We start from the raw sequence: 57,671 nt of genomic DNA on the forward strand, positions 1-57,671 counted from the left end.
TCCCATTAATTTATATATATCGAAGATATTGTGTAAGAGGTAGAGACTAAAAAGCACTACTAGCCTGTGGCTTGGGAGAAGCAAGAAGGTCAAGGAAGCGCAGCGAATGAAGACCGGAATGTGCGAATTTGGCACATGAGGATCTGAATGAACGAGCTGACGCAGAGATTCGCCGCTTATCGCAAGCCGACATCCGAACGCGGAAGTTGAGCTCTAGCGCCGATGGTAGTTGGGGGTTTCCCCCTGTGAGAGTAGGACGTCGCCAAGTAAAGTGTGGAAAGATCAGTAGAGATACTGGTCTTTTTTTGTGCGTGAAAAAGGTCATGGGAGATCATGGTAATGATTAAGCTAGAACGAGATATGCATAAAGGTAGAGACTAAAAAGCACTCCTAGTCTGAGGCTTGGGAGAAGCAAGAAGGAAGTGTATGGCAGCGGATGAAGACCTGACAGATAGTCTGATATCGCTAAGTAATGATATCAGATCAATAGTCTAAAGGTTGTCATCAAGGGGATGAGGCCTATAAGAGAGCAGAAACCCAAGTCAAATGTCCGTCATCAAGGAGATGAAGCCCATAAGAGAACAGAAACCCAGATCTAAAGGTCGTCATCAAAAAGGAGGAACCTCACTAGTAAGCAATTGTTGTATGGTCTGAGACATCTAGGTGCAAAAACATGATATTTAATAAAAATTCAGTGCAGAAAAACATGATAGTATAATTGATTAGTTGAAAATAAAAGTATATTCTTAATTAACTCATTTTACTCAATCTTTATTCAGTATATAAAGTCAGATCACACCTTGTCTACATGAATTGAATTAAGGTTATAGCAATGAGCTTTCAGAAAATGATCATTTTAAAAAGTGAACAAGCACAATAAAAGGAACTTTACATACAGTATGAATATCCATAATAACTAAATTGATTAAATTGTGTATACAATATAGAAACTTGGTAACAATAGAAAGTATGGAGGTGGAGATTTTGGATTCTAATAGCTTAGAAATGTCTAAAGGGAAAACTTGTATTATATGTGATAAAGAAAAATCTATGGGAATTCATCTCTATACAAGTTTTATTTGTGTAGAATGTGAAAAAGAAATAAATAGTACACAAACATCTGATGAAAAGTATAAATACTTCGTTGAAAAATTGAGTAGGGTAAAAAATCCCCCACTTTATTCTTAATAGAATACATGATTAAAAGGCTAACACAATGTTAGCCTTTTTTACGTATATATGGAGATAATCACCAATAAGTGAAAGCACCTATTCTTTTGTTTGGTCTACATAATACAAATATATACAACCTTGTATATACTGTTACATATAAGTATTGTTATAATTATTTAATATAAGTAAAGGACGTTGATCTATATATGTACACTCCTCTCTTTACGGCTTTAATGCAACACGCAAAGAGAAAATCTTTATCCTTCCATGTACCGGGACATAAAAATGGGAAGGTTTTTATAAAACAAGCAGACGAGATCTATAAGAATATCTTATCCTTAGACGTTACAGAACTAACTGGATTAGATGATCTACATCACCCTACTGATGTTATTGCTGAGGCACAGCAGCTTACAGCGAAACTTTATGGAGTGAAAAACTCTTATTTTCTAGTGAATGGATCAACTGTAGGAAATATGGCGATGATTTTAGCTTGTTGTAATGAAGGTGATGAGGTTCTTGTCCAAAGAAATTCTCATAAATCGATTATCAATGCTGTTCAGCTTGCAGGAGCAAATCCTATTTTTTTGTCACCAAAAATGGATACTGTATTACAAGTACCTAGTTATGTTGATATACAAACAATCAAACATGCTATTGAAAGCTATCCTAATGCTAAGGCGCTTATATTAACTAATCCTAATTATTATGGATTAACTGTTAACTTGAAAGAAGCGATTGAGCTTGCACATAGTTGTAGTATTCCTGTGCTTGTTGATGAAGCTCACGGTGCGCATTTTAAAGCAGGTATAGAATTTCCTACTTCAGCAGTGGATATAGGGGCAGATATAATTGTCCATTCTGCTCATAAAACACTGCCAGCCATGACAATGGGTTCTTTTTTACACTATAATACTAACCTCATTGATAGGGAAAAGGTAGAATTCTACTTAGCTATTTTACAAAGTAGTAGTCCATCTTATCCAATCATGGCGTCTCTTGATTTGGCAAGAGCCTATCTTGAGGAAGTGAAAGAAAATCGAGGAATAGATAGTATACTAAAAGCAATTATTAATATAAAAGAACAACTAAAGAATATTGATGGTTTAGAGATTTTAGAATCGGCAGATCCACTCATTCAAATAGATCCACTTAAACTAACTGTTCGGTCAACTTCTGGGTTATCGGGTTATGAGTTGCAAGACTGGTTTGAATTACACAATGTCTTTATTGAGCTAGCAGATCCTTTAAATGCATTAATGATACTACCATTAGATCATAAAATTCACAATTTAGAGCATTTGAGTAAAAAAACATCAACAACTTCTATATCAATTACTGCTAATAAACGAGTACAATTACATTACAAGCAAAATAAGGGTATTAATAGGTTAGAAAAACCATACTCATATTTAAAAACATGTGAGAAGGAATTAATTAAATTAGATGATGCTATCGGGGCTATTTCAGCAGAGTCGATTATTCCTTATCCACCTGGAATACCTTTAATAATAGTAGGTGAAACAATAACAAAGGATTTAATAGAACAGTTAAAGGAAATGCTTGAGATGCGTATTAATATACAAGGTGATAATAATATAAGGCAAGGAAACATAAAGATTTATAAGAATAGAGGGTGAGAGATATTGGCAGGTAAATTTATTACCTTTGAAGGTCCTGAAGGGGCAGGTAAAACAACTGTATTAGAAAGATTGATGAAGGATTTAACAGAAGCAAACTCTGAAATTATATTTACCAGGGAACCAGGCGGTATACTTATAGCAGAGAAGATACGAGATGTTATCTTAAATAAAGATCATATTGAAATGGATCCAAGAACTGAGGCTCTTTTATATGCTGCTGCTAGAAGACAGCATTTGGTGGAAAAAGTAATTCCAGAAATAAATAAAGGATCAAATGTATTTTGTGACAGATTCATTGATAGCTCTTTAGCATATCAAGGCTACGCAAGGGGCTTAGGAATAGATGAAGTTTTATCTATTAATGAATTTGCTATAAATGGAATTATGCCTGATTTAACATTTTATTTTAAAATAGATCCTAAAATTGGTCTTGAAAGAATCGCAGTTAATTCTGATAGAGAAAAAAATCGACTTGATTTAGAAGATCTTTCTTTTCATCAAAAAGTTCAAGATGGTTATCAAAAGGTAATAGAGAGATTTCAAGAGAGAATAGTGATTATCAATGCAGAGCAAACGATTGACCAGGTTGTATCTGACGTAAAAAGGGTGTTAAAGGATTATAAATTAATTTAGGTGAAGGTATCCTTTAAATTACCATTAAAGATGCAATGAATACCATAGATGAACGTGTTACAATATAAGGAGGTTTTATTGTGAAGTTAATTATTGTTGTTGTACAGGACCAGGATAGTAATAAGCTGTTAAATGCACTTACAGATCATAATTTCCGAGTAACAAAATTATCAAGTTCAGGTGGTTTCCTTAAATCAGGAAACACTACTTTTATGATAGGTACAGATGATATAAGAGTTGATAAGGCATTACAAATTGTGAAGGATAACTGTAAATCCAGAGATCAACTTGTTGCACCTGTTTCACCTATGGGTGGTAATGCTGATTCTTTTATTCCTTATCCTGTTGAAGTTGAGGTAGGTGGTGCAACTGTATTTGTACTACCAGTAGAACAATTTCATCAGTATTAGAAAGTTACTGATTTTGAATTGACCATGGAGGGTTAAGTGATGAAGGTAAGTCAGGATATACGTTCAACGATGGATAAACGGGGAATGGAGCAGAAGATCACACAAGCTACCTCTAAAGGATTTCAAGATATGGTAACAAAACAAGGTGATAAGCTCCAAATGGATCAGCTTAATAAGCTGTTAGGAAATATAGAGGATGCAGGTCGAAGATTATCAAAATCTAGAAATTTTAGTGATCTTTCAAAATATAAACTTTTAGTTAAGAAATTTATCCATGAAGCTGTTGAATATGGAATGGATATGAAGCAATCAAGAAGTTGGGATTATAATGGTAATAGCCGATCTTTAAAGATTGTTGAACAGGTTGATAAATCTTTAATTGATTTAGCTGATGAAATTGTTAATAAGGAAAGTCCTACAATTGATCTTCTTTCAAAAATTGGTGAAATTAAAGGGTTACTTATTAACCTTTATACGTAGAGAGTGATGAGCAATGAAAAAAAACTGGCAAGAACTAGCTACCTATCAGCCACGTGTTATTAAACTATTAGCAAATAGTATTGAGAAGGAACGTTTGGCACATGCATATTTATTTGAAGGGAAAAAGGGAACAGGGAAAAAGGATGTAGGAATCCTCCTAGCAAAAAGCTTTCTTTGTGAAGACCTCCAAGATTATGAACCTTGTCAAAATTGTAAAAACTGTAAAAGAATTGACTCAGGTAATCATCCTGATGTTCACATTATCGAACCAGATGGTCTCTCAATAAAAAAGGGTCAAATTCAAGAGTTACAAGAGGAATTCTCTAAATCAGGTGTTGAATCGAGTAAGAAGCTTTATATGATTGTTCATGCTGATAAAATGACAGTTAATGCAGCAAATAGTCTTTTGAAGTTTTTAGAAGAGCCTAATGCAAATACGATTGCCATTCTCTTAACTGAGCAGTATCATAAAATGCTTAATACAATTTTGTCTCGCTGTCAGTTATTATCTTTTCATCCCTTACAACCAAAAGTCCTTCAAGAAACACTTAAAGAATCAGGTGTTTCTCCTAATATAGCAGCGCTAGTTTCACAATTAACAAATGATACTGATGCAGCATTTGAGCTATCAAAAGATGATTGGTTTGCGCAAGCAAGAACGAAAGTGATAAAATTATATGAAGTGCTTGTTAATCGTAAAGGACAAGCTCCATTATATATACACACTGAGTGGATGAGCCACTTTAATGATAAAGAAAAACAAGATACAGGATTAGATTTGCTTTTATACCTTTATAAAGATATATTATCTGTTCAAGTTGGAAATGATGAACAAGTGATTTTTCAAGACTTGATGCAGTTAGTAAAGCAGCATGCCCTTCAAATGACTCAAAGAAGTGTAACTGAGAAAATTACTTCTATTTTAGAAGCTAAAAAAAGGCTTCATGCCAATGTAAATCCACAATTACTGATGGAACAATTGGTTTTAACATTGCAGGAGGGATAGTTTTGTATAATGTTGTAGGAGTTCGCTTTAAGAAAGCGGGCAAAATATATTATTTCGACCCTAGTGGTCTTCATATAAACGATGATGATTTCGTTATAGTTGAAACAATAAGAGGAATTGAGTTTGGTAAGGTTGTTCTAAATAATAAGAAGGTTGAAGAGCATGATGTTGTTCTTCCACTGAAAAAAGTTATTAGATTAGCAGATGATAAGGATCGTTTGATGGTTCAGGAAAATCTTGACGCTGCTACAGAGGCATATGAAGTATGTCAGAAAAAAGTGTTAGAACATGGCCTAGATATGAAATTAGTAGATGTTGAATATACATTTGACCGAAATAAAGTCATTTTCTATTTCACTGCTGATGGTCGTGTAGATTTTAGAGAGCTTGTTAAGGACTTAGCAGCTATCTTTAAAACTAGAATAGAGCTTAGACAAATTGGAGTTCGTGATGAGGCGAAAATGCTTGGCGGAATTGGCCCTTGTGGTCGTATGCTTTGCTGTTCTACGTTCTTAGGTGATTTTGAGCCTGTGTCAATTAAAATGGCAAAGGATCAAAACCTTTCATTAAATCCGACAAAGATTTCTGGACTATGCGGTCGTTTAATGTGTTGTTTAAAATATGAAAATGATGAATATGAGTCAGCAAAAGAGAAGCTACCTGATTTAGGAGAGCAGATTATCACACCTAATGGATTAGGAAAAGTGGTAGGGTTAAATATTTTAGAGCAGGTTATACAGGTGAGATTAGTTGAACAAGAACGCGTGGTAGAATACACTTGGGATGAATTGCAGAAAGAAGGCTTAGTTCCAATGCAATCCACAGACTGATGAGGTGGAACAAGTGGATAAAAAGGAGATTTTCGAATCTGTTAGTAGCATGGAAGAACAAATAGGATCTTTATATACTCAATTAGGTGAACTAAAGCAACACCTCGGGGAGCTTATTGAGGAAAATCACCATTTGCAAATTGAGAATGATAACTTGCGTAGACGGTTGGACTCAACCATTAATAGCCAAAATCAAACAGCAAAAACTAAGAAAACGAAATCAAAAGAAAAACAGCAAAAGAATCTTAAACAGGTTGATGTAGGTGAAGGCTACGACAACTTAGCACGTCTTTATCAAGAGGGCTTCCATATTTGTAACTTGCATTATGGAAGTATTAGAAAAGATGGAGATTGTTTATTTTGCTTATCATTCTTAAATAAGAAATAACAAGGCTGACTCATGCTACTTTTATCCCTCTTTTATAAAATAGAGGGGGATAAATATTTTGCAAACGTGTCAGCCTTTTTTGAGGTAGACTGTTCTTTAAAACTTTGTTGCTTTTAATTATATGAAGAGAACAGCACTGTATAAATTCTAGTAGCATCTTTTCTTCTTAGAATAGTACCTTTTATATGATAAAAACAAAGTTACTAACAGGAAATTAGGTTAATTAGCAACAATCCTTCAGAAAAGCCTATAGGTAAGAGAAGTTGTTATACATAAGGAGTATTGAATAATGGTTGAACTAATCGGTGATGAAAGACTTGATTATTTATTAGCAGAAGACTTAAGGATTATCCAAAGTCCTACCGTTTTTTCCTTTTCTTTAGATGCTGTGTTACTTTCAAGATTTGCCTATATGCCAGTAAAAAATGGGAAAGTGTTAGATTTATGTACTGGTAATGGGATTGTGCCGTTGATATTAAGTACTAGAACGAAAGGTGAAATTACTGGTGTGGAAATTCAAGAAAGACTTTATCACATGGCAGTTAGAAGTATTCAATATAATAAGCTTGAAAATCAAATACACATGATTCATGGTGATCTTAAGGATATGCCTAAAAAGTTTGGAAACAACAAGTTTGACGTTGTGACTTGCAATCCACCATATTTTGCAACAACACCTCAAAAAGATATGCAAAATATCAATGAACATTTTGCTATTGCTAGACATGAGATCCTCTGTACACTAGATGATGTGATAAAAACTTGTAGTAAACTCGTCAATCAAGGTGGAAAAATAGCTCTCGTACATAGACCTGGACGATTAATAGATATTGTTGAGTTAATGAGGAAATATGATATTGAGCCAAAGAGAATTCAGTTTGTTTATCCTAAACAGGGTAAAGAAGCAAACATCTTATTAATAGAAGGAATAAGAGGAGGACGATCTGATTTAAAGTTATTACCTCCAATATTTGTCTATAATGAAGATAATGAATATACATCAGAGATAAGAAAGATTCTATATGGAGAAAAGGATTAATTAAATTTTACAAAACTAAGGATTAATTAAAGCTTAATGTTGAGTTTTAGCACTTTGTTGATTGAAGTGAAAAACGAACTGCATTTTTTCCCGGGAAAGCAAATGCCTGTAACGAAAATCAACAACATAGTTTAACAGAGCCAAAACTAAAAAAGTAATGAAAAGACATATAAAGAGAAGGTGAAAGTAGTATGTTATCACAGCAGAAAAGTTTTATAGCTACTGATCGCCATATAGGTAGTTTATATTTAGTGCCAACACCAATTGGTAATTTAGAGGATATGACGTTTAGGGCAGTTAACATTTTAAAGGAAGTTGATATGATTGCTGCAGAAGATACAAGACAATCAAAGAAGCTATGTAATCATTTTGAAATTGAAACGCCAATTTTCAGCTATCATGAACATAATAAAGAATCAAGCGGACATCGTGTTATAGATTTACTAGAGCAAGGAAAAAATATTGCACTAGTAAGTGACGCGGGAATGCCAACTATTTCAGATCCAGGAAGTGAGTTAGTTAATCAGGTTCTAGAGCTAGGAGGACATGTGATACCTCTGCCAGGAGCTAATGCTGCATTAACTGCATTGATTGCATCAGGAATATCTCCACAACCTTTTTACTTTTTTGGATTTTTAGATCGGCATAAAAAGGAAAAAAAGAATCAACTTGAAATGTTGAAAATGAAAACTGAAACAATGATCTTTTATGAATCTCCTCATCGTTTAAAAGAAACACTACAATTAATTTATGAGTATTTGGGAAATCGTTCGATTTGTTTATCGAGAGAATTGACAAAGAAATTTGAAGAATTCATTAGAGGTAGCGTAGAAGATATAATAAACTGGTCTACTAACAATGAAATACGTGGTGAGTTTTGCATTATTATAGAGGGAAGTTCTGAAGAACCCTTGTTAGATACTGATGTTTGGTGGGAAACACTTAGTATTACTGAACATGTTAATCATTACATACAAGATGACTTTTCTTCCAAAGAAGCAATTAAAAAGGTTGCATTAGATAGGAAAATGCAGAAAAGAGAGGTTTATCAAGCCTACCATGTTGAATAATAGGTAATAAAAAAGGGATGAATTTTCATCCCTTTTTTAAATTACTATTATTTTTGAACTAATTGGTTTTGAATTTCAGATAAAATTTGCTCTGCACCTTCACGGCTTAGAACTAATTTTCCATTTGCTAATGCAAGGTTATTATCAGATACTTCACCAGTTACTTGGCAAGTCATATTTGGCTTATATTTTTTAAGAATGATTTTTTCATCATCAACATAAATTTCTAAAGCATCTTTCTCTGCAATACCTAATGTACGACGTAATTCGATTGGAATAACTACACGACCTAATTCGTCAACTTTTCTTACAATACCAGTAGATTTCATAATATAATAATCTCCTCTCAGATTAAACATATCTATATTTAAATTTTTTTAGGTAACTTCGTCAATATTCGACAAAAACTGATTTGCTTTTTAAGCATATCAGTGTTTCCATTTTACGTCAATCTTTTTTATTGTATTTCCATATGAAAAAAATGTGAACTTAGAATAAACCCTTTGTTTATAGGATTTTAATAGGTTTATACCCTCAAATCCAGGAATTTAAACCTTTTTTTGGAAGTTTAAATATGTAAAATAGATACATATTTCACTCACTTTTTATATCCTGTTTTTCGACATTATTCTAAGAATATTCGACAAATAACTACTGTGCTAATATCGAATTAATGTTGACTCAAATAAATATTATTTCTTTATGTATATATTCTTGATATTAAAGGCTAAGATGTTATCATAAAGAGTGAGAAAATTTGTTCATATATATGATTGCTAAGCATGGGAAAAATAGATTAAATATTACTATCTTATAAGGTTGTTAAAAGTAGACCAAAGCATAAGGACTTGGTTGCTACTATATAATTCGAAGAACGTCAGTAATCAATTCGCTCTCGTCCTTTAGGGCGAGGGCGTTTTTTGAGTACATATAGGAATTTTGTTTAGTTGTATTGTCTAGCTTTAGACACCAGCTGCTCGAGTTATAAATCAGGTAGGAATTGATGGTAAAGAACATTTTCTGTTACCACTTGCCTTATGATTGGTGCAGATAATTGAGGGCTTGCGTTTTTCTTGTAGCATGATTTACAAAATGCTAATCATAATATGAGAATACTTAACAGCAATTGTGATAAATTTAAGTAAGTGTAAAAAATTACTTATTTTATTTATGTTTTAAATATCATACATACTACTTTGCTAAATAAACAGACATTTAGCATGTACACGTTAAGACTAGGGAGGCTACATAATGGAAAACAATCAAAAAACATTTTATATTACAACTCCAATATATTATCCAAGTGGAAAGCTTCATATTGGACATGCTTATACAACAGTAGCTGGGGATGCTATGGCCCGTTATAAACGGATGAGAGGCTTCGAAGTTATGTACTTAACAGGTACTGATGAACATGGACAAAAGATACAACGTAAAGCAGAAGAAACAAATGTTACCCCTCAGCAATATGTTGATGATATTGTTTCAGGTATAAAAGAGCTTTGGGGCAAGATGGATATCTCATATGATGACTTTATTAGAACAACTGAAACTCGTCATAAAATTGTTGTAGAGAAAATCTTCTCTAAACTTTTAGAGCAGGGTGATATTTATCTTGATGAATATGAAGGCTGGTATTCAGTACCAGATGAAACCTTTTATACCGAATTACAGCTGGTTGATCCAATAAAGGAAAATGGCAAAATAGTTGGGGGTAAGAGCCCAGATAGTGGACATCCTGTTGAACTAGTAAAAGAAGAATCATATTTCTTTAAAATGAGTAAATATGCGGATCGTCTTCTAGCTTTCTATGACGATAACCCAGAGTTTATACAACCAGAATCAAGGAAAAATGAAATGGTTAATAATTTCATTAAACCAGGTCTTGAGGATTTAGCTGTATCTCGTACTACCTTTGATTGGGGTGTAAAGGTTCCAGGAGATCCTAAGCATGTCATTTATGTGTGGATAGATGCACTATCAAATTATATTACTGCTCTTGGGTACGGTACAGAAGAAGATGAGAAATATAAAAAGTTCTGGCCTGCAGATGTTCATATCGTCGGGAAAGAAATTGTCCGATTCCATACAATCTATTGGCCGATTATGTTAATGGCATTAGACTTACCTTTACCTAAAAAGGTTTTTGCACATGGTTGGTTATTAATGAAAGATGGAAAAATGTCTAAATCAAAAGGTAATGTAGTTGATCCTGTTACGTTAATTGATAAATATGGATTAGATGCACTTAGATATTATCTTTTGAGAGAGGTTCCATTTGGATCTGATGGAGTTTTCACACCAGAAGGCTTCATTGATCGAGTAAATTATGATTTAGCGAATGATTTAGGAAATTTATTAAATCGAACAGTAGCAATGATTGATAAATACTTTGACGGTCAAGTTCCTGAATATAAAGGTAGTCAAACTGATTTTGATGATCAGCTAGTTACTATTTCCAAAAATACAATTGCAAAATATGAAGAAGCAATGGACAAAATGGAGTTTTCGATTGCATTATCTTCCTTATGGCAGTTTATTAGCCGAACGAATAAGTACATCGATGAAACACAGCCATGGGTATTAGCTAAAGATGAGGAAAGTCGTGATAAGTTAGCATCAGTTATGGTTCACTTAGCGGAGTCTTTACGTATCACAGCTGTTCTCCTAAAACCATTTTTAACAGAAACTCCTGCAAAAATATTTAGTCAGCTTGGAGTAGAAGATGAAGAAAATCAAAATTGGGAAAGTGTGTCTGTCTTTGGTCGTATTCATTTAACAACTGTTAATAAACAATCACCGATCTTCCCGCGTTTAGAGGTAGATGAAGAAGTGGAATTTATAAAAGCACAAATGAAAGGTACTGCTCCTGCTGAAGAAGAAAAGAAGGAAAAACAGGCTGCACCTTCTATAGAAGAAGAAATACTGATTGATGATTTTATGAAAGTAGATATGCGAGTAGCAGAGGTTATAAGTGTTGAGCCTGTAAAGAAAGCAGATCGTCTTTTAAAGCTACAACTCGATCTTGGGTATGAAAAGAGACAAGTAGTTTCAGGAATAGCTAAATTTTATAAACCTGAAGACCTTATTGGTAAAAAGGTTATCTGCATTGTTAACCTAAAACCAGTTAAACTCCGTGGTGAATTATCACAAGGGATGATCTTAGCTGGCTCTCAGGATGATGTTTTATCAGTAGCAACTGTTGATAGCAATCTTCCTAATGGATCAAAAGTTAAATAAGTAATATGACAATTGTTTTGTTTTAGGGTAGCCTCTTTCGTAAGCTTTGTTGCTTTTATAATTAGAAGGATAGGCACTGTACACAGTCCAGTGGGTTCTGTAAATCGTACCTTATAAAAGGCGTTTTAACCTTTTATAAGGTCAATTATTCTTAGTAACAAGATACTTGTGTTTATTAAGAAAAGAATTAACGACAATAATGAATAATAAAAGATAAGGATAAAGGTCTAAATAGAGTGTTCCACGTGTAACATTTTGTTGAAGTCCTTTTTCTTATGTCGAAATAAATATGAAAGTGGGAATTAATAATGCTTTTTGATACACATGCTCATTTAAATGCTATCCAATATGAAGAGGACTTGGAAGAAGTTATACAACGTGCTCTTTCTGAAAATGTTACTCATATTGTTGTAGTTGGATTTGATCGTCAAACAATTACAAGAGCAATGGAGCTTACTAACAATTACGATATGATTTATGCTGCTGTTGGTTGGCATCCAGTTGATGCAATAGACATGACAGATGAAGATTTAGCATGGATAAAAGAACTATCAGCTCACCCAAAGGTAGTAGCAATTGGAGAGATGGGATTGGATTATCATTGGGATAAGTCTCCAAAGGATGTTCAAAAGGATGTTTTTCGAAAGCAGATTAAACTTGCTAAAGAAGTAAATCTGCCTATTATTATTCATAACCGGGACGCAACTGAGGATGTTGTAAGCATATTACAAGAAGAAAATGCAAGTGAAGTTGGTGGGATCATGCATTGTTTTACTGGAAGTGCAGAAGTAGCGAAACAATGCTTAGATATGAACTTCTACATATCATTTGGTGGACCTGTAACATTTAAAAATGCGAAGAAACCAAAGGAAGTTGCGAAAGAAATACCAATGGATCGATTGCTAATTGAAACAGATTGTCCATACTTAACACCACACCCATTTAGAGGTAAACGTAATGAGCCTAGCTATGTAAAATATGTAGCAGAGCAGATTGCAGAGCTAAGGGAAATGAATTATGAGGAATTTGCTCAAAAAACATCCGACAACGCAAGAAAAGTATTCGGCATAACTCGATAACGAACGGTGTCGAGATGTGCAAAAGCTTGTCCATATTATGAGTAAAATCAATTAGTTCTACATGTCTCTTCTTTTTCATAGGATAACTTTGTCGAGAACTCTTTCTTCCCTTTTTACTTTTTGTTTAGCATAATAATGAGTACGTTGGAAAAATGAGACAACGTTAGAAGGGTTGACAAGATGAAAGATACTCTATATAATCCACGAGGAAGAAGGAGGCGTTTTTCATTTTATTTGAAAATGTGAAAAAACTGTTTTCCGAACGGTTAAAAAAGAACAAAATTGTCCTATCTGCTACTAGTTTACTAGTATTAGGAACTGGAACAGCCTATGGTACCTATGAGGGAACAAAGGAAACTGTCTCACTAACTATTGATGGTAAAGAACAAAAGATACGTACACATGCAGATACAGTTAATGATCTATTAGCTGAAAAAGATATAGATACCAGAAAAGAAGATGAACTATCACCGGCAAAAAATGAAAAGATTAAAGACAATATGAAGATTGTCTATAAAGCTGCTAAGCCAATCAAAGTTGCTATAGGTGATGAACGAAGGACAATTTGGTCTTCTGCGGATACAGTAAAAGAACTTATAGAGCAAGAGAATTTAAATGTCACAGAGCACGATAAAATCAACCCAGCTTTAGATACAGCAATTAAAAAGGATTTGTCATTAACAATAGATAAAGCATTTAAGATTGCCCTAAATGTTGGCGAAAACAAACAACAGGTATGGACTACTTCGACTACTGTCGCTGACTTTTTAAAACAACAAAATGTTGAATTGAATAAACTCGATAAAATAGAACCAGCTCTTACTGAAGAGTTAGATGAAAAGAGCCAGGTTATTGTTACTAGAATAGAAAAAGTCACCGATGTAGTGGAAGAACCGATTGCCTTTAATGTTGTTCAAAAGAATGATAGCAGCATTGAAAAAGGGCAACAAAAGGTTATTGAATCAGGTAAAGAAGGTAAACAAAAGAAACATTATGAAGTTGTCTTAGAAAATGGAAAAGAAGTTTCAAGAGATCTGATTAAAACAGAAACACTTGAAGAAAGCCAGGATCGTGTCGTTGCTTTAGGAACTAAAGCTGTTCAGCAAACAAGTACAGCAACTGTTTCTCGGGGAAATGATTCTGTTTCAAAAGAATTTTATGCTCACTCAACAGCGTATACAGCAAATTGTAATGGATGTTCAGGAAACACCGCGACAGGAATTAACTTGAGGGCGAACCCAAATGCAAAAGTTGTTGCTGTTGATCCGAATGTTATACCGCTGGGTACTAAAGTATATGTCGAGGGCTATGGATATGCAGTTGCAGCAGATACTGGTTCGGCAATTAAAGGAAACAAGATTGATGTTTTCTTTCCATCAAAATCAGCTGCCTATCGATGGGGTTCGAAAAAAGTAAAAGTGAAAATATTAGAATAAGAGTTACAGAGGGTTTTATAATCCTCTGTTTTTTTAATTTTTGTATCTGTTTCTAATATGTGTTGATTTTTAAAACATATGGTGGTAATAATAAAAATTAAAACTTAAGTAAAACCTTTTGTTGATAGTAAATCGAGTATATACTTTTAGTATACTTACATACATAGGTTTCGTGAAAACAAAAGTTAAGACTTTATTCTTTCTATAGTAGTTAGACGAATTAAGACTTAAGAAGGTTTCATAATTTGGAGGAAAAAATGAAAATAAAAGAAATAATCGTTGTTGAAGGGAAAGATGATACAACAGCCATTAAAAGAGCTGTAGAGGCTGATACAATAGAAACAAATGGATCATCTATTGGTGATGCTGTCATAGAACAAATAAAACTAGCACAAAAGGCAAGAGGGGTCATTATCTTTACAGACCCTGATTTTCCCGGTGAAAAGATCAGAAAAACAATTACCGAAAAAGTAGCAGGATGTAAGCATGCATTTTTAACAAAAGATGAAGCGAGACCAAAAAGGGGTAAGGGAATTGGTGTTGAACATGCATCATCTGAGGCGATCCGTCTTGCCTTACAATCTGTGAAGGAAGAAATGGAAGAATACATAAGTGATATTACATTTGATGATTTAGTTGATGCAGGTTTAATCGGAGGTAGTCAAGCTAAGGCTAGACGTGAGAAATTAGGAATTTCATTAAAGATTGGCTATACAAATGGAAAGCAACTACATAAGAGATTAAATATGTTTCAAATCACTAAAGAAGAATATGACGAAGCAATAAACAGGATTATACAGGAGGAAAAAAATTAATGATGAAAGATATTGCAACCCCAGTCAGAACAAAAGCCATCTTAGAGAAATATGGTTTTTCATTCAAAAAAAGTCTGGGTCAAAATTTTCTAATTGAACCAAATGTTCTTTCGCGAATTGTTGATCATGCAGAAGTAACTGATAAAACAGGAGTAATTGAAATCGGACCTGGAATTGGTGCTTTGACCGAACAGCTTGCAAGAAGAGCTAAAAAGGTTGTAGCCTTTGAAATTGACCAACGGTTATTACCTATTTTAAAAGAAACATTAGATCCTTATCCAAATGTAAAGGTTATTCACCAGGATGTATTAGAAGCGAATCTTCAGGAAGCAATAAATGAGAACTTTAATGATTGTGAAGAGATTATGGTTGTCGCAAATCTTCCTTATTATGTAACTACCCCAATTATTATGAAGCTATTAGAGGAAAAGCTACCACTTAAAGGTATCGTTGTTATGCTTCAAAAAGAGGTGGCAGACCGTATTGCAGCAAGTCCATCAACAAAGGAATATGGTTCTTTGTCTATAGCAGTTCAATATTATACAGAAGCTAAAACAGTTATGACTGTGCCGAAGACAGTATTTGTTCCACAGCCAAATGTCGATTCAGCAATCATTCGATTATTAGTTAGAGATAAACCAATAGTTGAAGTGGAGAATGAGGAATTCTTTTTTCAAATAATAAGAGCTGGCTTTGCACAAAGGCGGAAAACAATTTTAAATAACCTAGTTCACTTTTTACCTAATGGAAAAGAATCGAAGCTAAAAATTGAAGAAACATTAGAACATGTAAAGATAGATAGTAGACGAAGAGGAGAAACTCTATCTATTGAAGAATTTGCTTTATTAAGCGAAGCATTAGATAAAGGGTTATTTAATAAATAAACAACTGAATAAGCTATTATGGAAACCTAGATCTATATATTCTTTATTGATCTAGGTTTTTTGATTGTAAAGAGTAATTTATTATCTTCGCTTTCACCAATTTTGAATTCTCACATAGGCTAGAGAAGGATACTTTTTATAAAATAGATTAGATATGACGCTTGTGAAAAAATATCCATTCTTAAATATGAGTGCTGTTTATTCAAAGATTGTTGCTTATATTCTAAGTGGCAAGGATCTGCTGTGAAATGGAATGTATTTCTGCTACCAAACAATTTATTAAAAACAGCCATTATGAGAAATGATTTTTTAAGTGAATCATTCATTGGAGTGATAGAATATGCATGTGAAAATTGGAGATGTTGTTGGAAGGCAGTCTTATAAGCTTGATGTATTATTTAGGGTTATCGATGTGAAAACAACTGCTGATGGTGAGCAGATTGCGATCTTATATGGTGATGAAGTAAGGCTAATAGCAGATGCGAATTGTAGTGACTTAGTTGTTGTAGATGAAATTGAGAGAAATAGTCGTAAATTAAAAGAAAAAGAACGTATTGATCAATCTTATTTTTTATTTCGGCAGGATTATCAGTTATTACGAGAGAAGCAAGAATACACGGCAACCTCGAGTTATAGTCATAATGAAGAATTTTTCCACTTGCCAGGTAGAGTTCTACATGTAGATGGCGATCCACTTTATCTACAAAAATGTTTATCTTTATATGAAAAAATAGGTGTTCCTGTAAATGGTGTTCACGTTCAAGAAAAAGAAATGCCAGAGAAAATTGGCGAGCTTTTAGCTAAATATCGCCCTGATATTTTAGTTATCACAGGCCATGATGCATACTCAAAGCATAAAGGTGAAGTAGATGATATTAATGCTTATCGTCATTCAAAGCATTTTGTGCAAACTGTTAGAAACGCTCGAAGCAAAGTGCCACATCTTGATCAGTTGGTGATTTTTGCAGGTGCATGTCAATCCCATTTTGAATCTCTAATAAGGGCTGGAGCTAATTTTGCCAGTTCTCCTTCTAGAGTGAACATCCATGCCCTAGATCCAGTTTATATTGTTGCGAAGATTAGCTTTACTCCATTTGTAGAAAGAATAAATGTATGGGATGTTTTAAGGAACACGTTAACAAGAGAAAAAGGTCTTGGTGGAGTAGAAACAAAAGGTGTATTACGTACAGGGATGCCATTTAGAAAGCATTCTTCTCAATGATCAAAAGCCGCTTACACAAACAATATGTAAGTGGCTTTTTTATTTATTATGCTAACTACCAGCTTTCTCAAACGATAATTCATCTTGGGTCCGGAGTCTCCTCGTAAGCTTTAACATAGCCATTTATTATGGCTAGAAGTTCAATGTTACTTCCCTGTAATAAATACGCATCCTTTCTTCTTGTCTTGATGTTCACTCAATGTACTACGTTTAAATAGACGTTATTATTAAGCTGAGGGTAGTGGCTCACTATTTTAAGTTAATTTAAAAATATTACTACTTTATTTGATAAATTTATCATAGTGATTTTAATTTACTTATTAATGTTAATTTGTGTTTTTTAGACGAAAAGTTATGAAAAAAACATATTTAATGAGGTATTCATTTGAAAACCATGAACATTTTTTATAAGTATTTTGAAAAACATTCATTTTTAGTACATAAATCTATACAACTATGTTCAAACTATAAACGAAGGAATGAGAAATTTGTTGAAAATAAATTATTGACAGTGATGAAAATTAACTGATATAATTTAAATTTTATTTGACTTACATAGGCTCAAGGTTGTATAATAAAACTAGTGAGGTGGATGCAATGGGAAAAACTCTAACGGATATTAAAAAATCCTTGGACGGTAATCTTGGCAGACGACTAACTCTTAGAGCAAACGGTGGTCGTAGAAAAACGATAGAACGCTGTGGTGTGCTTGCAGAAACCTATCCATCTGTCTTTGTTATTGAGCTTGATCAAGATGAAAATTCATTTGAACGTGTATCTTATAGTTATGCTGATGTTTTAACTGAAACAGTACAATTAACATTCTTAGAAGATGCAGCTGGTTCAATTGCAGTTAGTGGACAGTAGACAATAATTGTTTACTGTTTTTTCTTTTGTATAAATTTTAACCAATTAACTAATAATAGAAGTGCACAATCTTTTCTTATCTTCTAAAACTCTTGCTTATCCTTTGAAAGGGTGTGTTTGGTTTTGAGTAGACGTCGTGGAATGATGTCCGAAAGTTTTAAATATGAATTAGCAAAAGACTTAGGATTTTATGAAACGGTAAAAGAAGAAGGTTGGGGTGCAATTCGATCGCGCGATGCTGGAAATATGGTAAAGCGAGCTATAGAGTTAGCAGAATTGCAGCTAGCAAAACAAAATAATAGAAGCTAGAAGATAGAATAGGGGTTGACTAAAATGCTTTGTATATTCATACGATGCTTAATTTAGTCAGCCCTTTCTTTCTATATTTATACATCATATAAACCATTTTCTGCTGAAAAAAACCTTCATTTTCACATAGTACGATCAAAATTATATTCGTATGTTGTTGAATTGTCGAAAAAGGCAATACGATAACTGCTTTTGTGGTACAATGTTGATACAATTTTAGATCGTTTAAGTAGGTGATTATAATACGTGTTTTAGAGAAAGCACCAGCCAAAATAAACTTATCATTAGATGTACTTCATAAACGTGAAGATGGGTTTCATGAAGTAGAAATGATAATGACAACAATAGATCTAGCAGATCGTGTAGAATTAGTTGATTTACCGTATGAAGATATTCGAATTGTATCTCATAATCGATTTGTGCCAGATGATCAGCGAAACTTAGCTTATCAAGCAGCTAAATTGTTAAAAGAAAGATATAACATAAAAAAGGGTATCTCTATTTCAATAACAAAAACCATTCCAGTTGCAGCAGGTTTAGCAGGTGGAAGTAGTGATGCAGCAGCAACATTGCGTGGATTAAATCGACTTTGGAAATTAGGATTATCTCTAGATGAACTTGCACAGTTAGGAGCAGAGATTGGTTCTGATGTTGCCTTCTGTGTTTATGGAGGAACAGCACTTGCTACTGGTCGTGGAGAAATTATTCAGCATATTAATCCACCACCACATTGTTGGGTAGTGTTAGCAAAACCAACTATTGGTGTCTCAACAGCTGATGTATATAAGAATCTCAAAGTTGATTCTATTAAACATCCTGATGTTAGAGGAATGGTACAAGCTTTAGAAGCTGGGGATTATGATGGTATTTGTGATTTAATGGGAAATGTTTTAGAAAGTGTAACACTACATATGCATCCTGAAGTGGCAAATATCAAGGATCAAATGAAAAGGTTCGGAGCTGATGCTGTTTTAATGAGCGGTAGTGGTCCTACTGTTTTTGGTCTAGTTCAATATGAATCACGTTTGCCTAGAGTTTATAATGGTCTACGTGGATTTTGTGATCAAGTTTTCGCTGTGCGAATGTTAGGTGATGTAAACAGCCTTGATTAAATCCGGATATTAAGTTATATTTACTATAATAATATTCGGATTTTGGAGGTTGCCCTTTTATGAAATTTCGTCGTAGTGGCCGTCTTGTTGATATGACAAACTACATGCTTCATCATCCTCATTCCTTGGTACCATTGACATACTTTTCGGAAAAATATCATTCTGCTAAATCTTCAATAAGTGAGGATTTAACTATTATTAAAGAAACATTTGAACAGCATGGAATTGGAACACTATTAACTGTTCCAGGAGCAGCAGGTGGAGTTAAGTTTATTCCAAAGGTTGAGTATAAAGAAGCAAAGCAATTTGTTGATGAGCTTTGTGAATTGATTGCAAAACCAGAAAGACTCCTTCCTGGAGGTTATTTATATTTAACTGATATTTTAGGTAACCCTTCTATAGTAAATAAAATTGGTCGTTTATTTGCGACTGCATTTGGCAACCGTAAAATAGATGTGGTTATGACAGTTGCTACTAAGGGAATTCCTTTAGCGTATGCTGTAGCCGCACAGTTGGATGTACCTGTTGTTATTGTACGAAAAGATAGTAAGGTAACAGAAGGATCAACAGTTAGTATTAATTATGTTTCAGGTTCTTCAAAACGAATTCAAACAATGCTCCTAGCTAAACGAAGTCTAAAAGAAGGTTCAAATGTATTAATTATTGATGACTTTATGAAGGCTGGAGGTACCATAAATGGTATGATTAGCTTGCTAGAGGAATTTAAAGCTAATGTAGCAGGTATAGGAGTTCTAGTAGAGTCTGAGGGCGTTGAAGAAAGACTTGTTGATGAATATATTTCACTTGTTAAACTAGCAAATGTAGATATTCGTGAACGTAATATTCAAGTAATGCCAGGAACATATTTTCAATTGGTAAAAGACAAAAAGATTGGAGAGAATTAGTATGAAAATTGTTAGTACTAAACAAGCACCAGCAGCTATTGGTCCATATTCTCAAGGTATTATTGTCAACAATTTATTTTATAGTTCAGGTCAAATTCCTCTTACTGCTGAGGGTGAAATGATTACTGGTGATATTGCAGAACAAACACATCAGGTTTTTAAAAATCTACAGGCTGTTCTTAAAGAAGCAGGAGCATCTTTAGAAACAGTTGTGAAGGCAACGGTTTTTCTTGATGATATGAATACCTTTGCAGCTTTTAATGATGTGTATGGTGAATATTTTGCAACCCATAAACCAGCTCGTTCTTGTGTCGAGGTTGCTCGTCTTCCAAAAGACGCTCTTGTAGAAATAGAAGTTATTGCGTTAATTAAATAAGTAAAAAAACCAACTGCAATTTTTTATTGTGGTTGGTTTTTTATTTTTGTGTTAACACGGAGTTAATTTTTCGCATTTTGTTGACTTGAATATTTGACTTCTGTTTAGAGAAGAAAATGCAGTAAAACAAATTAATAACTAAATTTTAGATGTTCAATTGTTTCTTGAAATTTTTATTTTCAAACTAAGAACAAAGGAACGGACAATGTTTAGCTATAATAAGATTAAGAAAATGTTTTCATAATTAAATTGATATAGAGAGTAACCCCATAATATCTCTTCTACTTATCCTTATAACGGAGCTAATTAATCACCACAAACATCATTCTTGTTAGAAGCACTTCAAAAAAATATTTATTGTCAATAAATTTGCTTATTTTGTAAAAAAAAATATAAATATTGCAGGAATAACGAAAATTTTGTTGAATATGTAAACTAAAGTTTTTCATATGGGGAAAAGGTGGTGAACAGAATGGAAGTTACAGACGTAAGATTACGCCGCGTAAACACTGAAGGACGAATGAGAGCTATTGCATCGATTACGTTAGATCATGAGTTTGTTGTTCATGATATTCGTGTTATTGATGGAAACAATGGTCTTTTTGTTGCAATGCCAAGTAAGCGCACTCCTGATGGTGAATTTAGAGATATAGCACACCCTATTAATTCTAATACACGCGGAAAAATTCAAGATGCTGTATTAGCTGAGTATCATCGTTTAGGTGAGCTTGAAGTAGAATTTGAAGAAGCGGGTGCTTCATAAAATAAAAGATAAAGGACTTTGCAGATATTGCAGGGTCCTTTTTTGCTTTAGATAGTTAATAATACAGAAGAAAATTGTATGGATTTCTAATGTGTCAATAACGTATAGTAAAAAACTATGTTAAAATTAGAAAAATCATGTACTTTTGTTTGTTACCTTGAAATACATGCTGTTTTAAGATATATTTTTCTATGGATAAAAGCGTATTTTACATAAATCATATGGATATGGTTAAACGATAAATTGGAGGCCTGAAAATGGATAATCGTTATGCAGTTATTTTAGCTGCAGGGCAGGGTACTAGAATGAAATCTTCATTATATAAAGTGCTTCATCCTGTATGCGGAAAGCCAATGGTTCAACATGTTGTTGATCAAGTGTCAAAGCTAGAATTATCAAAAACTGTAACAGTTGTTGGTCATGGTGCGGAAAAAGTAAAATCTCAACTTGGAGATACTACCGAGTATGCTTTACAAAGTGAACAATTAGGCACTGCACATGCAGTAATGCAGGCTTCTTCATTTTTAGAAAACGAAATTGGTACAACAATTGTAATTTGTGGTGATACCCCATTAATTACAGCAGAAACAATGTCTTCATTGTTAGCACATCATCAAGAAACAAACGCAATGGCTACAATTTTAACTGCAAAAGCAGACGACCCAACAGGATATGGACGTATAGTTCGAAATTCTGAGGGAACGGTAGAAAAGATTGTAGAGCATAAAGATGCAAATGCTTCTGAAAGAGAGATAACAGAAATAAATACTGGTACATATTGTTTTGATAACCAAGAGTTGTTCCGTGCGTTGTCAAATGTATCAAATGATAATGTACAAGGAGAATATTACCTACCTGATGTAATTGAAATATTACAAAAAGAAGGTAAAATTGTCTCTGCTTATCAAACAGCTTCATTTGATGAAACTTTAGGAGTAAATGATCGTATTGCATTATCTCAGGCTGAAAAAATAATGAAGCAAAGAATTAATAAAGAACATATGAGAAATGGTGTTTCTATTATAGATCCAGACCACACATATATTTCTGCTGAGGCTATTATTGGCAAAGATACTGTCATATACCCAGGGACAATGATACAGGGAGACTCTGTTATTGGTGAGGAATGTATCATTGGACCTAATTCTGAAATTAAGGATAGCAAAATAGGTAACCAAACAACAATTCGTCAATCTGTTGCACACGATAGTGAAATTGGAGATAGTGTTGCCATTGGACCTTTTGCTCATATTCGTCCTTCATCTACCATTTCAGATGATGTAAAGATAGGTAATTTTGTTGAAATTAAAAAATCAGTAATGGGTAAAGGAAGCAAGGCCTCACATTTAAGTTATATTGGTGATGCTGAGGTTGGAGCAGATGTAAACCTTGGATGTGGATCAATTACTGTTAATTATGATGGAAAAAACAAATTCCTCACAAAAATTGAGGATGGAGCTTTTATTGGCTGTAATTCAAATTTAATTGCTCCGGTTACTATTGGTAAAGGTGCATATGTTGCTGCAGGATCAACTGTTACAAATGATGTGCCAGAAAAAGCATTATCTGTAGCAAGGTCAAGACAAGTAAATAAAGAGAATTATGTCGACCGATTAAATAATAAAAATTCCTAATGGAGGTTTTCACTTTACCATGCCTAATCGTTATAGTGATTCTAATTTAAAAATATTTACGTTAAACTCTAATCCAGCTTTAGCAAAGGAAATTGCCGATGTTGTTGGTGTTGATTTAGGGAAATGTTCTGTAACACGCTTTAGTGATGGAGAAATTCAAATTAATATAGAAGAAAGCATTCGTGGAAGTGATGTTTATGTTATCCAATCTACAAGTGGTCCAGTTAATGAGCACTTAATGGAATTACTTATCATGATTGATGCTTTAAAGCGTGCTTCAGCAAAAACGATCAATATTGTTATCCCTTACTATGGGTACGCAAGACAAGATCGTAAAGCAAGAGCAAGAGAGCCTATTACTGCGAAGCTTGTTGCAAACCTTTTAGAAACAGCAGGATCAACACGTGTGATAACATTAGATTTACATGCACCTCAAATTCAAGGATTCTTTGATATACCAATTGATCATTTGATGGGTGTACCAATTCTGGGAGAATACTTCTTAGGGAAGAATTTAGAGGATATTGTTATCGTTTCACCAGATCACGGTGGAGTAACAAGAACAAGAAAGCTTGCTGATAAGCTTAAGGCTCCTATTGCGATTATTGATAAAAGACGTCCAAAGCCAAATGTTGTTGAAGTCATGAATATAGTCGGTAATATTGAAGGGAAAACTGCTATATTAATTGATGATATTATTGATACAGCTGGAACAATAACGTTAGCAGCAAATGCGTTAGTGGAAAATGGTGCTAAAGAGGTTTATGCATGTTGTACACATCCTGTCCTTTCAGGTCCAGCGATAGATCGTATACAAAATTCTAAAATTAAAGAGTTGGTTGTAACAAATTCAATTTTATTACCTGAAGAAAAACGTATTGATAAATTAGTTGAACTATCTGTAGCACCTTTAATTGGAGAAGCAATTATTCGTGTTCATGAAAGACAATCTGTTAGTTTATTATTTGATTAAGATACTGACAATGCGTTGAATTTTAAATTTGATATAAAATAAAAGCTTATTTATATTCTTCCTCAACACAGTTGTGAAAGGTATAAATAAGCTTTTTTTTGTTAGTTTGTTAAATGTTTCCTATAAGATAGGAACGCCTTTCATTAACCAAAGCTAGTTTCATTTCTATTATTCATAATGAAAAGTATTTTTTAAATATGTTTATACACCATAACATATGGGAAAAACAATAATAAGAATTGAATTCGTATAGGAAGGGTGTAATTTATGACAACATTACAAGCAATTAAGCGAACTGAATTTACAAGCTCTGCAAAAAGAAAAGTACGTGAATCAGGTAAGGTACTAGGTGTCATTTATGGTAAAGCAGTTGAAAGTAAACCAATTGCACTGGATAGTATAGCACTTATCAAAACCCTTCGAGAAGAGGGAAAGAATACAATTATTCATTTAGATGTTGATGGTTCTACACATGCTGTTATGCTATATGATATGCAAACAGATCCTCTTAAAAATGAACTTGTGCATGCTGACTTTCATATAGTGGACATGCAGTCTGAAGTTGAAGTAGAGGTGCCAATTCATTTAAATGGTGAAGCACAAGGAGTTAAAGATGGTGGGGTTTTACAGCAGCCACTTCATGAATTAACCATTGCAGCTAAACCTGGAAAAATACCACAAACAATAGATGTAGATATCTCAAACCTAGGTGTAAATGAAACCATTTTAATTAAAGATCTACCTAATCATGGAGATTATACATATATCCAAGATGGTGAACAAGTTATTGCTTCTATTCTTCCTCCGAAGCAAGAAGAAGAAATTGATAGTGGTGAAGAACAAGAACCAGGTACTCCTGAAAACGAAGAAGGTAGAGAGCATAACGACGCTTAAAAATAAATAGTATGGTTGATAGTGTCAGTTCTCTGCTTGATTACGGAGAACTGACATTTTAGTTTTAGTTATTTATCTATTTTCCTCAAAGCCAAAATAAAAGATCTACCTAAAGTAAACTCTAGGTCGCACGATAATTTGTATTATTTGGAATTTTTCCTCTTAGAATGTAAATATATTTTCTAAAAGAGGTAATTATGTCATGATTAGACATAATCTAACAACATGTTTTATTTATGGTTTGTTACTTTTATGATATTGTAAAGATAATGAATTTTTAATACATAGAACAGGTAAAGTGATTAGGAGGGTTTCGCATTTATGAAACTCATAATAGGATTAGGTAACCCAGGTAGACAATATGAAAAAACAAGGCATAATGTTGGTTTTATGGTGATAGATAAGCTGGCTGATAATTTGTCTATTCCTCTTGATCGTCAAAAATTTAATGGAATCTATGGAATAGGTCATATATCTGGCGAAAAGGTCATATTATTAAAACCACTCACATATATGAATTTGTCTGGAGAATGTATTAGACCTCTTATGGAATTTTATGAAATTACTGAAGAGGAAATAGTAGTCGTTTATGATGATCTGGACTTACCTGTAGGCAAAACACGTTTGCGGACAAAGGGAAGTGCTGGGGGACATAATGGTATAAAGTCAATGATTCATCACTTAGGAACACAGGAATTTAATCGTATAAAGATTGGCATTGATCGACCTACAAATGGGATGAAGATTTCTGACTATGTTTTAGGGCAGTTCACTGAAGAAGATCATATAGGAATTAAAGAATCAATAGATGCATCCGTTTCTGCATGTGAAAAGTGGCTTACTAGTTCATTTGTTCAAGTCATGAATGAATTCAATTAAGGTCGTTTTATCTGACGTATAGCATTTCTTGAAAAGGTACATACTATAAGTAAAATAAACCTTTTCAGGAGGCGTGTTATGGCTTTGCATTATCATTGTAGACACTGTGGTGTAAAGGTAGGTAGCCTTGATAATAGTTTAATTTCTAGTGAGCAGCTAGGGTTTACTGCCTTAACAAATGCTGAACGCCAAGAAATGATTACTTATCAACAAAATGGTGATATACATATAAAAACTATTTGTGAAGATTGTCAGGATGCATTAAACAGAAACCCTGATTTACACCAATATGAGAGCTTTATTCAGTAATAGCTTTGGGAGCCATCCCCAAAGCATTTTTCTGTTTTAAATTTCATTAAGCAGTATATGAATGCATTTAAAGCCATTCAATCAGTCATATTATGACAATTCAGGCGATAAGAAAGCAGTATAAGATAACAAATATAAAAGAAATAAGTAACTCAAACATAAAGAACTTGAGAGGGGGGCTGAGCTTGAATAGTTTACAAAAATATTTTTATGAAAATGATGATTTCAAAACGATTGTATCGGGTATCGAAGAAGGCTTAAAGGAGCAATTAGTTGCAGGCTTATCTGGTTCAGCAAGGACTGTTTTTACTGCAGCCCTTTACCATGACTTAAAAAAATCACTATTGATTGTTACACATAATTTATACCAAGCTCAAAAGGTTTATGAGGATTTGTTGAATTTACTTAAAGAGGATGTTTATCTTTATCCCGTAAATGACCTTATTGCAGCAGAAGTGGCTATTGCAAGTCCTGAATTAAAGGCACAAAGAATAGATGTTTTAAACAAATTGGCAGAAGATAGACCATCAATTGTTATTGCGCCCGTAGCTGGGGTAAGAAGGCTTCTTCCACCAAAAGAACAATGGAAGAATAACCAATACAAGTTAACAGTAGGACAAGATATTGATCTGGATAACTATATTCATCAGTTTGTTTTACTTGGCTATGAGCGGGTAGATATGGTTAGTTCACCTGGAGAATTTAGTGTTCGTGGGGGAATAATTGATATATATCCTTTAACAGAAGATAATGCTATTAGAATTGAATTGTTTGATACGGAAATTGATTCTATTCGATCTTTCAATATAGAAGATCAAAGATCAATCAGTATGTTAAAAACAATTACAATTGGTCCTGCAGTTGAAACAATTATTAATGAAGAATCAAAAATGAGAAGTATCCAAGGAATTGAAGCAGGTTTAGCAAAAAGTCTTAAGAAAATGAAGAATGAACAGCAAAAGGAATTACTAGTTGAAAATATTCAATATGATCTTGAACGATTACGTAATAATCAATTTACTCAGGATATTTTTAAGTTTTCAGCGCTGTTTCATGAAAAACCTGCTAGTTTACTAGACTATGTTGCCAAGGATTCTATTATTGTTTTGGATGAGGTAAGTAGAATTCAAGAAACTTATGAACAATTAGATCGAGAAGAGGCTGAATGGTACACACACCTACTTGAAGAGGGAAAGATTTTTCCAGATATAAAAATATCGCACTCTTATGTTGATGTTATGACAAATTCAAAGCAGCCTTTACTTTATTTATCACTATTTTTAAGGCATGTTCCACATACTAGCCCGCAAAATATCTTAAATTTATCATGTAAACAAATGCAAAGCTTTCATGGACAAATGAATTTATTAAAAACAGAATTAGATAGATGGCAGAAATCACAATATGCAGTTGTGTTTCTTGGAGTAAATGAAGAAAGAGCTAAGAAGCTAGAAACAGTTTTAGAGGACTACGAAATCAAAGCTACTATTCAAAGTAATGCTAATATGTTAGCAAGTGGTGTAGTTTCAATCGTAGAAGGTGATTTGCAAACTGGATTTGAACTTCCAATGCAGAAGCTTGCTGTTATTACAGAAGAGGAACTCTTTAAGAAGCGAGTGAAAAAACAGGTTAGAAGGCAAAAGCTTTCGAATGCAGAGAGAATAAAAAGTTACTCTGAGCTGGAAATAGGAAATTATGTTGTTCATGTTAATCATGGTATTGGTAAGTATGTTGGGATTGAAACTTTAGAAATTAATGGTATCCACAAAGATTATTTAAACATCAAATATCATGGTAGTGATCAACTTTATGTGCCGGTTGAGCAAATTGATCAAGTTCAAAAATATGTTGGTTCAGAGGGTAAAGAACCAAAGATCTATAAGCTTGGAGGAAGTGACTGGCGTAGAGTTAAAAAGAAGGTTGAGTCATCTGTTCAAGATATTGCAGATGATTTAATTAAGCTCTATGCAGAACGTGAAGCTAGTGAAGGATATGCATTTTCACCAGATGGAGAAATGCAAAAAGAGTTTGAGTTAGCATTTCCATATCAAGAAACCGACGATCAAATACGTTCTATCATTGAGATTAAAAAGGATATGGAACGCATACGACCAATGGACCGATTATTATGTGGAGATGTTGGTTATGGGAAAACAGAGGTTGCAATAAGAGCGGCATTTAAAGCAATTGCTGATGGTAAACAGGTAGCACTTCTTGTACCAACAACAATTCTTGCTCAACAGCATTTCGAAACAGTGAGAGAGAGATTTCAGGATTACCCAATAAATATCGGCCTATTAAGTAGGTTCAGATCCCGAAAAGAAATCACTGAAACAAATAAAGGCCTTAGTAATGGAACAGTTGATATGGTAATTGGAACACACCGATTACTATCAAAGGATATTAAATATAAAGATTTAGGCTTATTAATCATTGATGAAGAACAGAGATTTGGTGTAACACATAAAGAGAAAATTAAGCAATTAAAGGCAAATGTTGATGTTTTAACTTTAACTGCTACACCGATCCCAAGAACTCTACATATGTCAATGCTTGGTGTAAGAGACTTGTCAGTAATAGAAACACCACCAGAAAATCGTTTTCCTGTTCAGACCTATGTTGTTGAATATAACGGAGGGTTAGTAAGAGAGTCGATTGAAAGGGAAATGGCTCGTGGTGGTCAGGTTTTCTTTTTATATAACAGAGTTGAGGATATAGAAAGAAAAACAGATGAGATATCAATGCTAATACCTGATGCTAGAGTGACATATGCACATGGGAAAATGACAGAAAATGAATTAGAATCTGTTATGCTCAGCTTTCTAGAGGGTGAATATGACGTATTAGTAAGTACGACGATTATAGAAACGGGTGTTGATATTCCTAATGTTAATACGCTTATCGTTAACGATGCAGATAAAATGGGGTTATCACAGCTTTATCAGCTTCGAGGTCGCGTAGGAAGATCAAATAGGATAGCTTATGCTTATTTCACATATAGAAAAGATAAAGTGCTAACAGAGGTTGCTGAAAAAAGACTTCAAGCAATTAAAGAGTTCACTGAATTAGGATCAGGATTTAAAATTGCTATGAGAGATCTTTCTATAAGAGGTGCAGGAAACTTATTAGGATCTCAACAACATGGATTTATTGATTCAGTTGGGTTTGACCTTTATTCTCAAATGTTAAAAGAAGCAATTGAAGAGAGACAAACAGAAGCTCCTAAGGAAAAGCCTATTGATGTTGAAATTGACCTGCAGGTTGATGCGTATTTACCACAGGATTATATAATGGATGGACGCCAAAAAATAGATATGTACAAACGCTTTAGATCATTAACATCTTTACAAGATCTAGAAGAGCTACAAGAAGAGATGGTTGACCGTTTTGGCGAATATCCGATCGAAGTAGGATATTTATTTTCTATTGCAAAACTAAAAGTATTCGCTATTCAAGAAAGAGTAGAGAGTATTAAACAAGATAAAGAGGCTATTTCCATCCTTATCGAAGAAGCCGCAAGCAATCGTATTGACGGCCAAAAGCTATTTGATTTAAGCAATAAATATAATCGTATAGTGGGACTTGGAATGGAAGGAAGTAGATTAAAACTTACAATTGCAACAAAGAACCTTACTATTGATAAATGGCTGACCATTATTACAGAATTATTAAATGGTCTTGCTCAAGTTAAGAAGGAAGAAATATCAGTGAAATAGCTTTAAATCAGACCTTGATGTAAGTAATCATCAGACGGAAATCAGAGTTTTATCAAAAAAACGCTTTCAATATGTATATTACATCACTAGTGAAGGATACTAAATTTAACAAATGGTGATTGTTACATAAATAACTAGCTCCTGTTAAATTATCCATTCTTCAGGAAGGTACAATCATCTTTTTTCCTATCATCCGATGAAAGTGAGGCAACGTAAGATGAAAGCAACTGGTATAGTTCGTCGCATTGATGATTTAGGTCGAGTAGTTATCCCAAAGGAAATCCGTAGAACCCTACGTATACGAGAAGGTGATCCATTAGAGATATTTGTGGATCGCGATGGTGAAGTTATTTTGAAAAAATATTCACCAATTAGTGAGTTAAGTGACTTTTCTAAAGAATATGGTGATGCCTTATTCGATAGTCTAGGTCATCAGGTTTTAATCTGTGATAGAGACACATTCATTGCTGTTTCAGGTGGCTCAAAGAAAGAGTACCTCAATAAAAACATTGGTGAAGTTGTCGAGCAGGTTATGGAGGAAAGAAACTCTGTTTTAAAAACTGATGCTGGAGAAACTCAAATTGTTTCAGGCTTTGATGAGGAAGTTAAATCGTATACGATTGGACCGATTGTAGCTAATGGTGATCCAATTGGTGCTGTTATCATTCTTTCTAAGGATCAATCGATTGGTGAAGTTGAACATAAGGCAGTAGAAACAGCTGCAGGATTTCTAGCAAGACAAATGGAACATTAAGTTTTATAAAAGAGGCAGCGCTTATGCTGCCTCTTTTGTTTGGTTATAAAATTATCTTGTTTAGGTTACAGCACTTAATTATAGAGTGTATATGCTATAATTTTGGATAGATCATGTTGAGAGGAGTGGGGCATGAACGTCCAGAAAAATAATGGTGATTCTGTCATACAAGGAGCAATTATCTTAACGATAGCAGGATTACTTATAAAAATATTAAGTGCAGTATACCGTGTTCCTTATCAAAATATTGTAGGGGATATAGGTTTTTACATATATCAACAGGTTTATCCGTTCTATGGAATGAGTGTCATTTTAGCTACATCAGGTTTTCCTGTGATTATATCAAAGGTTATGCTAGATCATGGGTATGAAAGCTCTCATAAAATCCGCTCTAAAATTATGACAGTTTCCTTGTTATATTTACTTGCTGTTGGTTTATTATTATTTTTACCTTTATTTGGATTTTCTTCTGAAATTGCGGGTTATATGGGAGATAGCCACTTATCACTACTCATAAAAGTAACAGCATTTTCGTTTTTAATGATACCTTTTATATCCATCATAAGAGGATATTTTCAATCTGAGCAAAATATGAACCCAACAGCTTTATCACAAGTAATTGAACAAGGAATAAGGGTTACACTAATTTTGGCTAGTTCTTTTTTGATGCTGCGTATGGGCTTTGATTTATATGAGATAGGTATTGGTGCTCTTTCTTCGTCAATAATTGGTAGTGTAGTGGCTTTTATTTTTCTAATTATTTACTCTCAAAAGAAACAAACAGCTTCTAAGATAGAGTGGAATCTCACTGCTCCTATTAAAACAATGGACATCTTAGAATCTTTAGCGAAGTATAGCATGACAATTGGAATTAGTAGCTTATTATTAATCTTCATTCAGTTAATAGATGCACTCAATTTATATTCTTTACTTATTCATAATGGAATGGATGAAACTTTAGCAAAACAAACAAAAGGAATTTATGATAGAGGTCAACCGCTTATTCAATTAGGTACAGTAGTAGCAACTTCTTTAGCTTTGTCTCTTGTTCCTGTTCTTGCTCAGGCAAAGATGAAGAAAAACAGGGAGTTTATTAAAGAACAAATAGAGCTATCATTAAAGTTATGTATCGTTATTGCTGGTGGTGCAGCTATTGGTTTGATGTCGATTATGAAGCCGATAAATATCATGCTTTTTACAAACAGTGATGGGACGAATGTTTTAATTGTTCTTAGTTTTTCAGTACTTTTTACATCACTTGCACTAACACAGTTCGCTATTTTACAAGGACTTGGCTACACCTTTTTCCCGGTTGTTTCTGTATTAATTGGAGTGGGAATAAAATATATAGCAAATCAATGGTTGATACCTGAATTTAATGTAATCGGTGCAGCATTTTCAACAGTAATATCCTACGGTATTGTTGTATTCTTGACATATATTTATATGCTTAAAAAGAGATATCATTTTCAATCAGTTAAGACGTTGTTAAAAGTAACTTTTGCATTACTGATCATGTTTTTTAGTTTATCAGCATCATTACATATCGTTGAAGGATACATGAGCTTGGAAAATAGGTTATTTGCTAGCTTAGTTGCACTTGTAGGTGTAGTTATCGGTGGAGGCATTTATGGGTTGGCAATTCTGAAGCTTCATATTTTTACGGATAGAGAACTTCTGAATATTCCTATTATTAATAAAGCGATAAAATTGAAATGAGGTACATAAATGGCTAAGAAAATAACAATTGTTGGCTTAGGAGCTGGAGATTTAAATCAGTTACCTTTTGGTGTTTATCAATTGCTAACTAAAGCAGAAGCGTTATATTTACGTACAAAAGAACACCCAGTTATTGAGGAATTAACAAATGAACTAACATTTGAATCATTTGATTCTATATATGAACAAAATGATGACTTTGATTCTGTTTATGCAACGATTGTAAATGTTCTTTTAGAAAAAGCAGAGAATGACGATATTGTGTATGCAGTTCCAGGACATCCATTGGTTGCTGAAAAAACAGTTCAAATTTTATTAACAGAAGGTAGACAGAAAGGATTTACAATATCACTCGAAGGTGGACAAAGCTTCCTTGATGCAACTTTTCAGGCGCTTGAGGTCGATCCAATTGAAGGTTTTCAGCTTGTAGATGCCTTGGGGTTAGAAAGTGCTAAACTTCAGCTAAAGGGGCATGTCGTTATCACACAGGTGTATGACCAAATGATTGCTTCTGACGTTAAGTTAACATTAATGGAACAATTACCAGATGATTATAAGGTTGTTATTGTTACAGCTGCTGGAAGTAACGCGCAAATCTTAAAGGAAGTTGAGTTATTTGAATTAGACCGCGAAACAACTGTAAATAATTTAACAAGTGTATACATTCCACCAGTAAAAGATGATACGTTACTTAACCATCAGTTCGATGCATTTAGACAGGTTGTCGCAGAATTACGTGGTCCTAATGGCTGTCCGTGGGATAAAGAACAAACACATTCATCTCTAAAAAAATATTTAATAGAAGAATGCTATGAATTATTAGAAGCAATTGAAAAGGATGATATTGATCATATCATTGAGGAACTTGGAGATGTACTTTTACAGGTAGTTCTTCATGCACAAATTGGTGAAGATGATGGTATGTTTTCTATGGATGATGTGATTAAAGGGATAAATGAGAAGATGATTCGAAGACATCCTCATGTATTTGGTGAGACAAATGTTTCTGATACAGAAGAGGTATTAGTAAATTGGGACGAAATTAAAAAGGCAGAAAAGGGAACAGAAAATGAACAATCCATTCTTGATTCTGTAGCGAAGACGTTACCTGCTTTATCAAAGGCTTATCATTTACAAAAGAAAGCAGCAAAAGTAGGTTTTGATTGGCCTACAATTGACGGTGCCTGGTTAAAGGTGAAAGAGGAAATCTCTGAGCTTGAAGAAGAGTTTTCAAAAAAAGGAGATAATCCTTTATTGAGTAAGGAATATGGTGATTTGCTTTTTGCACTTGTTAACGTGGGTAGACATTATAAAGTAGAACCAGAAGAAGCATTAACTTCTACAATTACAAAGTTTTATGATCGATTTCACTATATAGAAAAAAAAGCAAAGGAAAATAAAAAGGAGCTTCATAATATGTCTTTAGAAGAAATGGATACGTATTGGAATGAAGCGAAAAAACTAGAAAAAGAGGGCTGAAGATGAGATTAGATAAATTTTTAAAGGTGTCAAGAATTATAAAAAGAAGAACGTTAGCTAAAGAAATCGCAGATCAAGGTAGGATTAGTATTAACGGTATCCCTGGGAAAGCAAGCTCAAATGTGAAAATTGGTGATGAGCTTTTAATTCGCTTTGGTCAGAAATTAGTCACAGTAAAAATCGAGGATTTAAAAGAGATAACAAGAAAAGAAGAAGCAACAAATCTTTATAAAATTCTTAAAGAAGAGAGACTTAATGAGGAGTGATTCTTTAAGGGGGAAACGATGCTGGCTTTTCATCTAGGCTTGTTCTAAACCGTATTCTTTGAACATAAAGATATAAAAGAAAATCCTTTATAAGAATGCGGGGGTAGAACATGAATCAATACTATGATAATAATTCGACTGTTCATAAAGGCACAGTTCAAGAGCATGATGTGATTATGAGGGGCAGAAAGTTATTGGAAATTACAGGTGTGAAGCAAGTTGAGAGCTTTGATAATGAGGAATTTTTATTAGACACTGTAATGGGTGCTTTAGCAATTAGAGGTCAAAACTTGCAAATGAAGAATTTAGATGTTGATAAAGGGATTGTTTCGATTAAAGGTAGTAGGATCTTTGATCTTATCTATTTAGATGAGCAGCATGCGGAGAAAGCTAAAGGACTCTTTAGCAAGTTATTTAAATGAGTTTAACAACGCAGTTTTATACAATGCTTGCAATGTTTGGAATGGGAAGTTGGGTTGGTGCAGCTCTAGATACATATGGCCGTTTTTTAAAGCGGCCATTAAGAGCTAGGTGGGTTGTATTTATCAATGACTTCCTTTTCTGGATTATGCAAGGTTTGATCCTGTTTTATTTATTATTGCTTGTAAATGAAGGTGAACTGCGAGTTTATATCTTTCTAGCAGTGTTATGTGGATATGCTGCATATCAAAGTCTTTTAAAGACGATCTATTTGCGTATTCTTGATCGATTAATTCAGACAAGCATTAGTATTTATAGTCTTGTAATCAATATTGGCCAAGCAATCATTATAAAACCAATCTTGTTGTTATTTCAGGTAACAATCACAATTTTATTAGGAATCTTAAAATTTCTTTGGAGTTTAACAAAATGGGCTTTCCAAATCCTATATTCTTTCGTTAAAATAATATTAGCACCAGTATGGCTAATTTTAAGAGTTATATGGAATATCATACCAAGTGGTATTCGGAACTATATCATAAAGAATATAAATAAATTAGCAGGAATTAACAAAAAGGTAAAGAATATAACTAATACGATAAATATATGGTGGCAACGGATAAAGAAGAGGTAAGGAGGAAATATATGAGTCTCGAAAGATCGAAGAAAATTACAGAGCTACAATCACAGTATATGATGCAGCAGGAACGGCAGCAACAAATATCTAAAAGACGGAAAAGAGGCTTATTTAGAAGGCTTGTCATGTTCGGGATCTTAGCGATTATCTCTTCTGCTATTATGCTTACCACCATTTTAGGTCAGTCAAATGCTATTAATGAAAAGGTAGAAAAGCAGCAAAAACTTAGTGAAGAGCTGAGTACTCTTCAAAAAGAAGAAAAGATTTTGAGAGAAGAAATCGTTAAGCTCAATGATGATGAATATATAGCAAAAATTGCAAGAAGAGACTACTTTTTATCTGATGATAACGAAATCATCTTTAATATAAAAGAGTAGCCTTGTTGACACTCGATTTTTTATTTATGTATAATATGATATAAAGGATATGAATGATTTTTTATCTGTTTAAGGAGGAGCATTATTTTTATGTCGATAGAAGTTGGCAGCAAGTTACAGGGTAAGGTGACGGGCATTACAAATTTTGGAGCATTTGTTGAACTTCCAGGAGGTTCTACAGGTCTCGTACACATCAGTGAAGTTGCCGATAATTATGTGAAGGATATTAATGATCACTTAAAAGTCGGAGATGAAGTTACAGTAAAAGTTATCAATGTAGAAAACGACGGTAAAATCGGCTTATCAATTAAAAAAGCCATTGATCGTCCAGAGCGCCCGGAACGTCCAGAACGACCAGATCGTCCGAGAAGCACAGATCGTCCAAGAAATACAGATCGCCCTAGAGGTGGTTCAGATCGTCCAAGACCAAGAGGAAATGAGTTCCGTAGCAATAATAAAGAAAACTTTGAGCAAAAGATGAGTCGTTTCTTAAAGGACAGTGAAGATCGTTTATCTTCATTGAAGCGTAATACTGAATCAAAACGCGGAGGTCGCGGAGCTAAAAGAGGATAGCTTGCTGCTTTTATATACATTTTGCGTAAAGGAAAACATCATGTCATGATGTTTTCCTTTTTTAAAATTTTTGCAACTAAATTAGATTTTTATGTAATTTTTTATCTAAAGCAAAAATCCTTCGGAAAACAATGTTTTTAAAATTTCTATTGACGAATTCAACTTTCGATTGTATTATATTTCTTGTGCCTTAGAATTGTATTCAATAATAATACACTATTATGGCGGTGTAGCTCAGCTGGCTAGAGCGTACGGTTCATACCCGTGAGGTCGTGGGTTCGACTCCCTCCGCCGCTACCATAATAAATTAAATATGAGGCCCGTTGGTCAAGCGGTTAAGACACCGCCCTTTCACGGCGGTAACACGGGTTCGAATCCCGTACGGGTCATATAAAAAAACTAGTTGCAAATGCAGCTAGTTTTTTTATTGTTCATTTTTTCTTCTTAAGTTAGCTCAATAGCTGATTTACTCCGTTTATGTACAAATCTCTTTCTATTCGTCTTATGCTTGTCGGGGCTGATCAAGCCACCTTCGCTTTTCTTGTCTAGCTACGGTGGGCTAGCCCCTCGAGTTATAAGACACTTAGGAATGGAAGGCAAAGAGCACCTTCTCTTCCTAAGTGTCTTATGCTTGTCAGGGCTGATCAAGCCATCTTCGCTTTTCTAACATCTTTCTCATTATTTTGACGTATGTCTTAAGAAAAGGTTCAGATCTATTAGATATTTGTCGGTTTTTTCAAAAACAGTCGAACTGTTTAGGGGTTGAGCTACCTTCTTTTGACAAATTCCTTTTTAATCCTTCGATATAATTACAAGTAATATGAACTAAGTGGGGGAATGAAAAAATGGAAAAAGTAGAAAGAAGGTTAATGGAACCAATTTCTGATTTTGGAATGGAAAAGACCCATCAAGCATTTAATCGGTTTTTTCACAAATTTTCAGCGAGATTACAGCTCATCCTCTTACATAAAGGACTTGTTTATGCTTTAATTGGATTTTTATTAGGACGGGCTATTATCTTATCGGAAGTCTTGCCATTTGCACTTCCGTTTTTTGGAGCCGTTTTGTTAATGAAACGGGATAAAGCATTATTAGCTGGATTATCACTGATTGCTGGTGGTATGTCACTATCAGTTGAAATATCACTTCTTATTACAATATCGATTATAGCGTTTATATTACTTAATCGACTTTCATCTACATTTATTAAAGATCAAGTGAAGGTTTTGCCATTTGTAATTTTTACTACAGTAGCACTTACAAGAATCGGCTATTTTTATGTAATTAATTCATCATTAACAGTTTATGATTATATGATGGCAGGAATAGAATCAGGATTATCTTTTATATTAACGTTAATCTTTTTGCAAAGTATTCCATTAATATCAGCACGTAAATATAAACAGTCACTAAAGATTGAAGAGATTATCTGTATTATGATTCTTTTAGCATCAGTAATGACCGGTCTTGTTGGAGTATCAATTCAAAATCTTCAGTTAGAACATATTTTTTCAAGATATATCGTCTTATTATTTGCCTTTATTGGTGGATCTAGTATTGGGTGTACCGTGGGTGTTGTAACAGGATTAATTTTAAGTTTAGCCAATGTTGGGAATTTATATCATATGAGCTTACTCGCCTTTTCAGGGCTTTTAGGAGGTCTTTTAAGAGAAGGACAAAAGCTAGGTACAGCAATTGGATTATTAGTTGGATCTGTTTTGATTTCTCTGTATGGACAAGGTTCATCTGATTTAATGACAACCCTTATTGAATCAATGATCGCGATCGTTTTATTTTTACTAACACCTAAAGCAGTAACTGGAAGATTAGCTAAACATATTCCAGGTACAAATGAACATGCTCAGGAGCAACAGCAATATGTAAGGAAAATCCGTGATGTGACAGCACATCGTGTTGACCAATTTTCACAGGTATTTCATGCTTTGTCCGAAAGCTTCGCAACGTTTTATGATAAAGATGAAACAAATGATGAACAACGTGAAACTGATTTATTTTTAAGTAGCATTACTGAAAGTACTTGTCAGCATTGTTTTAAAAAAGAAAAGTGCTGGGTAGAGAACTTTGATAAAACATATGATTTAATGCAGAACATTATGCATGAAAATAGACAAAATACGTATCAAAATAATATGAAATTAAAGAAGGAATTTGATCGTCATTGTTCAAAATCTGCAAAAGTAGAAGAAGCCATTGAACAGGAAATAAATTATTTCCAAGCAAACCAAAAATTAAAGAAAGAAGTAAAAGAAAGTAGAAGACTTGTAGCTGAACAATTATTAGGTGTTTCAAACGTAATGGAGGATCTTTCAAGGGAAATAAAAAGAGAAAGAGAAAATCACTTTGTACAAGAAGAACAGATCTTAGATGCACTGCAGAATTTCGGTATTGAAATTGTTAATGTTGAGATCTATAGTCTTGAGCAGGGAAGTGTGGATATTGAGATGAGTATCCCATACTGCAATGGACATGGAGAATGTGAAAAAATAATAGCTCCAATGCTATCAGATATTTTAGATGAATCGATCATTGTTAAAACAGAAGAGTGCGCTAATTATCCTAATGGATACTGTCATGTTTCATTTGGATCTGCAAAGAAATATCGAATTGAAACTGGTGTTGCACATGCTGCAAAAGGTGGGGGATTAGTTTCTGGTGATAGCTATTCGATGATAGAGTTAGGTCTTGGAAAATATGCAGTCGCGATTAGTGATGGAATGGGAAATGGGGTACGAGCTCATTTCGAAAGTAATGAAACGATAAAGCTGCTTCAAAAAATCCTTCAATCAGGAATTGAGGAAAAGGTCGCAATTAAAACGATAAACTCAATTTTATCCTTGAGAACAACAGATGAAATATTTTCAACGTTGGACCTTGCAATTGTTGATCTACAAGATGGTAATAGCAAATTCTTGAAAATTGGATCAACACCTAGCTTTGTCAAACGAGGAGATAAAATAATTAGAATTCAAGCTAGTAATTTACCTATGGGGATTATAGATGATTTTGATGTAGATGTTGTTGGTGAAAAGTTGAAGGCTGGTGATCTGCTTATTATGATGAGTGACGGAATATTTGAGGGTCCTAAACATGTTGAGAATTATGATTTGTGGATGAAGCGTAAAATTAGTGAAATTAAGACAGAGGATCCTCAGGAAGTTGCGGATTTAATCATGGAAGAAGTCATTAGAACAAGATCTGGAAAAATAGAGGATGATATGACAGTAGTTGTTTCTGCAATCGAGCATAATACACCTAAATGGGCAAGTATCCCTGTGTCACCAAAGAAAATCAGCTAAAAATTTGAATGTATAATTTACCCTTCTTTTGGAGATGAATGATAATAATATTTTTAGAAAACTAATGTCTTTTCGCTAGACATTATATCAAGAGCTATTGTTGATTATCGTTTATGACAAAGGGAAAGCAAAGAGATTTATAGATCTCTATAGGAGGGTAATTAAGTATGGAGAAGGGTCATTTAAAACAAATCTTATTAATTACTGATGGTTACTCAAATCAAGGGGAAGATCCAATCGCAATGGCGGCATTGGCTCAGGAACAAGGAATTACTGTAAATGTAATTGGTATTATGGAAGAAAATGTGATAGATCAGGAATCTATGAGAGAAATTGAAGGTATAGCAATGTCTGGTGGCGGTGTTCACCAAATTGTTTATGCTCATCAATTGTCACAAACAGTTCAGCATGTAACTAGGAAAGCAATGACACAAACTTTGCAAGGTGTTGTGAATAAAGAGCTACAGCAAATTCTTGGGAAAAGTACATCTCTAGAAGAATTACCTCCAGAAAAGCGTGGAGAAGTTATGGAGGTTGTTGACGAACTTGGTGAAACCGTAAGTATGGAAATACTTATTCTAGTTGATACAAGTGCTAGTATGAAGCCAAAACTTCCAACAGTTAAAGAATCACTTCTGGATTTATCAATTAGTCTTAATTCCAGGATGGGTAAGAACTTATTCTCAGTATCAGTATTTCCTGGGAAAAAGAATGAGGTGGAAAAGGTTCTTGATTGGACACCGAAGCTTGAATCGTTATCTTCTATATTTCCAAAATTATCTACTGGTGGTATAACACCAACTGGTCCGGCGATAAGAGAAGCTATTCAACATTTTAAAAAGAAGCGGTCTTTAAAGAACTTATTAAGAAGTGAAGAAGAATACTATGATGAACCAGGCATGTAATTTTTCTCCAGGATCTAGAATAATCGGTAAGTGGAATGGTAAAGCCTATATCATTATTAGGCTGCTTGGCCAAGGTGCTACTGGTAATGTTTATTTAGCTGACAGTGGAGGCAGAGAAGTTGCTGTCAAGCTCAGTGAAAACAGTATGGCAATTACATCTGAGGTAAATGTCTTAAAGCATTTCTCGAAGGTCCAAGGTACTTCTCTTGGGCCTTCTTTGTTAGATGTGGACGATTGGAAATCTGGATCGCAAAAAATGATCTCATTTTATGTTATGGAATATATTCAAGGAAAAACTCTTCTCGATTTTATAAATGAGAGAGGTATAGAGTGGACAGATGTATTAGTATTGCAGCTTTTATCTAACTTAGAAAAGCTTCATCAACAAGGGTGGATCTTTGGTGACTTAAAGCCAGATAATTTAATCATCTCAGGTCCTCCTCCTAAGATAAGATGTATAGATGTTGGTGGTACAACACAACAAGGAAGAGCGATAAAAGAATTTACCGAGTTTTTTGATCGAGGGTATTGGGGGTTAGGCTCAAGGCGTGCTGAACCGACTTATGATTTGTTTTCGGTAGCTATGATCATCATCAATGCTGCATACCCTAAGCGATTTTCAAGAAAGAGTGATGGAGAAGGGGAAAACCAATTATTAGCAGTTATTCAACAGCATCCATTTTTGCTAAAGCATAGAGAGGTTTTGAGAAAAGCAATTTTGGGGAATTATAATAGTGCAAGTGAAATGAAAAATGATTTTATAGATTTATTATCTGAAAAAACAAAGCAGCCAGCTACAAATCAACAAACTTATAAAACAAAAGTTCCAAAGCAAACACAAGCAAATAGAACTCAACACAAGCAGCAACGTGCCAGTACGTCTAGAAATCAAGTGAAGAAAAAGAAGAAACTAAAGAAGACAAGTGGTTTTGTAGAGACACTCATTATTTTAATAAGTGTGTTCTTAATTTATTCGTTATATGTTTATCATATTTTGTTATAAACGCGGACCTATAGATGATACTCAAATAGCTACTAAGTTGTAAATTTGTTTAATGTGTGAACGGCTCCCTTCTTCTTTGTTGTTCTTTATCATTTAATGGTAGGATAGAGTTATATCGTAACTATAGTCAAAAAGAGGGGAAAAAGTTGAGAGATGTTTATACCCTTATAAAAAAACAAGAATTACTAGAAGAAGATTCAACAGTTGTTGTTGGTGTATCCGGAGGGCCTGATTCATTGGCATTGTTACATATGCTAATTTGTTTAAAAGAGAAAATGAACCTCAAAATTATAGCTGCACATATGGATCATATGTTTAGAGGTGAAGAGTCAAAGGCAGAAATGGAATTTGTTATTGATTTTTGTGAGAAACACAATATTGCTTCAGAAGCAAAACAAGTTGATGTTAGCTCGTATGCTATGAAAAATAAGAAAAACAAACAAGTAGCTGCCAGAGAGTGTCGATATCTCTTTTATAAAGAAATATTAGATAAACATCATTCTAAGACTTTAGCTCTTGGACATCATGGTGATGATCAAGTAGAAACAATCTTAATGAGATTAGTAAGAGGAAATACTGGAGAAGCTCTTGCTGGAATTAAAGTGAAGAGGCCGTTTCATAATGGAATTATTATTAGACCCTTACTTAGAACGACAAAAGAGAATATCCTTTTATATTGTAAAGAGAACAATCTAAATCCTAGATTTGATTCTAGTAATGAAAAATCAGATTATACGAGAAATCGATTTAGAAAAACTGTTTTGCCATTTTTAAAGAGTGAAAATCCACAGGTACATGAAAAGTTTCAAAATTTTAGTGAAACCTTTCTAGAGGATGAAACGTATTTACAGGTATTAACTCAGCAACAAATGAATAAAGTATTCAAAAGGCAAGATTTGTCGGCTGTGGAAATTGATATCAAGAGGTTTTTAAACCTACCTTTACCTTTACAAAGAAGAGGGATTAAACTAATATTAAACTATCTATATGTAAATATTCCATCTTCCCTTTCTTCTATACATATTGAGAGCATACAGACATTGCTCTCACAAGAACATCCTTCAGGTTCACTTGATTATCCAGGCGGACTTAAAGTGATTAAATCATATACTACCTGTTTGTTTACTTTTGAGCATACTGAATTGGAGAAATATCGTATTGAATTAGAAATTCCATCTAGTGTTACACTTCCAAATGGTTTTATCATTTCGTGTAACGTGACTAGAGAGATTCCTATACATAGAGGAAATGACACTTTTTTAATGAGTTATGAAGCGATATCAACACCTCTTATCATTCGGCCAAGAGAACAGGGAGATAAAATGAAATTGAAAGGCATGAACGGAAGGAAAAAGGTAAAAGATATATTTATTGATGAAAAGATACCATTACATAGCCGACATGCATGGCCAATAGTAGAGGATGGGAATGGAAATATCCTTTGGGTTCCTGGTTTGAAAAAATCAAAATTTGAAGAAGAGGGAATACATAAGGGTGAATTTGTCATATTACATGTTAGGGTTTAAATCTTCTAGGGGGCACACTTTAATGAGACAAGATATTGAAGAAATTTTAGTTACCACAGACCAAATTAATGAAAAAGTTAAAGAGTTAGGAAAAGCTTTAACTGAAGAGTACCAAGATCGCTTTCCTCTGGCGATTGGTGTTTTAAAAGGTGCAATGCCGTTTATGGGTGATCTTTTAAAAAACATCGATACATATTTAGAAATGGATTTTATGGATGTTTCTAGTTATGGTACTTCTACAGTTTCTTCTGGAGAGGTAAAGATTCTTAAAGATCTGGATACTTCTGTAGAGGGTAGGGATATCTTGATTATTGAAGATATCATTGATAGTGGTTTAACATTGAGCTATTTAGTAAAGTTATTCCGTTATCGTAAAGCAAAATCAATTAAGATTGTTACACTGTTAGACAAACCAACAGGTAGAAAGGCTGATATTCAAGCCGATTATGTAGGCTTTGAAGTACCAGATGCATTTGTGGTTGGTTATGGATTAGATTACATTGAAAAATATCGTAATCTTCCTTATATTGGCGTGCTTAAACCAGAGATTTATCAAAAATAATCTCTACAGCTAATTTGTTGTGTTACCATGATTTTCTATGGTACTATTTAAAATAGTCGTGTTTACTGTGGGAGGAGGTAAGGAATGAATCGGATCTTCCGTAATACCATATTTTATTTACTTATATTTTTAGTCATTATTGGGGTAGTTAGCTTCTTTACAGGTGCTAATCCTAAAACGGAGCAAATCACTTACAATAAGTTCATTTCTGACTTAGATAATGGGAATGTAACTGAAATGACGGTCCAGCCAGTTCGAGGTGTATTTGAAGTTCGAGGTAAAATGAAAGGTTATGCAGAAGATGAGACCTTTTTAACATATATACCAACTGAACAAGGACTAAATCGTGTTGATCAAGCAGCTGAAGCAAATAATGTAGCTGAACTAGATGTTGCTCCAGCAGAAGAAGCAAGTGGATGGGTGACTTTCTTTACATCAATCATTCCATTCGTTATCATCTTTATTTTATTCTTCTTCTTACTTAACCAAGCTCAAGGCGGCGGTGGAGGCCGTGTAATGAATTTTGGTAAAAGTAAAGCTAAGCTTTACAGTGAGGAAAAGAAAAAGGTTAAATTTAAGGATGTAGCAGGTGCTGATGAAGAAAAGCAAGAGCTTGTAGAGGTTGTTGAATTCTTAAAAGATCCTCGTAAGTTTGCTGAATTAGGTGCAAGAATTCCTAAAGGTGTCTTACTAGTTGGACCTCCAGGTACTGGTAAAACTTTACTTGCGAGAGCTGTAGCTGGTGAAGCAGGAGTACCATTCTTCTCAATCAGTGGTTCTGATTTCGTTGAAATGTTTGTCGGTGTTGGTGCGTCGCGTGTTCGTGATTTATTCGAGAATGCGAAAAAGAACGCTCCATGTATTATCTTTATTGATGAAATTGATGCAGTTGGTAGACAACGTGGTGCTGGTTTAGGTGGAGGTCACGATGAGCGTGAACAAACTCTTAATCAATTACTCGTAGAAATGGACGGCTTTGGAGCAAACGAAGGTATTATCATCATCGCAGCTACAAATAGACCTGATATTCTAGATCCGGCATTATTACGTCCAGGACGTTTTGATCGCCAAATTACAGTTGATCGTCCAGATGTAATTGGACGTGAAGCAGTACTTAAAGTGCATGCACGTAATAAGCCTTTAGATGAATCAGTAGATTTAAAAGCTATTGCAGCGCGTACTCCAGGTTTTTCTGGTGCAGATTTAGAAAACTTATTAAATGAAGCGGCGCTTGTAGCAGCTAGACAAGATAAGAAGAAGATTGATAACACTGACCTTGATGAAGCAACAGATCGTGTTATTGCGGGACCTGCTAAGAAAAGTCGAGTTATTTCTAAGAAAGAACGAAATATTGTTGCTTATCACGAAGCAGGCCATGTTATTATTGGTGTCATTTTAGATGAAGCTGATATGGTCCATAAGGTTACGATTGTACCTCGTGGTCAAGCCGGTGGTTACGCAGTAATGCTTCCTAAAGAAGATCGTTACTTTATGACAAAACCAGAATTGCTTGATAAAATCACAGGCTTACTCGGTGGTCGTGTTGCAGAGGAAATTGTCTTCGGTGAAGCAAGTACTGGAGCTCATAATGACTTCCAAAGAGCTACAGGAATCGCAAGAAAAATGGTTACTGAGTATGGTATGAGTGAAAAGCTTGGACCATTACAATTCGGTCAAGCACAAGGTGGTCAAGTGTTCCTAGGTCGTGACATCCATAATGAGCAAAACTATAGTGATGCAATTGCTCATGAAATTGATATGGAAATTCAACGCTTTATTAAAGAAAGCTACGAACGAGCACGCGTGATTATTACTGAAAATCGTGAAAAACTTGAGTTAATTGCTCAAACCTTATTAGATGTTGAAACACTTGATGCAGCTCAAATAGCGAGCCTTGTTGAAAAAGGTAAACTACCAGAAAGACCAGTAATTGTTGAAAGTAAAAAAGAAACTGAAGATCAATCTGAAGATGTGAAGGTTAATATTCAATCTAAAAAAGAAGATGACTCTTCAGAAAAAGAATAAATAGTAAAAGGTCAATGATTTCTATGTAAATCATTGACCTTTTTTATATGTTAATGTTTTAGCCTTTTCCTCAAATCAAGGCTTTCATTCTAAAAGCAAGTCAAAGAATGGGATGATTGAAGACTTTACGCATTAGAGAAGTTTATTAACAATAAGATATCCTCTTGAGGAATTACTAGAGTGGAAAGACTTATATTGCTAAGGCACTTTAAGGGACGTAGCAGTTTGAAGGTATGATTATAATGTTAACCAGAAAGAAAATACGCAAGGAAACAAACAAGAAATAATGACTGAGAGAAAGTTTGCTTTCGTTCAGTCATTATTTTTTACGCTATTATATGAATAAAAGACACCACAAGTTTTTACATGGTTATTTACTTCAAGTTGTAAAAAACAACAAACGAAATCATAATTAGTAAAGGCTATCTTCGAAAATTTTGTTACTTTTAGAAGCTTAATGTAAACAGCACTGTATATAGTCTGGTGGCATCTTTTCTTCTTAGAATAGTTATATACAATAAAACGATTATTTTTAACATGCTATTAGGTAGATTAACAACATTCTTTCAGAAAAGAGCCTTAGAAAAAAGAGGGGAAATAAAATTTTGAAAGTCAATAATTCTTAAAAAGTCTAATAACGAAAGGTGACATAGATGAAACACTTACAGATTTTTCTAGCGTTTTTTCGTGTTGGAATGCTTGGGTATGGTGGTGGACCATCGTCAATCCCTCTGGTACATAAAGAAGTGGTTGATAAATATAAATGGATGAATGATGATGAGTTTGCAGATGTGTTAGCTCTTGGAAACACACTACCAGGACCCATTGCAACCAAGATGGCGGGTTATATTGGGTACCGTGTTGCTGGAGTTTTAGGGTTGATAAACGCAACGTTATCGACAATTATACCGACAATTATATTAATGATTGTTTTATTATCAACGATCACTTCTATTAAAGAGTATCCTTGGGTACAGGGGATGACAGCTGCAGTTGTCCCAGTAGTTGGGGTCATGTTAGCTACGTTAACTTGGGACTTTTACAAAAAGTCACGGCAATCTTTAGGGTGGATTAAAGCCTTAGCATTCATATGTTGTAGTTTTTTATTAATGGAGATTTTTGGGTTGCACCCGGCAATTTTAATTGGGGTATTGTTGCTCGTGGCAGTCCTAAAAAATGACAAAGATCGCCATTCTGAAAGGGGGGATGCTTCGTGATTTATTGGGAGATCTTCCTTGCCTTTTTTATCCCAGGGATTTTAGGATACGGAGGAGGCCCGGCTTCCATCCCACTAGTAGAGAATGAGGTAGTCGACCGGTATGGATGGATGAATGTAAGTGAATTTAGTGAGGTTCTAGCATTGGGTAATGCTTTACCAGGACCAATCGCTACGAAGATGGCAGGATACATAGGCTATCAGCAAGGGGGAGTGCTAGGAAGTTTAGTTGGTATTTTTGCAACGGTTGCTCCTTCACTTATTTTGATGATCGTTCTATTAGGATTTCTATATAAGTATAAAGATTCTCCAAAAGTAAAAAGAATGACGACCTTCATTCGACCAACCATTGCAGTATTATTGGGTATGATGGCATTTAGCTTCTTCTTTACTTCGTATGAAGATACAGGAATTTGGCAATCACTTATTTTAATTACTGCTAGTTTTTTATTGCTAGAGAAATTAAAGGTACATCCAGCTCTCGTAATTGTAGGAGCTATGGGATATGGAGCGTTTTTCCTAGGGTAAATCTAGAGTGTTTCAACCAAAGAAGAGAAAAGACTCGTATCATCCGAGTCTTTTTTGTGCTTAGAAAGCTACTTATGACAATCAGTTCTAGTTTTCTTTCTTTGAGTAAGATAAGAGCGGATGATGTTCTATTTTATATAAAATTAGTACAATGGTTTTTCTAGATAGGGGTATAAAGGAACTTTATGATAAAATGAAGTTGTATGGAAAGACATACATAATAGAACAATAATAAAGTGGTGATTACTGTGATTCTTGTATTGGACGTTGGTAATACAAATACCGTTTTAGGGGTATATGAAAATGATGATTTAAAACATCATTGGAGAATAGAAACAAGTAGAAATAAAACAGAAGATGAGTTTGGTATTATAATAAAAAATTTATTTGAACATGTTGGGCTTGCTTTTGATCAAGTTGATGGAATTATTATATCGTCTGTTGTTCCTCCGATTATGTTTGCTCTAGAAAGAATGTGTGTGAAGTATTTTTCTATAAAACCACTTGTGGTAGGTCCAGGAATAAAAACAGGGCTGAATATAAAATACGAAAACCCACGCGAAGTTGGTGCTGACCGAATTGTTAATGCAGTAGCAGGTATTCAAGATTATGGTAGTCCGCTCATAATTGTCGACTTCGGAACAGCAACTACTTACTGTTATATTAATGAAGACAAACAATATATGGGTGGTGCAATTGCTCCTGGGATAAATATCTCAACAGAGGCACTTTATTCAAGAGCAGCTAAATTACCACGAATTGAAATTTCCCGACCAGATCATATTATCGGGAAAAATACAGTTAGCGCGATGCAGGCTGGGATATTATATGGTTATGTAGGTCAGGTAGAGGGAATTGTTAAGAGAATGAAAGACCACTCAAATCATGCTCCAAAGGTTATAGCAACAGGTGGTTTAGCAAATCTAATCGCGAAAGAATCTGATAGTATCGATATTGTTGACCCGTTTTTAACATTAAGAGGACTACAACTTATATACGAAAGAAACACTAATTGATGAAGTAACTATCAACGGGCTTGGAAGGAGATTTAACAGCATGGATTATTTAATAAAAGCTCTTGCATATAATGATCAAGTAAGAGCCTATGCAACTAGAACAACAGATACAGTAGCAGAGGCACAAAGAAGACATCAAACTTGGCCAACAGCTTCTGCTGCTTTAGGACGTTCAATGACAGCTGGTGTCATGCTAGGTTCTATGCTAAAAGGTGATGCAAAGTTAACGATAAAAATTGAAGGTGGAGGTCCTTTAGGTCCTATCCTTGTTGACAGTAATTCCAAAGGTGAGGTAAGGGGATATGTGACAAATCCTCAAACGCATTTTGATTTAAATGATAAAGGAAAACTAGATGTAGCTAGAGCAGTAGGGACAGAAGGGAATTTAACAGTTGTTAAAGATTTAGGTTTGAAAGACCACTTCTCTGGGCAAGTACCGATTGTATCTGGTGAATTAGGTGAAGATTTTACATATTATTTAGTAACATCAGAACAAATCCCTTCTTCAGTTGGAGTAGGAGTATTAGTGAATCCTGATAATACAATCTTAGCTTCCGGTGGATTTATAATTCAATTATTACCTGGTGCTGAAGAAGATACAATAACAAAAATTGAACAAAGATTAAGTACAATTGAACCGATCTCAAGATTAATTCAGCGAGGTTTAACTCCTGAAGAAATACTAGAAGAAGTTCTTGGTGAGGGAAATGTTAGGATTTTAGACAAGCAACCTGTCCATTTTAAATGTCAATGTTCAAAAGAACGAATTGAAAATGCAATTGTTAGTTTAGGGACAGAGGAAATACAGGCAATGATTGATGAAGATGGCCAAGCAGAAGCACAGTGCCACTTTTGTAATGAGTTATACCATCTTAATAGACAAGACTTAGAAGAATTAAAGAGAGCAGCAGAATAATACTTTTGCTATTTGTGGGAGTTGGAAGAGTTGGCTAGTAAAACACTATGGGTGATCATTTTTAGCTTGGTTATCACAAACTGCGTGACAATAGGCTATTTTACTTCGAAAAATCAAGGGCAAGGAGCCATCCCTGTATCATCAAGTGATGATGAACAGAATGAGGTAATTGCAACAATTGGAGAAGAAACAATAACTAGAGATCAATGGATGAACAAACTAGAAGAGCAATTTGGACAAGAAACTTTAAAAGAATTGGTGAATCTACATGTAGTAGAGGAACTTGCTGAAAAATATGAAATAACAGTTTCTGATGAAATCATTCAACGCGAATTGGCTGTTTATAAATCAATGTATAATTCTTTAGATGAAGAACAGTTTGGGAACGAACAAAATTGGGAGCAACAAATTCGTTATAGCATCTTATTAGAAGAATTATTAACACGTGATGCTTCTGTTTCAGAAGAAGAGATAAAGAAGTTCTATGATAGCAATAAAGAGTTATATGATATAGATGAAACATTTCATTTATCTCATATTATCGTAAAGTCAGAAAAAGAAGCTAATATGGTGATTGAAGAATTAAATGGAGGTTCAAGTTTTGAAGCTCTTGCTCTAGAAGTCTCAACTGATGAGTTTACAGCAAATCAGGGAGGAGATATCGGATTTATCTCTACTAATAATGAATATGTACCTGGTGCTTATTTAGAAGAAGCTTCAAGCCTTGATAAAGGGGAATGGAGTGGCGCAATTAAAGTGGACACAGGTTATGCGGTTATCATGCTTCATGAAAAAATCGAGGGTAAAGCTTACACCTATGATGATGTGAAGAGTCAAATTCGTAGACAAATTGCATTAGAGCAGATGGAAGGCTCAGTTTCAGTCGATCCTTTATGGGATGAAATAGGAGTTACTTGGTTTTACGAAAATAAGTAATAAATCTAGGTTGTTTTCATAAACTTTGTCGCTTTTACTAATTTGAAGAAAACAGTACTGTATAAAGTCTAGAGGCATCTTTTCTTTCTAGAATAGATCTTTTATATGAAAAAAATTTCTTACTAACAGGAAATTAGGTTCATAAGCAACAATCTTTCAGAAAAGAGCCTAAATGTAAGGTAAAGTGAGTAAAATGTTTTGACAATTATGAAAGAAATTGCTATATTACTTATAAATCCAATGAAATTACTCGGGATAGGGGAGGAACTTAGATGTCACGCGTAGCAAATTCTATACATGAACTTATAGGAGAAACACCAATCGTAAAGCTAAACAGACTTGTAGATGATAATAGTGCAGATGTTTATTTAAAGCTGGAGTTTATGAACCCAGGAAGCAGTGTTAAAGATCGTATCGGTCTTGCAATGATTGAAGCTGCTGAACAAAAGGGCGATTTAAAACCAGGTGACACAATTATTGAACCAACTAGTGGAAATACTGGTATTGGTTTAGCGATGGTTGCTGCAGCAAAAGGCATTAAAGCAATCTTAGTTATGCCTGATACAATGAGTATGGAACGTAGAAATCTTCTTCGTGCATATGGTGCAGAATTAGTTCTTACACCAGGTTCTGAAGGTATGGGTGGAGCAATTCGTAAAGCTGAAGAGCTTTCAAAAGAACATGGATACTTTATGCCTCAACAATTTAAAAATGAAGCAAATCCAGAGGTTCACCGTTTAACAACTGGTAAAGAAATTGTTTCACAAATGGGTGATCAATTAGATGCCTTTGTATCTGGTATTGGTACAGGTGGTACAATCACTGGTGCTGGATCAGTTTTAAAAGAGAATTATTCAGATATTAAGATATATGCAGTAGAGCCAACAGATTCACCAGTTCTTTCAGGTGGAAAACCAGGTCCTCATAAAATCCAAGGTATTGGTGCAGGATTTGTTCCAGATATCCTTAATACTAACGTGTATGATGAAGTTATTACTGTTAAAAATGAAGAAGCATTTGAAACAGCAAGAAGAGCTGCTAAAGAAGAGGGTATTCTTGGTGGGATTTCATCTGGTGCAGCGATTTTTGCAGCGTTAAAGGTTGCTAAAGAGCTTGGAAAAGGTAAAAAAGTCTTGGCTGTTATTCCAAGTAATGGTGAGCGTTACTTAAGTACTCCGTTATATCAATTTGATTGATTTCATACATGAAAGAGAGAGGTTTGACTTTGTCAGCCTCTTTTTTTATTCGAAAAGTTTAAAAGTTTGTATTTTCTACATGTAAAAAGTAAATTAATATGTTATCTTCATTACATTTATGTAAAATGGTAGTAAGAGTTTTAAAGGAGAGATAACAGATGCACCAAAGAAGAACTTCGTTAAGCATACAGTTTGACTATGAAGGTAACTTTTTTGATCAATATAAATATTTATCTAAGAATGAAAAGGAACATGCCTTTTTGGAAAGTGCTCGTGGTGGAAGGTATAGTATAGCGGGAATTAATCCATTTGCATCTGTTAAGGGTAAGGGTGAAACACTTACTATTATCGATAAAGGTGAAAGAAAGATTATGAGTGGAAAACCACTTGATCTTTTTAGAGAATGGTTTAGTCAATATTATACAAAGCCAGATCCGGCTCTACCGGATTTTCAAGGTGGAGCAATAGGTTTTATTAGCTATGATTGTGTAAGGCATTTTGAAAAGTTACCTGTAGTTGCTAACGATGATTTGGAAACACCGGATCTATATTTCTTGCTATTTGATGATGTTGCCGTATATGATCATCAAACGTCAAAACTATGGCTAATTACACATTACTATAATGAACAGGATCTTACAAAGGCACAAGACAGATTACAGGAACTGAAGAAAGACTGGACAAGTGTGATAAAAGGTGATGAAGCATTTCTTAAGCCTGATATTTCAACACATACACCCGTTACCTTTTCAAAAGAAGCCTTTAAAAAGGCTGTTGAAGCAATTAAAGAATATATCTCTCAAGGTGATGTATTCCAAGTGAACCTTTCTGTTAGACAGCATTTCCAATTAGAGAATGCTCCCATAAAAATATATGAAACACTACGGAAAATAAATCCATCACCTTATATGGCATATCTGCATTTTCCTGAGTTTCAAATTGTTAGTGGTTCACCAGAACTTTTAGTGAAAAAACAAGGGGGTTCAGTCAGCACGCGTCCTATTGCTGGAACAAGATCTAGGGGTAGAGATGAAGAGGAAGACAATAAGCTAGCAAACGAATTAATACAGAATGAAAAAGAAAGAGCAGAGCACGTTATGCTTGTTGATCTAGAACGTAATGATCTTGGCAGGGTTTGTGAATATGGGACTGTTCATGTTAATGAATTTATGGTTATTGAAAAGTATTCCCATGTGATGCATATCGTTTCGAATGTTCAAGGGAAATTAAAAAATGAAGCAAATTATGCAGATGTTATCAAAGCGACCTTTCCAGGTGGTACAATAACAGGAGCACCAAAAGTAAGAACGATGGAAATTATCGAAGAATTAGAACCAACAAGACGAGGGATCTATACAGGGTCAATAGGCTGGATTGGTTTTGATGAAAATATGGAGCTAAATATTGTTATTCGTACATTATTTGCTAAAGATGGTATTGGGTATGTTCAATCTGGTGCTGGAATTGTTATCGATTCTAATCCGGATTATGAATATAAAGAGTCCTTAAAGAAAGCAAGGGCTTTAGTTAAAGCAATTGAGTTGAGTAAAGAAGAGAAAATTTTAGGCTGAGGTGAGTATAGTGATTTTAATGATTGATAATTATGATTCTTTTACGTTTAATTTAGTACAGTATTTAGGTGAACTTGGTGAAGAGTTGATGGTAAAGCGAAATGATGAAATAACAATTTCAGAAATTGAACAGTTGAACCCACAATTTTTAATGATATCACCTGGACCTTGTAGTCCAAATGAAGCAGGCATAAGCATGGAAGCTATAGAATACTTTGCAGGTAAGATTCCGATTTTTGGTGTGTGTCTTGGCCACCAATCAATTGCACAGGTGTTTGGTGGAGATGTAATTCGTGCTGAACGTTTGATGCATGGAAAAACATCAGAAATTAATCATAATGGTGAAACAATTTTTAAAAACATGGAAAACCCATTTACAGCAACGAGATATCATTCTCTTATTGTTAAAAATGAAACACTTCCCGATTGTTTAGAAGTTACCGCATGGACAGATGAAAATGAGATTATGGCCATACGTCATAAATCATTACCTATTGAAGGAGTTCAATTTCATCCAGAATCTATTATGACTTCTTTTGGAAAAGATCTATTAAAGAATTTTATTGATCAATATAAATTAGTAGAAAAGAGCTAATTCCGTGTATATATATATAAATTCACATTATGTAAAGGATATAGAAGCCACGATTTCTCCATTTGATCATGGCTTTCTTTATGGGCTAGGTGTTTTTGAAACATTTAGAGTTTATAAAGGGTTTCCTTTCCTGTTAGAAGATCATTTAAAAAGACTTCAATCAGCAGTGGATGAATTAGGTATTCATTATCAAATCAATTTTGATGAAATAATGGAAATCCTTCAAAAATTATTGAAGCTTAATCAATGTCATGATGAAGATGTAACAGTACGTTTGAATATTTCAGCAGGAAATGGTGAGGTAGGAAAGCTTCTTCAAACTTATGATAAACCAAATCTTCTCTGTTTCTTAAGGAAAGCCCCGCCTTTAAATAACGATGAAAAAGACGTTGTCCTCCTTGAAATTCCAAGAAACACTCCAGAAGGAACCTTTCGACTAAAGTCACACCATTATTTAAACAATATTTTAGGAAAACGAGAAATTAGGGAGGCACCTGAAAAAGAGGGGTTATTTTTAACTGCAAATGGATTTGTTGCAGAAGGTATTGTATCAAACGTTTTTTGGGTTAAAAACAACTCTGTTTATACTCCGGCAGTTGAAACAGGGATTCTTAACGGAATAACTAGGCAGTTTATTATAAAGTGCTTAGAAAATCTTGATATAGATGTAAGTGAAGGTTTTTATACAAAGAAACAAATGTTCGAAGCTGAGGAGGTTATCCTAACAAATTCTTCTCAAGAGATAATAGCAGTGAAAAAAGTAGATGATCATATTTTTGACGGTAATGAAGGAACAATTGTAAAAAAGTTAAGGGACTTGTATGATCATTATAGGAAAACACTATTAAGTAAAGATGAGTTATAAAGGGCTGAAGAAGAGGATGAGAGTAAGTACTAACAAACAGCGTCATATAAAATGTGGTAAATATTCCTTGAATATTGAAGAAAAGACATTGGTAATGGGTATTTTAAATATAACACCGGACTCCTTCTCTGACGGAGGAAATTATATAGATCTTGAATTGGCCATTTATCATGCGAAAGAAATGGTTAAAAACGGTGCAGATATAATTGATATTGGCGGGGAATCAACCAGACCTGGATCTAAGGCAGTTTCTATAGATGATGAATTGGCAAGAGTAATCCCTGTAATTGATAAGCTATCAAAGGAATTGGATGTACCAATTTCGATTGATACTTATAAAGCGGAAGTTGCAAAGCAAGCTATTGAAGCAGGTGCTTCGATTATCAATGACGTTTGGGGAGCAAAGGCAGATCCTGAAATGGCGAATATAGCAGCATTATATAACGTGCCAATTATTCTTATGCATAATCGCCATGATCGAAATTATGATCAGCTTATTCCGGATATGATTGTTGATTTGCTTGAATCAGTTAATATCGCTAAAAAGGCTGGAGTGACAGATGATAAAATCATTCTTGATCCCGGGATTGGGTTTGCCAAAACAATAAATGATAACCTTGATGTTATGCGGAATTTGGATGCATTTACTCATCTGGGATACCCGGTGCTTTTAGGAACCTCTAGAAAATCCTTTATCGGAAATATTTTGGATTTGCCACCAAATGAACGAGTGGAAGGTACTGGTGCTACTATTTGTTTAGGTATAGAAAAAGGATGTCATATTATCAGAATTCATGATGTGTTAGAGATGTCAAGGATGGCTAGAATGATGGATGCTATGCTAGGGAAAGGGGATGGAGGTCATCGATAAAATTTATGTTGATGGAATGGAATTCTATGGCTACCATGGAGTTTTTAAGGAAGAAACTAAATTAGGGCAACGTTTTAGAGTAGATCTTACAGTTGAGTTGGATTTGCAAAAAGCCGGAGAACAAGATGATCTAGATCAAACGATTAATTATGCCTCACTTTATAAATGTTGTAAGAGCATTGTTGAAGGTGAACCATATAAGTTAGTTGAAGCTGTTGCTGAAAATATAGCTAAAAAAATTTTAATAAAATTTACAGCTGTGCATTATTGTACGGTAAAGGTAATAAAGCCAGATCCCCCAATACCTGGACATTATAAAGAAGTAGCTGTAGAGATTAAAAGGGGAAGATCATGAAACATGATGTTTATCTAGCGCTTGGTTCAAATATAGGAGATCGAGAAAGTTATTTAATAAATGCCATTACAAAAGTGAATAAACATGATTTTATTCAGGTAGAAGATATTTCCTCAATTTATGAAACAGATCCAATTGGCTTTACAGATCAAGCGCAATTTTTGAATATGGTTATTAAGGTGAAAACTGATTTATCGGCGGTTGCGCTTCTGATTGAATTACAAAAGATAGAAAAAGAATTAGACCGAAAACGCGAAGTGAAATGGGGACCAAGAACGTTAGACCTTGACATTTTACTGTTTAATAATGAAAATATTGAAGCAGAAGAACTTATTGTTCCTCACCCAAGAATGCATGAAAGAGCATTTGTGTTAATTCCTTTATATGAATTAGACAAAACTGTTAGCATTCCTACTTTAGATCAACCAATAAAAACAATCATAGATCAATTACATGATAAAGAAGGAGTCCGAATATGGAAGCAGAAAAATGGGGTAGACGTATTCGCGCTTTTAGAAAATTAAAAGGCTTTACCCAAGAAAGTTTTGCGAAAGATCTTGGGGTTTCTGTTTCTGTATTAGGAGAAATAGAAAGAGGCAACCGTGAACCCAATGAACAATTTATTCAAGATGTAGCTAAAGCTCTTAATGTATCTGTTGAAGAGCTTACCCCGAATTAAGAAAAGATTGGAGGTTAAAATTTTTGTTTAATATTGGTGATATACAATTGAAAAATAGAGTCGTGTTAGCACCTATGGCAGGCGTATGTAATGCAGCCTTTCGACTAACGGTTAAAGAATTTGGTGCAGGCCTTGTTTGTGCAGAGATGGTTAGTGATAAGGCGATTTTATTAAATAATGCTAGAACCATGGGTATGCTGTATATAGATGAAAGAGAAAAGCCTTTGAGTCTACAAATCTTTGGTGGTGAAAAGGATACATTAGTTGAAGCTGCTAGATTTGTTGATAAAAACACAACAGCTGATATTATTGATATAAACATGGGGTGTCCTGTGCCGAAGATTACAAAATGTGATGCAGGTGCAAAATGGTTATTAGATCCAAATAAGATTTATGATATGGTATCTGCTGTAGTAGAAGCTGTAGACAAACCAGTAACTGTTAAAATGCGTATGGGCTGGGATGATGATCATATTTATGCAGTGAAAAATGCTCAGGCAATCGAACGTGCTGGTGGTAAGGCTGTAGCACTTCATGGTCGTACTCGTGTACAAATGTATGAAGGAACAGCGAATTGGGATATCATTAAAGAAGTTAAGGAAGCTGTTAACATACCTGTTATTGGTAACGGAGATGTCACTTCACCTCAAGATGCAAAGCGTATGCTTGAAGAAACAGGTGTTGATGGTGTTATGATAGGTCGTGCAGCTTTAGGGAATCCTTGGATGATTTATCGCACTGTTAAATATTTAGAAACTGGTGAATTAATGGATGAACCAGGAGTTCGTGAAAAGATGGAAGTGTGTAAATTACATCTAGACCGCTTAATTGAGCTCAAAAATGAAAACATCGCGGTAAGAGAAATGAGAAAGCATGCTGCATGGTACTTAAAAGGTATCAGAGGTAATGCTACAGTAAGAAATGGTATTAACTTAACGAATACAAGAGATGAATTCGTAACTCTAGTAGATGAATTTGTTTTAGAGATAGAAGCTAAACAAGAGAGTGCTAGTCAAGTTGGCTAATAACAAGTGACTTGCTGTTTTATGTAGATAAACTGTCAGGGGTACTGGCAGTTTTCTGCTAATAATTTGCTAAAAAATAGGAGTGTTTAATATGAGTCAAGAAGAGATGAATCAAGAAGAATTAAGTGATCAGATAAAAGTAAGAAGAGAGAAATTACATAGTTTACGTGATAAAGGTCTAGATCCATTTGGTAAACGCTTTGATAGAACGCATCAAACAGCGGATATTCTTTCTGCTTATAACGAAATCGAAA

General features: G+C 34.2%; 58 protein-coding genes and 2 tRNA genes (1 of these 60 running past the window's edge). 59 read left to right on the forward strand and 1 reads right to left on the reverse strand.

Annotated features, from left to right (window positions below):
* The first annotated feature begins 975 nt into the window (after window positions 1-975).
* The 10 genes from FS935_RS20740 (at window position 976) to rsmI (ending at window position 8,672) form a co-directional block, all read left to right on the forward strand.
* Window positions 976-1,188, forward strand: coding sequence for a sigma factor G inhibitor Gin (locus FS935_RS20740; RefSeq protein WP_439116686.1), 213 nt, complete (start codon window positions 976-978; stop codon window positions 1,186-1,188).
* 191 nt (window positions 1,189-1,379) lie between these two features.
* The gene (locus FS935_RS20745) at window positions 1,380-2,813 is read left to right on the forward strand and encodes an aminotransferase class I/II-fold pyridoxal phosphate-dependent enzyme (protein ID WP_146950551.1); all 1,434 of its coding nucleotides are present in this window, start codon (window positions 1,380-1,382) and stop codon (window positions 2,811-2,813) included.
* A 6-nt stretch (window positions 2,814-2,819) separates the two neighbouring features.
* Complete coding sequence (tmk, locus tag FS935_RS20750) at window positions 2,820-3,449, forward strand: dTMP kinase (protein WP_146950552.1); 630 nt, start codon at window positions 2,820-2,822, stop codon at window positions 3,447-3,449.
* A gap of 80 nt (window positions 3,450-3,529) precedes the next feature.
* Window positions 3,530-3,859 carry a cyclic di-AMP receptor DarA gene (gene darA, locus FS935_RS20755; RefSeq protein WP_146950553.1) on the forward strand — a complete coding sequence of 110 codons (330 nt, stop codon included), beginning with the start codon at window positions 3,530-3,532 and terminating at the stop codon, window positions 3,857-3,859.
* Between the two features lie 39 nt (window positions 3,860-3,898).
* Window positions 3,899-4,339, forward strand: coding sequence for a YaaR family protein (locus tag FS935_RS20760; protein WP_146950554.1), 441 nt, complete (start codon window positions 3,899-3,901; stop codon window positions 4,337-4,339).
* Window positions 4,340-4,352: 13 nt separating this feature from the next.
* Window positions 4,353-5,345, forward strand: a complete 993-nt coding sequence (holB, locus tag FS935_RS20765) for a DNA polymerase III subunit delta' (RefSeq protein WP_146950555.1) — start codon at window positions 4,353-4,355, stop codon at window positions 5,343-5,345.
* Window positions 5,346-5,347: 2 nt separating this feature from the next.
* Window positions 5,348-6,175, forward strand: coding sequence for a competence/sporulation regulator complex protein RicT (gene ricT / locus FS935_RS20770; RefSeq protein WP_146950556.1), 828 nt, complete (start codon window positions 5,348-5,350; stop codon window positions 6,173-6,175).
* 13 nt (window positions 6,176-6,188) lie between these two features.
* Window positions 6,189-6,563, forward strand: coding sequence for a DNA replication initiation control protein YabA (gene yabA / locus FS935_RS20775; protein WP_146950602.1), 375 nt, complete (start codon window positions 6,189-6,191; stop codon window positions 6,561-6,563).
* Between the two features lie 289 nt (window positions 6,564-6,852).
* Window positions 6,853-7,602, forward strand: a complete 750-nt coding sequence (locus FS935_RS20780) for a tRNA1(Val) (adenine(37)-N6)-methyltransferase (protein WP_146950557.1) — start codon at window positions 6,853-6,855, stop codon at window positions 7,600-7,602.
* A gap of 191 nt (window positions 7,603-7,793) precedes the next feature.
* Window positions 7,794-8,672 (forward strand): 16S rRNA (cytidine(1402)-2'-O)-methyltransferase, encoded by an 879-nt coding sequence (gene rsmI / locus FS935_RS20785; protein ID WP_146950558.1) that lies wholly within the window; start codon window positions 7,794-7,796, stop codon window positions 8,670-8,672.
* Between the two features lie 47 nt (window positions 8,673-8,719).
* Here the strand turns inward: rsmI and abrB are convergent, their stop codons facing one another.
* Window positions 8,720-9,001 (reverse strand): transition state genes transcriptional regulator AbrB, encoded by a 282-nt coding sequence (abrB, locus tag FS935_RS20790; RefSeq protein ID WP_146950559.1) that lies wholly within the window; start codon window positions 8,999-9,001, stop codon window positions 8,720-8,722.
* A 922-nt stretch (window positions 9,002-9,923) separates the two neighbouring features.
* On the opposite strand from abrB, the gene metG reads away from it, so the two are divergent.
* From metG to lysS, 49 genes are all read left to right on the forward strand, one after another.
* Window positions 9,924-11,912, forward strand: coding sequence for a methionine--tRNA ligase (metG, locus tag FS935_RS20795; RefSeq protein WP_146950560.1), 1,989 nt, complete (start codon window positions 9,924-9,926; stop codon window positions 11,910-11,912).
* Between the two features lie 308 nt (window positions 11,913-12,220).
* Window positions 12,221-12,991, forward strand: a complete 771-nt coding sequence (locus tag FS935_RS20800) for a TatD family hydrolase (protein ID WP_146950561.1) — start codon at window positions 12,221-12,223, stop codon at window positions 12,989-12,991.
* A 242-nt stretch (window positions 12,992-13,233) separates the two neighbouring features.
* Entirely contained in the window at window positions 13,234-14,427 is a 1,194-nt protein-coding gene (locus tag FS935_RS20805) for a resuscitation-promoting factor (protein WP_146950562.1), read from the forward strand.
* A 257-nt stretch (window positions 14,428-14,684) separates the two neighbouring features.
* Entirely contained in the window at window positions 14,685-15,242 is a 558-nt protein-coding gene (gene rnmV / locus FS935_RS20810; protein WP_146950563.1) for a ribonuclease M5, read from the forward strand.
* Window positions 15,242-16,126, forward strand: coding sequence for a 16S rRNA (adenine(1518)-N(6)/adenine(1519)-N(6))-dimethyltransferase RsmA (gene rsmA, locus FS935_RS20815; protein WP_146950564.1), 885 nt, complete (start codon window positions 15,242-15,244; stop codon window positions 16,124-16,126). Before rnmV ends, rsmA begins: the two co-directional genes overlap by 1 nt.
* Before the next feature lie 340 nt (window positions 16,127-16,466).
* Complete coding sequence (gene yabG, locus FS935_RS20820) at window positions 16,467-17,348, forward strand: sporulation peptidase YabG (protein ID WP_146950565.1); 882 nt, start codon at window positions 16,467-16,469, stop codon at window positions 17,346-17,348.
* A gap of 597 nt (window positions 17,349-17,945) precedes the next feature.
* A complete protein-coding gene (veg, locus tag FS935_RS20825; RefSeq protein ID WP_146950566.1) occupies window positions 17,946-18,215 on the forward strand; it encodes a biofilm formation stimulator Veg in 270 nt (89 codons plus the stop codon).
* A 123-nt stretch (window positions 18,216-18,338) separates the two neighbouring features.
* The gene (locus tag FS935_RS20830) at window positions 18,339-18,524 is read left to right on the forward strand and encodes a small, acid-soluble spore protein, alpha/beta type (RefSeq protein WP_146950567.1); all 186 of its coding nucleotides are present in this window, start codon (window positions 18,339-18,341) and stop codon (window positions 18,522-18,524) included.
* A 242-nt stretch (window positions 18,525-18,766) separates the two neighbouring features.
* Window positions 18,767-19,636 (forward strand): 4-(cytidine 5'-diphospho)-2-C-methyl-D-erythritol kinase, encoded by an 870-nt coding sequence (gene ispE, locus FS935_RS20835; RefSeq protein WP_146950603.1) that lies wholly within the window; start codon window positions 18,767-18,769, stop codon window positions 19,634-19,636.
* Between the two features lie 59 nt (window positions 19,637-19,695).
* Window positions 19,696-20,541, forward strand: a complete 846-nt coding sequence (gene purR / locus FS935_RS20840; protein WP_146950568.1) for a pur operon repressor — start codon at window positions 19,696-19,698, stop codon at window positions 20,539-20,541.
* A gap of 1 nt (window position 20,542) precedes the next feature.
* Window positions 20,543-20,917, forward strand: a complete 375-nt coding sequence (gene ridA, locus FS935_RS20845; RefSeq protein ID WP_146950569.1) for a 2-iminobutanoate/2-iminopropanoate deaminase — start codon at window positions 20,543-20,545, stop codon at window positions 20,915-20,917.
* A 472-nt stretch (window positions 20,918-21,389) separates the two neighbouring features.
* Window positions 21,390-21,680, forward strand: a complete 291-nt coding sequence (spoVG, locus tag FS935_RS20850) for a septation regulator SpoVG (RefSeq protein WP_046517517.1) — start codon at window positions 21,390-21,392, stop codon at window positions 21,678-21,680.
* 257 nt (window positions 21,681-21,937) lie between these two features.
* On the forward strand, window positions 21,938-23,314 hold the full coding sequence (gene glmU / locus FS935_RS20855) for a bifunctional UDP-N-acetylglucosamine diphosphorylase/glucosamine-1-phosphate N-acetyltransferase GlmU (protein ID WP_146950570.1): 1,377 nt from the start codon (window positions 21,938-21,940) through the stop codon (window positions 23,312-23,314).
* Between the two features lie 19 nt (window positions 23,315-23,333).
* Complete coding sequence (locus FS935_RS20860; RefSeq protein WP_146950571.1) at window positions 23,334-24,287, forward strand: ribose-phosphate diphosphokinase; 954 nt, start codon at window positions 23,334-23,336, stop codon at window positions 24,285-24,287.
* A gap of 267 nt (window positions 24,288-24,554) precedes the next feature.
* A complete protein-coding gene (locus tag FS935_RS20865; protein WP_146950572.1) occupies window positions 24,555-25,181 on the forward strand; it encodes a 50S ribosomal protein L25/general stress protein Ctc in 627 nt (208 codons plus the stop codon).
* Between the two features lie 321 nt (window positions 25,182-25,502).
* Window positions 25,503-26,060 (forward strand): aminoacyl-tRNA hydrolase, encoded by a 558-nt coding sequence (gene pth / locus FS935_RS20870; protein ID WP_146950573.1) that lies wholly within the window; start codon window positions 25,503-25,505, stop codon window positions 26,058-26,060.
* Window positions 26,061-26,138: 78 nt separating this feature from the next.
* Window positions 26,139-26,369 carry an anti-sigma-F factor Fin gene (fin, locus tag FS935_RS20875; protein ID WP_146950574.1) on the forward strand — a complete coding sequence of 77 codons (231 nt, stop codon included), beginning with the start codon at window positions 26,139-26,141 and terminating at the stop codon, window positions 26,367-26,369.
* Window positions 26,370-26,554: 185 nt separating this feature from the next.
* Complete coding sequence (gene mfd, locus FS935_RS20880) at window positions 26,555-30,085, forward strand: transcription-repair coupling factor (protein WP_146950575.1); 3,531 nt, start codon at window positions 26,555-26,557, stop codon at window positions 30,083-30,085.
* A gap of 217 nt (window positions 30,086-30,302) precedes the next feature.
* Window positions 30,303-30,839, forward strand: coding sequence for a stage V sporulation protein T (spoVT, locus tag FS935_RS20885; protein ID WP_146950604.1), 537 nt, complete (start codon window positions 30,303-30,305; stop codon window positions 30,837-30,839).
* Window positions 30,840-30,971: 132 nt separating this feature from the next.
* A complete protein-coding gene (locus FS935_RS20890; RefSeq protein WP_146950576.1) occupies window positions 30,972-32,558 on the forward strand; it encodes a putative polysaccharide biosynthesis protein in 1,587 nt (528 codons plus the stop codon).
* A 9-nt stretch (window positions 32,559-32,567) separates the two neighbouring features.
* The gene (yabN, locus tag FS935_RS20895) at window positions 32,568-34,037 is read left to right on the forward strand and encodes a bifunctional methyltransferase/pyrophosphohydrolase YabN (protein ID WP_146950577.1); all 1,470 of its coding nucleotides are present in this window, start codon (window positions 32,568-32,570) and stop codon (window positions 34,035-34,037) included.
* 2 nt (window positions 34,038-34,039) lie between these two features.
* Complete coding sequence (locus tag FS935_RS20900) at window positions 34,040-34,303, forward strand: RNA-binding S4 domain-containing protein (RefSeq protein WP_146950578.1); 264 nt, start codon at window positions 34,040-34,042, stop codon at window positions 34,301-34,303.
* Window positions 34,304-34,413: 110 nt separating this feature from the next.
* Window positions 34,414-34,725: a sporulation protein YabP gene (gene yabP / locus FS935_RS20905; RefSeq protein WP_146950579.1), complete on the forward strand. Its 312-nt coding sequence runs from the start codon at window positions 34,414-34,416 to the stop codon at window positions 34,723-34,725.
* Window positions 34,722-35,357 (forward strand): spore cortex biosynthesis protein YabQ, encoded by a 636-nt coding sequence (gene yabQ, locus FS935_RS20910; RefSeq protein ID WP_146950580.1) that lies wholly within the window; start codon window positions 34,722-34,724, stop codon window positions 35,355-35,357. Before yabP ends, yabQ begins: the two co-directional genes overlap by 4 nt.
* A gap of 11 nt (window positions 35,358-35,368) precedes the next feature.
* Entirely contained in the window at window positions 35,369-35,737 is a 369-nt protein-coding gene (locus FS935_RS20915; RefSeq protein ID WP_146950581.1) for an FtsB family cell division protein, read from the forward strand.
* 90 nt (window positions 35,738-35,827) lie between these two features.
* The gene (locus FS935_RS20920; RefSeq protein ID WP_146950582.1) at window positions 35,828-36,310 is read left to right on the forward strand and encodes a S1 domain-containing RNA-binding protein; all 483 of its coding nucleotides are present in this window, start codon (window positions 35,828-35,830) and stop codon (window positions 36,308-36,310) included.
* 223 nt (window positions 36,311-36,533) lie between these two features.
* A tRNA-Met gene (locus FS935_RS20925) sits at window positions 36,534-36,610 on the forward strand.
* 17 nt (window positions 36,611-36,627) lie between these two features.
* Window positions 36,628-36,699: transfer RNA gene (locus tag FS935_RS20930), tRNA-Glu, on the forward strand.
* A 456-nt stretch (window positions 36,700-37,155) separates the two neighbouring features.
* Entirely contained in the window at window positions 37,156-39,627 is a 2,472-nt protein-coding gene (spoIIE, locus tag FS935_RS20935) for a stage II sporulation protein E (protein WP_146950583.1), read from the forward strand.
* Between the two features lie 167 nt (window positions 39,628-39,794).
* Window positions 39,795-40,532, forward strand: coding sequence for a vWA domain-containing protein (locus FS935_RS20940; RefSeq protein WP_146950584.1), 738 nt, complete (start codon window positions 39,795-39,797; stop codon window positions 40,530-40,532).
* A complete protein-coding gene (gene prkT / locus FS935_RS20945; protein ID WP_146950605.1) occupies window positions 40,513-41,535 on the forward strand; it encodes a serine/threonine protein kinase PrkT in 1,023 nt (340 codons plus the stop codon). Before FS935_RS20940 ends, prkT begins: the two co-directional genes overlap by 20 nt.
* 146 nt (window positions 41,536-41,681) lie before the next feature.
* Entirely contained in the window at window positions 41,682-43,061 is a 1,380-nt protein-coding gene (gene tilS / locus FS935_RS20950) for a tRNA lysidine(34) synthetase TilS (protein WP_146950585.1), read from the forward strand.
* Between the two features lie 22 nt (window positions 43,062-43,083).
* Window positions 43,084-43,623 carry a hypoxanthine phosphoribosyltransferase gene (gene hpt, locus FS935_RS20955; RefSeq protein ID WP_146950586.1) on the forward strand — a complete coding sequence of 180 codons (540 nt, stop codon included), beginning with the start codon at window positions 43,084-43,086 and terminating at the stop codon, window positions 43,621-43,623.
* An 84-nt stretch (window positions 43,624-43,707) separates the two neighbouring features.
* A complete protein-coding gene (gene ftsH, locus FS935_RS20960) occupies window positions 43,708-45,648 on the forward strand; it encodes an ATP-dependent zinc metalloprotease FtsH (RefSeq protein ID WP_146950587.1) in 1,941 nt (646 codons plus the stop codon).
* A gap of 653 nt (window positions 45,649-46,301) precedes the next feature.
* Window positions 46,302-46,865 (forward strand): chromate transporter, encoded by a 564-nt coding sequence (locus FS935_RS20965; RefSeq protein WP_146950588.1) that lies wholly within the window; start codon window positions 46,302-46,304, stop codon window positions 46,863-46,865.
* Window positions 46,862-47,392, forward strand: coding sequence for a chromate transporter (locus FS935_RS20970; RefSeq protein ID WP_146950589.1), 531 nt, complete (start codon window positions 46,862-46,864; stop codon window positions 47,390-47,392). The genes FS935_RS20965 and FS935_RS20970 overlap by 4 nt, the downstream gene beginning before the upstream one ends.
* A gap of 248 nt (window positions 47,393-47,640) precedes the next feature.
* Window positions 47,641-48,408 (forward strand): type III pantothenate kinase, encoded by a 768-nt coding sequence (locus tag FS935_RS20975; RefSeq protein ID WP_146950590.1) that lies wholly within the window; start codon window positions 47,641-47,643, stop codon window positions 48,406-48,408.
* Between the two features lie 40 nt (window positions 48,409-48,448).
* Window positions 48,449-49,324, forward strand: coding sequence for an Hsp33 family molecular chaperone HslO (gene hslO, locus FS935_RS20980; RefSeq protein ID WP_146950591.1), 876 nt, complete (start codon window positions 48,449-48,451; stop codon window positions 49,322-49,324).
* 30 nt (window positions 49,325-49,354) lie between these two features.
* A complete protein-coding gene (locus FS935_RS20985; protein WP_146950592.1) occupies window positions 49,355-50,260 on the forward strand; it encodes a peptidyl-prolyl cis-trans isomerase in 906 nt (301 codons plus the stop codon).
* A 272-nt stretch (window positions 50,261-50,532) separates the two neighbouring features.
* Complete coding sequence (cysK, locus tag FS935_RS20990) at window positions 50,533-51,456, forward strand: cysteine synthase A (protein WP_146950593.1); 924 nt, start codon at window positions 50,533-50,535, stop codon at window positions 51,454-51,456.
* Between the two features lie 158 nt (window positions 51,457-51,614).
* On the forward strand, window positions 51,615-53,027 hold the full coding sequence (locus FS935_RS20995; protein ID WP_146950594.1) for an anthranilate synthase component I family protein: 1,413 nt from the start codon (window positions 51,615-51,617) through the stop codon (window positions 53,025-53,027).
* Between the two features lie 10 nt (window positions 53,028-53,037).
* Window positions 53,038-53,622 (forward strand): aminodeoxychorismate/anthranilate synthase component II, encoded by a 585-nt coding sequence (gene pabA / locus FS935_RS21000; protein WP_146950595.1) that lies wholly within the window; start codon window positions 53,038-53,040, stop codon window positions 53,620-53,622.
* 4 nt (window positions 53,623-53,626) lie between these two features.
* Entirely contained in the window at window positions 53,627-54,487 is an 861-nt protein-coding gene (pabC, locus tag FS935_RS21005) for an aminodeoxychorismate lyase (protein WP_146950596.1), read from the forward strand.
* Between the two features lie 16 nt (window positions 54,488-54,503).
* Entirely contained in the window at window positions 54,504-55,358 is an 855-nt protein-coding gene (gene folP, locus FS935_RS21010; protein WP_146950597.1) for a dihydropteroate synthase, read from the forward strand.
* A complete protein-coding gene (gene folB, locus FS935_RS21015; RefSeq protein ID WP_146950606.1) occupies window positions 55,351-55,713 on the forward strand; it encodes a dihydroneopterin aldolase in 363 nt (120 codons plus the stop codon). The genes folP and folB overlap by 8 nt, the downstream gene beginning before the upstream one ends.
* Complete coding sequence (gene folK / locus FS935_RS21020; RefSeq protein ID WP_146950598.1) at window positions 55,710-56,237, forward strand: 2-amino-4-hydroxy-6-hydroxymethyldihydropteridine diphosphokinase; 528 nt, start codon at window positions 55,710-55,712, stop codon at window positions 56,235-56,237. The genes folB and folK overlap by 4 nt, the downstream gene beginning before the upstream one ends.
* On the forward strand, window positions 56,189-56,392 hold the full coding sequence (locus FS935_RS21025) for a helix-turn-helix domain-containing protein (RefSeq protein WP_146950599.1): 204 nt from the start codon (window positions 56,189-56,191) through the stop codon (window positions 56,390-56,392). The genes folK and FS935_RS21025 overlap by 49 nt, the downstream gene beginning before the upstream one ends.
* A 23-nt stretch (window positions 56,393-56,415) precedes the next feature.
* Window positions 56,416-57,417: a tRNA dihydrouridine synthase DusB gene (dusB, locus tag FS935_RS21030; protein WP_146950600.1), complete on the forward strand. Its 1,002-nt coding sequence runs from the start codon at window positions 56,416-56,418 to the stop codon at window positions 57,415-57,417.
* Window positions 57,418-57,508: 91 nt separating this feature from the next.
* Window positions 57,509-57,671 carry the 5' end (the start) of a lysine--tRNA ligase gene (gene lysS, locus FS935_RS21035; RefSeq protein ID WP_168714498.1) on the forward strand. It continues 1,337 nt past the right edge of the window, so the window shows 163 of its 1,500 coding nt (coding positions 1-163); it begins with the start codon at window positions 57,509-57,511; its stop codon lies beyond the right edge, outside the window.

Origin of the sequence: Metabacillus litoralis (assembly GCF_007994985.1) — a bacterium.
Lineage (GTDB): Bacteria > Bacillota > Bacilli > Bacillales > Bacillaceae > Metabacillus > Metabacillus litoralis.

Coding starts and splice junctions, on each gene's coding strand:
- FS935_RS20920 (WP_146950582.1), top strand. CDS start 35,828: ATGTCGATAGAAGTTGGCAGCAAGTTACAGGGTAAGGTGACGGGCATT.
- FS935_RS20900 (WP_146950578.1), top strand. CDS start 34,040: ATGAGATTAGATAAATTTTTAAAGGTGTCAAGAATTATAAAAAGAAGA.
- FS935_RS20745 (WP_146950551.1), top strand. CDS start 1,380: ATGTACACTCCTCTCTTTACGGCTTTAATGCAACACGCAAAGAGAAAA.
- rsmI (WP_146950558.1), top strand. CDS start 7,794: ATGTTATCACAGCAGAAAAGTTTTATAGCTACTGATCGCCATATAGGT.
- FS935_RS20760 (WP_146950554.1), top strand. CDS start 3,899: ATGAAGGTAAGTCAGGATATACGTTCAACGATGGATAAACGGGGAATG.
- FS935_RS20780 (WP_146950557.1), top strand. CDS start 6,853: ATGGTTGAACTAATCGGTGATGAAAGACTTGATTATTTATTAGCAGAA.
- veg (WP_146950566.1), top strand. CDS start 17,946: ATGGGAAAAACTCTAACGGATATTAAAAAATCCTTGGACGGTAATCTT.
- FS935_RS20890 (WP_146950576.1), top strand. CDS start 30,972: ATGAACGTCCAGAAAAATAATGGTGATTCTGTCATACAAGGAGCAATT.
- glmU (WP_146950570.1), top strand. CDS start 21,938: ATGGATAATCGTTATGCAGTTATTTTAGCTGCAGGGCAGGGTACTAGA.
- spoIIE (WP_146950583.1), top strand. CDS start 37,156: ATGGAAAAAGTAGAAAGAAGGTTAATGGAACCAATTTCTGATTTTGGA.
- cysK (WP_146950593.1), top strand. CDS start 50,533: ATGTCACGCGTAGCAAATTCTATACATGAACTTATAGGAGAAACACCA.
- yabG (WP_146950565.1), top strand. CDS start 16,467: ATGCATGTGAAAATTGGAGATGTTGTTGGAAGGCAGTCTTATAAGCTT.
- FS935_RS20860 (WP_146950571.1), top strand. CDS start 23,334: ATGCCTAATCGTTATAGTGATTCTAATTTAAAAATATTTACGTTAAAC.
- metG (WP_146950560.1), top strand. CDS start 9,924: ATGGAAAACAATCAAAAAACATTTTATATTACAACTCCAATATATTAT.
- fin (WP_146950574.1), top strand. CDS start 26,139: ATGGCTTTGCATTATCATTGTAGACACTGTGGTGTAAAGGTAGGTAGC.
- FS935_RS20965 (WP_146950588.1), top strand. CDS start 46,302: ATGAAACACTTACAGATTTTTCTAGCGTTTTTTCGTGTTGGAATGCTT.
- yabQ (WP_146950580.1), top strand. CDS start 34,722: ATGAGTTTAACAACGCAGTTTTATACAATGCTTGCAATGTTTGGAATG.
- rsmA (WP_146950564.1), top strand. CDS start 15,242: ATGATGAAAGATATTGCAACCCCAGTCAGAACAAAAGCCATCTTAGAG.
- FS935_RS20915 (WP_146950581.1), top strand. CDS start 35,369: ATGAGTCTCGAAAGATCGAAGAAAATTACAGAGCTACAATCACAGTAT.
- FS935_RS20995 (WP_146950594.1), top strand. CDS start 51,615: ATGCACCAAAGAAGAACTTCGTTAAGCATACAGTTTGACTATGAAGGT.
- folK (WP_146950598.1), top strand. CDS start 55,710: ATGAAACATGATGTTTATCTAGCGCTTGGTTCAAATATAGGAGATCGA.
- ftsH (WP_146950587.1), top strand. CDS start 43,708: ATGAATCGGATCTTCCGTAATACCATATTTTATTTACTTATATTTTTA.
- rnmV (WP_146950563.1), top strand. CDS start 14,685: ATGAAAATAAAAGAAATAATCGTTGTTGAAGGGAAAGATGATACAACA.
- FS935_RS20800 (WP_146950561.1), top strand. CDS start 12,221: ATGCTTTTTGATACACATGCTCATTTAAATGCTATCCAATATGAAGAG.
- spoVG (WP_046517517.1), top strand. CDS start 21,390: ATGGAAGTTACAGACGTAAGATTACGCCGCGTAAACACTGAAGGACGA.
- FS935_RS20865 (WP_146950572.1), top strand. CDS start 24,555: ATGACAACATTACAAGCAATTAAGCGAACTGAATTTACAAGCTCTGCA.
- hslO (WP_146950591.1), top strand. CDS start 48,449: ATGGATTATTTAATAAAAGCTCTTGCATATAATGATCAAGTAAGAGCC.
- hpt (WP_146950586.1), top strand. CDS start 43,084: ATGAGACAAGATATTGAAGAAATTTTAGTTACCACAGACCAAATTAAT.
- holB (WP_146950555.1), top strand. CDS start 4,353: ATGAAAAAAAACTGGCAAGAACTAGCTACCTATCAGCCACGTGTTATT.
- spoVT (WP_146950604.1), top strand. CDS start 30,303: ATGAAAGCAACTGGTATAGTTCGTCGCATTGATGATTTAGGTCGAGTA.
- prkT (WP_146950605.1), top strand. CDS start 40,513: ATGATGAACCAGGCATGTAATTTTTCTCCAGGATCTAGAATAATCGGT.
- abrB (WP_146950559.1), bottom strand. CDS start 9,001: ATGAAATCTACTGGTATTGTAAGAAAAGTTGACGAATTAGGTCGTGTA.
- yabN (WP_146950577.1), top strand. CDS start 32,568: ATGGCTAAGAAAATAACAATTGTTGGCTTAGGAGCTGGAGATTTAAAT.
- FS935_RS21025 (WP_146950599.1), top strand. CDS start 56,189: ATGGAAGCAGAAAAATGGGGTAGACGTATTCGCGCTTTTAGAAAATTA.
- FS935_RS20940 (WP_146950584.1), top strand. CDS start 39,795: ATGGAGAAGGGTCATTTAAAACAAATCTTATTAATTACTGATGGTTAC.
- pth (WP_146950573.1), top strand. CDS start 25,503: ATGAAACTCATAATAGGATTAGGTAACCCAGGTAGACAATATGAAAAA.
- ridA (WP_146950569.1), top strand. CDS start 20,543: ATGAAAATTGTTAGTACTAAACAAGCACCAGCAGCTATTGGTCCATAT.
- yabP (WP_146950579.1), top strand. CDS start 34,414: ATGAATCAATACTATGATAATAATTCGACTGTTCATAAAGGCACAGTT.
- purR (WP_146950568.1), top strand. CDS start 19,696: ATGAAATTTCGTCGTAGTGGCCGTCTTGTTGATATGACAAACTACATG.
- folP (WP_146950597.1), top strand. CDS start 54,504: ATGAGAGTAAGTACTAACAAACAGCGTCATATAAAATGTGGTAAATAT.